The sequence below is a fragment of the Ruegeria sp. H8 genome, from assembly GCF_056532905.1.
The window spans coordinates 1-57671 of the sequence record NZ_JBQFNY010000006.1 but is presented as its reverse complement, the minus strand read 5'-3'; the positions used below and the strand labels follow the sequence as shown (position 1 = coordinate 57671).

Sequence of the window (57671 nt, the reverse complement as noted above, 5' to 3'; positions counted from 1 at the left end):
CACTGGATAAAACCCGTGTTCAGATTTCCGAAAAGTGATTGGAAATGTGGCGGCGGCCTGAAGAATTTCTGCTTCGACCACAGGGCAATCTGCCATAGTCCGTGCGAAATCGAACGAGGTGAACCGCCTCCAGAACCGATGACCATGTCTTCCAAGACTGACCGGAGTTAAGCCATTCTGTGCCATAACCGCCTCATGATGTTGAATTACGTCTGTATGTGCGCCGGTCTGGATCAGGCCGTTGCCCCGGTCGGGTCGGTGTGCAGGATGTTTTCTGCGGTCAGGCCGCTCAGATCGCTCAGGTCTTGGAACGTGGCCACGGTCTCAACGCTGGCATCGTTCGCCGCCTGGAAATCTACCTTGACCAGAACACTGTCTGTTCCGTCGGTTGCCATCACGTAAAGCTCATCGCCCGCCATGACTCCGGCAAGACTCTCGACAGCGGCTTCGATTGTGCTGAGGTTGAGGTCGGTGAGTACCGTGCTGAGGCCGACAAATCCGGTGTTCGTGCCCAACGTGTCTCCGGTGGAAAGCAATTCGAATCCGGTGCCATCACCGCGAAGCGTATTGGTGTCCAGCCCGTGGAACATCAGTGCGTCGGTTACATCCGCAGCCGGGCCAATCGTAAAGCCAGTCACAGCGTCTGTACCATTGCTGGCCGGGTCGGCCTCGAAGACGACGATGTCTCGCCCTGCTGCAGAAACATCAATGGTATCGTCGCCGTCGCCGCCGCGCGTGATAGTGTCCGTATTCGCAGCGGTGAGCGTGTCATCGCCATTGGTGCCAAACTGCACTGTCGTTGGTCCGCCATCAGACGTTTTGATTGTCAGCTCAATAGGCTGGCTGGCGTCCTGGATCGTCATCGTGAAAGTGACAAGCGGCTGAGAAAGATCTGTAAAGGTTGTCGCCGCGCCAGCAAAATTCATCGCGCCCCCGGCGCCCGGGCTGGCCAAGAACAAATCGAAGGCGTTGTTTTCCGAAACCGACACCGTGTTGAATGTGACAACCGAAGGGTCAAATCCAAGCTCTGCCGTCAAAGCCAGACCGCCAGAGATGTCGCGGTCGGCTTCGGCATGGATTGCGAATGTCACCGTAGATCCCGAGCGCCCAACTTCAGAGATCACATAGGCGGCGGGTTCATGCGCAACGGCCTGCTCGGAAACCGGCAGCGGATCTGGTCCACCCGCGACGGTCGCCTGCGCGGAAAAGACAAGGTCAACACCTGCCTCCACTGCCGAAAAGTCGGACGCCGCGACAGCCAGCGACCAGGATCCGTCTGCGGCCACCGTTGCAGATCCGACCGAACTGCCGTTTAACGTGACATCCACCGACTGGCCGATTGACAATCCGGTCGATGACCCGCCGAGAGTAATTCCGGAAGCTTTGGCATCGGCAAGACCAATCGAATTGTTGACCCCGACATCGTTCAACGTCAACAGGGGGCGAAAATCTGTGGAAAGTGAGCTGTTCGCCGCGGCCGAGCTGTTTCCTGCCAGATCGTCAACAGTGGCGGAAATGGTATAGCTCGTTCCGTCAGAGAGCATTCCAAGATCACTTGCTGGAACGGTAACTGCCCACGAACCATTTGATGCAACGCCTGTATAGGTTTGCCCGCCGAATGTGACCGAAACGGGCCGGCCATCTTCAGCCGTGGTCGTGCCTGAGATTGCAAGATCCACGCCCCTCTCGGTCACGTCCAACACGGCACCCACAGGCAGACTGTTTATGGTTATCGAAGGTGCTGTAAAGTCAGTGGCAAAGCTTGTCGTGGTTTGATTGTTGTTTCCCGCCGCGTCCGAGATCGACGCATTGATATTGTAAGTCTCGTTGTCTTGCAGGGCAGACAAATCTGTCACGGTTGCCGTATAGGTCCAAGTACCCCCGGTTACCGTAGACGTTCCGGTGACGTCCGTAGTGCCGTCAGCGCGCGTGATTTCGACGGTAACAACTGTTCCGTCCGGCGCATCGGAAGTTCCTGACACCGTCAGGTCGGTTCCTTGTTCAGCGGCGTTCATGACGGCCCCGTCGGATACGGTTGAAATTCCGATCGTCGGTGGCGTGAAATCGGTGGTAAAGCTGTTGTTCGCTTGCAGTGCCGGATTCCCGGCAGCGTCCGAGACATCAGCGGTCACGGTGACGGTCGACGCGTCAGATAGACCTGCCAGATCCGAAGCAGGTACAGTTACGCTCCAATTGCCGCCGGAAACCGTTGCGCTATGGGACTGCCCGTTCAGACTGACGGTTACGATTTGCCCGTCTTCAGCTGTCGTACTGCCCGAGATGGAAAGATCCGTGGCCCGCTCGGCTGCATTCATGACAGCTCCGTCCGAGAAACTGTCGATGCTGAGCGTCGGCGCGGTCACATCCTTGGAAAGTGTCACTGCGGCCTGCGGTGCCGTCACGCCACTGGCGTCGTCGACATCTGCGGTAACAGAGAAGTTGCCTCCATCCGACAAGGACGCCAGATCCCCAGCTGGCACAGTCACGTTCCAGGCCCCGCCGGATACTGTTCCGGAATATGTTTGACCATCGAGGGTTACGGTAACTTGCTGACCATCCTCAACATTTGACGTCAGCCCGCTGATGGTCAAGTCGGATCCGGCTTCGGTTGCGTTCAGTACGGAACCAACAGGAAGCGGTGTTATCGAAATGGAAGGACCGGTCAGGTCTACGGGAACCGATACTAGAAGCGGCACTGCCGGATTGCCCGACACGTCCTCGACGGCTACCAGAACAGATGCAGGTACTCCGGTGGAAAGACTGCTCAGATCGGAATTGGGGATCGTTACACTCCAGCTTCCGCCAGAAGCGGTGCCTGTGTGCACTTGTCCGTTGAACGTAACGATGATGGTCTGACCATCCTCTGCCGTGGTGGAACCGGTCAAGGCCAGGTCGCCGGCTACGTCGATCAGTTCTATCGAGCCGCCAGCCACGGGATCCAGAGAAACAGTTGGTGCAGTGAAATCAGTATCGAAGCTCCCGCTCGCCTGTGGTGCGGGATTTCCCGCCGCGTCAGCAACATCCGCGGTAACGGCAATCGTCGCGCCATCAGGAAGGGCCGAGAGGTCTGCTGCGGGAACGGTGACGCTCCATTGTCCATTGGATACCGTGCCCGAATAGTTTTGCCCGTTCATTGAGACGGTAACGGTCTGCCCGTCTTCTGCATCGGTTGTTCCGGTGACCGTCAGATCCGTTGCCTGTTCGATCGCATTCAAAACAGCGCCATCGGAAAACCCGGTGATCGACAGGGTTGGCGGAATTGTATCAATATCGAACTTGACGGATTCGCTGGACAGTTCCGTGCCTGAATCGTCCAGATGTCTGACTGTCACCGTAGAGACGCCTTGCGGAAGCGCATTTGCTTCGGCCGCAGTGAGAGAAATGCTCCAACTGCCGTCATCGTTGGGTGTTACGGTTTTGACCAGCGAACCTATGGTGACCTCGACTGTCGATGTTCCTTCGGGTGCGGCGGCATTGGTAATGGCACTGTTCAATGCCGTTGCCTGAAGTTCGGCCAGGTTCAGGCTGGTATAGCTCGGTTCCGGTTGGGGTTGGGGTTTAGGCGCTGGCGCGACAGGTTCCGGGGAATCGCCGCTGCCGCCACCGCCCCCGCCCGCAGCGGCAGCTGCGCCGGCCAGCCCGAGGCCGCCCAATGCAGCCCCGGCGCCGCTGATTCCGCCAGCTGCTGCACCGGCTTCAGCTGCGCTGAACTGGGCGATTTCAGCAACCGCCGCTTCCGCAATCATGATTGCGCCGCTGTCCAGAACCTGCACGTTTTCCGCCGCCACGATCATGGTCCGACCGTCTGCCATTTTCAGAAGAACATCGCCGTTTTTCAGCAACTTGGCGGAGCGTACACCCGGTATTGTCTCTGCGAACTGGAAGGCGTAAAGCTCTTCGATGGTTGCTTGTGACAAGGCAGGCAATGCCATCAAAGTGGACATGAGGCCGCCAGCCGCGCCTCGACCCGCCCAACGACCAAGCTTACCATTGATCCATTGTTGAACTTGAGATTTGCGATCTCCGTCCGTTGAGTCAGCCGCCGGACGATTGTTGGCCTCAGGTGCTTTGGTCATCTTGCCCTCGCATGTGGTGTCCGCGATCATCGCAACAGGAAAGGATGTGCTGTTTGGCGTTTTGCTCATCTGTCTTTCCCATTTGTTGCCGTTGCGATCGGACCTGAAAAAATTGAGTTAAACTGAAACCGAACTTCTCGTTTTCACCACAATTCTGCTTCGGTTTCGGTCTGCTCATCTGGTCATCTTGCCGTAACTGCCAGGGGTGGCGCGGGAGGTGATGGCTGTGATGCTTCAGTTCGAAAGTGTAGTGGCAACGGGGAGCACGGCGCTCGATTCAGGTATCGGCGATACGGCTTTAAAAACGCTTAACGGGAATACGTATCTCTACACGGTGACCGGCCCGGGTGGCGGCGTCGCGGTCTGGCGGCTGGTCGACGGTGCCCTGCCGCAGCTGGTTGATACCGAGTATTACAGCGGTTCGATCACCTTCCAGGTGGGGTGCAGTGCCACGTCGATAACGCTGGCGGGAACCGAGCAGATTGCGCTCGACATCAACACTGCCACGGGCCTGGTCGGGTATGACGTGAACGCGGACGGAACGATCGGTAACCTGAAGGAAACGGGTGTGCTCAACGGAGGCGGAGATATCTCGGCCATCGTACAGTTTTCACTTGGGTCTTCGGGTGTCCTTGCGATGGCGCATGAGGATACAGGCAATATCGGAACCTACCATGTGAACGCGAACGGGACGCTCAGTCTTGCGGGTTTGATTGCCGGCACAGCGGATGCCATGCAGACGTTGCGGTTGGGTTCGGAACATTTTCTGATCTCAAGTGACGCGGCAACAAACTCTGTCTCGACATATCGCATCGATTCCGGCACCGGCACTTTAACCGAGATCAACAATGATTCGGCGCTCGGAACCCTTGGTGTTTCTACTCCAACGGATGTCGAGACCGTAGAGGCATACGGTAAATCCTGGGTCGTGGTGGCGGGGTCCGTAAGCAACTCTCTCAGTGTTCTTCAATTGAACAGCGATGGAAGTTTGAAGGCGACGGACCATGTGCTTGATACGCTTCATACGCGGTTTGAATCGGTTCAGGATCTGGAGGTCATAGACGTGAACGGTCGGGTCTTTGTGGTTGCAGGCGGCGGCGATGATGGCCTGTCTCTGTTCACTTTGACACCCGAAGGTCAACTTGTTCATATGGACAGTTTCGAGGATACGCTGGCCAGTGGATTGCAGAATGTCGAATCGCTGGCGGTTGCACATGTGGGCGACGAGCTGCAAATTCTCGTGACGTCACAACAGGATGCCGGGGTGAACGTCCTGACGGTCCCGGTCGATGATCTGGGTGTGGTGCGCAAGGGGTTCGGTACCGTAAACGGGAGCGCGTCGGACGATATCCTCAGCGGCGGTATACTGGACACGACCCTGTTGGGAGGCGCCGGAGACGACATTCTCATCGCGGGGAAGGGTGCGACGACGATGTCGGGTGGTGCAGGGGCCGACATCTTCGTGATGCAGTCCGGTAGTGGTCTGACCACAATAACCGATTTTCAGGCGGGCGTGGATCGTCTGGATATGTTCGACTACCCGTTGTTGCGGTCGCCTCAGCAACTGACCTTTACCAGCACGGCAAACGGGGCTCAGATCGAATATCGTGGCGAGGTCGTGCAGGTCCAATCCGCCTCGGGCGGCGCTTTGACAAGCACGGATATCTTTGGCGCAGGCTTCGCCGGACCGGATCACATCCCGGTAGATTTCGGGGACCTGGGCGGGCAGACACCGGGCAGCTCTGGTGGATTGGTCGGGCAGATTACGGTGGACAGCGAGGCTGCGAATCCGGGGCTGACGGATGCGGAAATCCGGTTCACGCCGGACGGCGGGGGCACGGTATCCGGCACCGCAGATGATCAGGGGCGGTTCGATCTGGAATTGCCCGATGGCACCTTTCCCGGAGTGCTGGACATCACCAAATACTATTCCACGGCAAGCGGAAAGATTGACGCGCTGGACGCTTTGCAAGTGTTGCGCATCTCGGTTGGTCTTGATCCGACATGGGGTCCTGCGACCGCGGAAAACCTGATAGCCGCAGACGTCAACACAGATGGCACTGTAAACGCCCTGGATGCGCTTGCAATTTTGCAAGTCGCCGTTGGGCAGCCCACGGCCCATGGCCCTGAATGGGTATTTCTGGATGAGAACGCGGACCTTTCAGGGATTACCAAGGACAATGTAACCTATCAGACGGGTGTCGACGTCGTGGCGGTGGATGGGGTCATCAACGTGGACATGACCTCCGTCTTGTTGGGAAATCTCGAAGCGGCCTGAGCGCCGAAAGATATCTCGGCCAAAGCAGACTTGTACCTTTTTTAAGCAGTAAGGTGCGGAGTGGCTTTTGCGGCCAAATGGACGCGCCTCAGCCTCATCGCTCGAATGCTGCCCCATGTCGCGGTGCTTCTGGTTTCGACCCAAGCGTTGTCGCGCTTGCGGCTTCACTATCTGTTCCATCCCTGTGTTTTCATGCGGAGATGGTCCAATAATTTCAATGAATTCTACCAGAATCGCAACTTGCCTGCGATAATCGCCTGACCTTCAGAACCGATAAGCCGCTCAAATTGCTGATCGGACAACATAGGTCTTGGCGTCGGTGGAGCAAATGTGACATAGCAGGCCGAGACATCAACACAGAGATGAAAATTAGTAACAATGGAAATATTGGCGCTTTCCATTCCGGAAGTGAAACTGATCACCCCGAAGCGTTTTGGCGATCATCGCGGGTTCTTTGAGGAAACCTACAATGCCGACAGTTTTGCGGCACAAGGGATTCATACGCAATTCGTTCAGGACAATCATTCCCTTTCGAGCACGGTGAACACGGTCCGCGGATTGCATTTTCAGGCTCCGCCAAGGGCGCAGGCCAAGCTGGTGCGCTGCGGTCGTGGGCGGCTGTTTGATGTCGCGGTCGATATCCGCAAAGGCTCGCCCACCTATGGTCACTGGGTCGGTGAAGAACTGAGTTTCGAGAACGGGCGGATGCTGTTGGTTCCTGCGGGGTTCGCGCATGGGTTCGTGACGTTGGAGCCGGAGACCGAGATCGTCTACAAGTGTTCTGATACCTACGCGCCGGAAACCGAAGGCGCGGTTCGTTGGGACGATCCCGATATCGGCATAGAATGGCCACAGAGCAATTCAGAACCCCAGCTGTCCGACAAAGATCGGATCGCACCACTTCTGCGCGAAATTGAATCTCCTTTTGTATTCGAGGACACACAATGAAAATTCTGGTTACGGGCGGGGCGGGCTTTATCGGCTCTGCCGTTATCCGTCGCGCGATTGCCGATGGGCATTCGGTCGTCAATGTCGATGCCCTGACCTACGCGGCCTGTCTGGACAATGTTGCCTCTGTTGCGGATGCGCCGGGATACGTTTTTGAACATGCGGATATCCGGGATGCCGCCGCCATGTCGGCGATACTGGACAGGCACCAGCCAGACGCGATCATGCATCTGGCCGCTGAAAGCCATGTTGACCGTTCGATCGATGGCCCGGCCGCGTTCATCGACACGAACCTGACCGGTACTTATGTATTGCTGGAAGCCGCACGCGCCTATTGGGTGGGTGCCGGCCGGCCCGAGCATTTCCGGTTTCATCATATATCAACCGACGAGGTCTTTGGGTCCTTGGGTAAAACCGGGTTTTTCACCGAAGACAGCCCATACCAGCCGAACTCACCCTATTCGGCCTCGAAAGCGGGATCGGATCATCTCGTGCGGGCGTGGCGCGAAACATACGGCCTGCCAGTGGTTCTTACCAATTGCTCCAACAACTACGGCCCCTACCAGTTTCCGGAAAAGCTGATCCCCGTTGTCATCCTCAGCGCGCTGGCAGGCAAACCGATCCCGATTTACGGGAAAGGCGACAACATTCGCGACTGGCTGCATGTCGATGACCATGCCGAAGCCCTGTTGCTGGTGCTCGAAAAGGGTGAACTGGGCCGCGGCTACAATATCGGTGGCGAGAATGAGATGACCAATCTTGATCTTGTCAGAATGCTGTGTTCGATCCTGGATCGCCTCAAGCCGGGTGAAACGCCCTATGCGGATTTGATCACGTTCGTCGCTGATCGCCCCGGTCACGATCAGCGTTATGCCATCGATCCGACCCGGATTCGCACCGAACTGAACTGGCGTCCCTCCTACACGCCCGAAACCGGGCTGGAACAGACGGTTCAGTGGTATCTGGACAACAGCGCATGGCTGAACGCCTTGCAGGCCCGCAGTGGCGTGGGTGAGCGGCTGGGTGTTGCCAAATGAAGGCGCTGGTGTTCGGCCACGGGGGGCAGGTGGCGACCGAGTTGCGGCGTCGCGGACAGGCGCATGGTGTCTTGGTTGAAGCTCTGGATCGCGCCGCGGCGGACCTGTCTGACCCGTCGCAATGTGCAGACGCCATCCGGCATACGGATGCGGACGTGATCATCAATGCGGCCGCCTATACGGCGGTGGACAAGGCCGAAGAAGAAAGCGACCTGGCGCAACGGATCAACGGAGATTCACCCGGTGCAATGGCGCGCGCCGCCGCGGCCCGCGACCTGCCTTTTCTGCATATTTCCACGGATTACGTTTTTGACGGCTCTGGTACGACCCCCTGGAACACCGATGACCCGACCGGGCCCTTGGGGGCCTATGGTCGAACCAAGCTGGACGGCGAACACCAGATCGCAGAGGCTGGCGGCCACTATGCCATTTTGCGCACAAGCTGGGTGTTTTCGGCCCACGGAAAGAACTTTGCAAAGACCATTCTCCGACTGGCAGAAACCCGTGACAAGCTGACCATCGTCGCAGATCAGATCGGCGGGCCAACACCTGCTGCAGACATCGCCGAAACCTTGCTGAAAATGGCCAAGGTTGGCCTCGAAGCCAAAGGTGGGGTGTTTCACTATTCCGGTGCACCTGATGCCAGCTGGGCGGATTTCGCCCGTGAAACTGTTTCTCAATCCGGCTTGTCGGTCGAAATCGAGGATATTCCAACCGAGGCTTACCCAACGCCAGCGCCGCGCCCGCTGAACTCACGTATGGACTGTTCGCGGCTGGAAAATGTGTTCGGAATCCAGAGACCCGACTGGAAAGCCGGACTGGCCGAGATATTGAGCGAGTTGAAGTCAGCGACCAGCTGAACCTTGAAAGGACAGATTATGCAGCGCAAAGGCATTATTCTTGCCGGTGGGTCCGGAACCCGGCTTTACCCGATCACCATGGCGATTTCCAAGCAATTGCTGCCGATCTACGACAAGCCGATGATCTTTTATCCGCTGAGTGTTTTGATGCTGTCGCAGATCCGCGAAATCGCGATCATCACCACCCCCCAGGATCAGGATCAGTTTCAGCGCCTGTTGGGGGATGGCAGTCAATACGGGTTGTCCTTGAAATGGATCGTGCAACCGTCTCCTGACGGTCTGGCGCAGGCTTATACTCTGGCCGAGGATTTTCTGGACGGTGCCCCGTCAGCGTTGATTCTGGGTGACAACATCTTCTTCGGACATGGCCTTCCGGACCTGCTGCTTGAGGCGGATCAACTGAAGCGCGGCGGTACGGTTTTTGCGTACCGGGTTGCTGATCCAGAACGCTACGGCGTTGTGGATTTCCAAGGGAATAAAGCCCGCGCGATCGTCGAAAAACCCAAGGTGCCTCCGTCGAATTACGCGGTGACGGGTCTTTATTTTCTGGATGGCGACGCTCCGGCCCGCGCACATGAGGTCAAACCGTCAGATCGCGGCGAGCTGGAAATCACGTCGCTGCTGGAAATGTATCTGGACGAAGGTTTGCTGGATGTGCAGACCATGGGGCGCGGTTTTGCCTGGCTGGATACCGGCACGCACGGGTCTTTGCTGGATGCGGGAAATTTCGTGCGCACGATCACGGAACGTCAGGGTATGCAGACCGGTAGCCTGGATGAAATCGCATGGGCAAATGGCTGGATCGACGACGAGGCTCTTGAGGCTCGCGCGCGCCTGTTCGCCAAGTCCACTTACGGCACCTATCTGAAAGGGCTTCTGAGCTAGGCCGCGACCTGTCTCATGGTTACGTGTTCAGGCTGGAATTTGCGTGGGCTGCAAACTGCTTGACGCTTTGTGATCAAGGTCTGAACGGGGCTGGTCGGGCATTCCGTCCATGCCAAACGCCGCGCAAGAAGGCCCATTGTTTGGCGCGTTTTCTCGCTGAAAACAACACAGCCGGAGACAGCACTTGCAGTAGCGCCGATGCCAGGGCCCGACCGAAGGCCATCGGGACTTCATGCTTGCGGGCGACGTAAACGCGCGATTGCCCCATATACCAGCCCTTCAGGCCAGCGATGGCTGGGCTTCCCGGCGAGGATTTGCCTCTGGCGTGGCGCATCTGAGCGTTGTGAACGTAGTAAAGTGGCCCGCAAACGGCTTTGAGCCGCAGGCTCAGATCATCGTCTTCATGATACAGAAAGATTTTGGGATCAAACCCGCCGACCGCTTCGAACGCTTCGCGGCGGACCAGGAAGGCGGCGCCGACGAGGACCGGCAATTCAAAGTCGGAATCGGCTGTTTTCCTGGGCAGGGTTTCATTTCGGGGAATGATCACACTGTATCGCCTGAAACGAGGTGCCCCCTTCCGGTCCAGAATTGCAGGGTTGAAGGCTGACGCATCGGGATGATTGTCGGCCCCCTCTTGCAACGCGTCCAATGCTCCGGGCAGCAAGTGGGAATCCGGGTTCAGAAATAAAAGCAGGTCCGTTGTCGCCTTGGCGGCACCAAGGTTGCATGCGCGGCCAAACCCGATGTTGTCGGGGCTTTCGATCAGAGTTGCGCCATGTGCCTCGGCCATTTGCCGAACCGCTTCTATATCATCCGAGCCATTGTCGACCAAAATTGTCGGCACGCCCTCTGGGATGGAATTCAGCATCTCGGGCAGAACACCACTGCTGTTGTAACAAACGCTTATGATCGTAATCTGTGACAATCCTGCCTGCCGTATCTGTGGAATGGACCTGATCGTTACTTCCTCGCAAACACAGTTAGGGTCAACCCCGGTTCCAGTACGACGGACCCGGGGTGCTGAATACGGTCCGTGATCTTGTGCGTTCAGCGGCGGCAATCTGAGAAATGATTGAAATGGTTTTTCCCCGGTGAGACGAAGGCAGAAAACCGATCATCAAGCATGGCAGAATGGCAAAGCCGCGTTAGGGGATGCAAAGCCTTTTTTGATCGGAGCGGCAGGATTTCCTCCTTGGATTTTTTCGATTTCCGGCGGCCGTGGTGAATGAGCAGATTGTTGCTTGTCGCCGGGTTGAAACCAGTAAGTCGTTACATGCCCTTAAGGCGATATCGGAATTCTGGCGTAATCTATTTGCCAGGGTGAATGCGTTGGCGGTGATCTGTAGGCTCAGCAAATTGTTGCAGACGCAAGCCTTTCCGCTCAGCATCCAGCGCGCAATTGCAAGCCATAAAGTGCTCAAACCGTGGTTTCTCGAGATATCGGTAAGTTATTGAAAAAATGTATTAAGCATACCTCCACTGAAATTCGGCAGGAAACCACGAGGCTCCATTCGACGCTCATGCGTGCATCGGTACTTTTGCTGAAAAGGCTACAAAACAGAACTCAGTCAAAATAGGTTTCTTAGACGTTGGTTGCACAGCGTAATTGGTGTGAACAACCCCCGGGCGAGGGGTCATTGCTGCTAAAGGAGTTTTGTGCAACAGTGACTGCTGAACTGAGCATAATTAGGGTACAACATCCAAAGCCTTACGTATCGGTTTGGTATTGGGGATTGCAGAACCAGACCAAACTATATAGCAGCCGAATTGAAGCACAAAATAAGCATCACGGAAGAATTGCAGTGAGCGATAGACACACTTACGAATACGATATTGATATGAACAGTGATGTAGCACCCGCACGCGTGCTGCGCATGGTAAAGCCCGGGTCCAAGGTGCTTGAGATCGGGGCCGGGCCAGGTTCGATCACACGCCATCTTTCCGGCACATTGGAATGTGATGTTGTGGCGCTTGAGATCGACCCTTCGGCGATCGAAAAGCTAAAGCCGTTTGCACGTTCTGTGTACCCGATGGATCTCAACGATGCTTCATGGAGTGACATCGTTCGTGAGAAAGACGGGGTATTCGACTACGTGATCGCAGCGGACGTTCTGGAACACGTTTACGACCCCTGGAGCGTTCTTTCAGGCATGAAATCGCTGTTGAACGACACGGGATCGGTGATTCTTTCGTTGCCGCATGTTGGCCATGCAGCCATTGCCGGTTGTCTTGTCGATGAAGATTTCGAATACCGTGACTGGGGCCTGCTGGATCGGACCCATGTCCGGTTTTTCGGCATCAAAAACGTACAGCATCTGCTTAATTCGCAGGGTATGAGCATTGAACAAGCTGAGTTCGTGGTTCGTACGCCAGAGATGACGGAGTTTTGTCAACGCTGGAGCCGTTTGCCACAGGATGTTCAGGCTGCTTTGCAGCGCAATCGCTATTCCCATGTCTTTCAGGTCGTAAGCAGATCTGTCCCCAAAGAGCGTGCGGAAAATGACATCTACCTGATGGGCTTGCCCGTCGAACAACCCGATGAAGAGACCCGGCAGCATTGGACCAACATGATGGCAGGCCTGCCCCTGTCCGAAGAGATTGATTTGCAATCGACTATCGGGCCGGTGGACACGAGCACCGCTTCCCGAGTCGAGCCCGGCCCACTGGCCAAGAAGAAAAAAAAATCGCTGGCGCGGCTGTTGGGGTTGAAGAAGTAATGTCCACAAACACCGCGGATCGTGAATTCGGCAATATCAGGACAATTGCCTTCTACCTTCCTCAGTTCCACCCGATCCCGGAGAATGATGAATGGTGGGGCAAAGGGTTCACCGAGTGGACAAATGTCGCAAAAGCCAAGCCGCTTTTCACCGGGCATTATCAACCTCATCTTCCTACGGATCTGGGGTTTTATGACCTGCGGGTCCGCGAAACGCGGCTTGAGCAGATCGAGATGGCCAAAGCCAGCGGAATTGATGGATTCTGCTACCACTATTACTGGTTTTCCGGGAAAAGACTTCTTGAGCGGCCCGTCGACGAAATGCTTGCGGATCCCGAAAGCGATATGCCGTTCTGCCTTTGCTGGGCGAATGAGAACTGGACGCGCCGCTGGGATGCGGCCGAGCACGAGATTCTCATTGAACAGAAATACAAGCCAGAAGATGATCTGGAGTTCATTAAGTCGATCGAGCCGTTTTTCCGGGATCCCCGCTACATAACGGTAGATGGCGCTCCGTTCCTAATTGTTTATCGGCCGCAGCATCTGAAGAACTCGCGCAAAACCGTGCAGGTTTGGCGTGACTATTGCGCGTCTGTTGGAATTCCGAAAATACATCTGGCCTGTGCACTGACGCACCGCAACTGGGATTACGCGTCATACGGGTTTGATTCCGGTGTGGAGTTCCCGCCCCACAGCATCAACGTGCCCAACCTCTCGCCAGAAGTGGACTTGTTCGACGATTTCCAAGGCCATTGCGTCGATTTTTCCGACATCGCAGAACAGTATCTGGGTCACAGCTATGGGCCTGAGAACAACGTTCATCGATCGGTTTTTCCGTCCTGGGACAACACTGCCCGGCGGAAAGAAAATGCCATGATCGTTTTGAATGGAACGCCGGAAAACTATGAATATTGGCTTTCGCGTGCCTTGCGCAAAACCGCCCAAGACTTCCCAGACCAAGAACGTTTCGTTTTTGTGAATGCATGGAATGAATGGGCTGAAGGATGTCATCTGGAACCGGATCGTGAGTACGGGCATGCGTTTTTGCATGCGACCAAGGCGGCTCTCCAAGGTTCAAAGCTGACCGGCTGGACGCATGTGGGTGTCCCCGAAATTTCGCGCCGTGGCGAAACTACGGAAGGCAATGCGCATCCTGTCCCATATGGTGCCAATAAGCCGTTGACCAAACGAGCTTTCCGCCTTTTGCGTGATACGGTCAGCGGTCGCTTGCTGAAGCAATGGCTGTCCGCGGCCCGTACAAAATAGAAAACCACGTTGGATTGAGTTGCATGAAAGTCCCAAGTACTTTTCATGCAACTCTGTCTCGTGCTTTGCGTGAAAAAAAAGGTTTTCTTTGTCATAGTCGGCACGACGCGCCTTAGTACGAGAAACTGCATGTCCATCAAAGATACCCTGCTTTACTATTTGCTGACTGCGGCGTCGAAACTCAGCCCACCTTTGTCGCCACGTACGGCAAGGCGGTTCAGAAATTCAGCCAAGAAAAGAGACCCCAAAAGGGGTTGGGACAAACCTGGGCAATCCAACAGGCAGGGTTTTGAAGCCATCGGTCGGGCCGAAGAGTTCAAACCCTTCGACCCGCCTGCTAAAGCTGAACCCGCAGTGCGGGCGATTGCGCATTACCTGCCGCAATTTCATCCCTTCAAAGAGAATGATGAATGGTGGGGCAAAGGCTTTACCGAATGGTCCAATGTCGGAAAGGCCGTTCCGAATTATCCGGGCCATTACCAACCTCATTGTCCGATTCATCTGGGTTACTACGACTTGCGGTTGCCAGAAATCATGGTCGAACAGGCGCGGATCGCGAAATCTTACGGGATAGGAGGGTTCTCCTATTACTACTACTGGTTCGGCGGAAAGACCCTGATGGAGCACCCGCTCGAACAAATGTTAGGCAATCCGGAAGTCGACATGCCTTTTTGCCTGACATGGGCAAACGAAAACTGGACACGCCGCTGGGACGGGCGGGCGCACGACATTCTTATCGCGCAGAACCATTCGATCGAGGATTCCCTGAACCTTCTCCGCCATATACGCAAATACTTTGATGATCCGCGCTACATTCGGATAGATGGGAAGCCGGTTTTCATCGTTTACCGAGCGAACATCATACCGAATATCGAGGAAACAACCGCGGCTTGGCGAAAAGAGGCACAAAGCTGGGGCGAGCCGGACCTGTATCTCATAGCTGCCCAGACTTTCGATATCGGCGACCCCGAGAAACTGGGTTTTGACGCTGCTATGGAGTTCCCGCCGCATCAGGTAAAGCGCACCGACATCACGGATGAGATGGGGATCTACAATCCAGAGTTCACGGGTGCCGTTCTGGACTATCAAGCCGTGGTCGAGGCAGAGCTTCAAAAGCCGGAACCCCGGTACAAGCTGTTTCGGTCCTCCACGCTCTCGTGGGACAATACCGCGCGCAATCAGGATGCCCCCCGGATTATGGGGCGGTTCACGATCGATGCCTACAAGCGCTGGACGGAACATTTGTGCCGCCAGGTTCTTGCGCAGGAAAAATACAGTGCCGACGAAAAAATCGTTTTCATAAACGCGTGGAACGAGTGGGCAGAGGGGACTCATCTGGAGCCTGACCGAAGATATGGCTTTGCCTATCTTCAGGCGACCTATGACGCGTTACCCAAGAAGTCTGAAAGTCAGATCAATACGTGATGATTTCGACCTTGAGGTTTCGCGGACCTGACGGTTGGCGCCTCTGATATCCTGACGACACATGGTGCCCGGGGTTCCGTATCAATTCTGATCGACCCTATGATGCTGTTCCGTATCGTTCGCGCTGACGGTGCGACCTGCGATTTGGTCGAACATCCATTGTACGGCTTCGTCGCCGTCGGACCGGATATGCCGATAAAGGCGAAGTTCGATCGGAGGCACTTCAACCGGCAGCCTCAACATGCGCAGCCCCATTTCACGCGCGCTGCATTCGGTCAGCGTGGCAACCATATCTGTCTTGTGCAGAATATCCCGGATGTTCAGATAACTTTGCATCTGAAGCCCGAGTTTGCGCCGTGCGCCCAGTTTGCGCAGGACGATGTCGACCGGACTCGCCCCCTGAGGCCGTGAGGAAACATGCAGATGTGTCAGCTGAAGATAGCGCTCCAGCGTCAATGGGCCCGAACCCAGCGGGTGGTCGGGTCGCATGGCACAGACATAGCGGTCCTTCATGATGGCCCGGCTGATCAGATCCGAACTGTCCGGCATCGGAATGTCCGACGCGATATCGATCGTGCCCTGCTGTAACGCCTTGCGCGTATCCCGGCGGGGAATGCGCACGAGGCTGAGTTCGACCTGGGGTGCCGTGCGCTGAAACCCGGACAAAAGCCCGGGCAGGATGATGAGGCTGTGAAGATCGACCAAACTGACCCGGAACAGCCGTTTGCTGGTGAACGGGTCGAACCGTTCACCCTGCGCCGATGCGGCTTGCAACTGGTGAAGAGCGGCTGAGATCCTGTCCGAAATGCTCTCTGCCAGGGCCGTGGGCTGCATCCCCGTGCTGGTCTTCACGAAAAGCGGGTCGTTCAGTGTCTTGCGCAACCGGGTCAGGGCGTTGCTGACGGCCGGTTGCGTGATCGACAGGCGTTCGGCAACGCGGGTCAGATTTCGTTCGGTGTAGATGGCGTCAAAAATAACAAAAAGGTTCAGGTCTATCTTGTTGAGCTTGGTCGTCATGTCATTCACCAGATTTATACCGGCGATCATGCAAGTAAATTTCACAAATGTCATTGGGGGCGGTAAGCTGAATCGTATCCTGGCGGAATACGGAGTTTCATGCATGACCTCATCCGGCCTCGAACTCGATACCGAGCGGCTTTCGACATATTTGGGGCGCCATATCGAAGGCTTCGCCGGCCCATTGTCCTATCAAAAGTTTTCGGGCGGGCAGTCGAACCCAACCTATCTGCTGAAGGCCGGTGGTTCGAAATACGTGCTGCGCCGCAAACCGCCAGGTGACCTGTTACCTTCGGCCCATGCGGTGGATCGGGAATATCGTGTTCTGAAGGCACTTCATGGCACTGCGGTTCCGGTCGCCAAACCTTACGTGCTGTGTGAGGACACGGAAGTCATCGGTTCCATGTTCTATGTCATGAGCTTCCAGGAGGGCCGTATCTTCTGGAACCCGGCGCTGCCCGAGTTGGACGTGGCCGACCATCATCCGGTGTTCGACGAAATGATCCGGGTTCTGGCCGCGCTGCATTCGGTTGACACAGGCGCCGTCGGCCTGTCGGACTTCGGCAAGCCGGGAAACTATTTCCAACGCCAGTACAGCCGCTGGACCAAACAGTATCGCGCCGCAGAAACAAGTAATCTTCCCGAGATGGAACAGCTTATGGGCTGGCTGTCCCGCAACCTGCCCGATGGTGACGGTTCGGTCAGTCTGATCCACGGTGACTTTCGCATAGACAATTTTATCTTCGCTTCGGATGCCCCGCAGATCACCGCGGTTCTGGATTGGGAACTGTCGACGCTGGGCCACCCGATGGCTGATCTGGGCTATTTCTGTGTGTGTCTCAGATTGCCGCCCACCGGTCTGATCCGGGGGCTGCAAGGGCTGGATCGCGCTGCTTTGAACATCCCGTCCGAAGCTGAGATGATCGAGCGGTATTGTTCGCTGCGTGACCTGCCGGAGATTGAAAACTGGACTTTCTATCTGGCGTTTTCCTTTTTCCGGATGGCTGCGATTGCACAGGGTGTTTACAGCCGTGCGCTGGCGGGAAACGCATCGAACGAGAACGCAATGGCGTTCAAGGGGCTGGTGGCCCCTCTGGCGCAAATGGCGCTCGACGAAATCGCTGCTGCAACTCACTGAAGAGGATCACAATGGATTTTGCTCCATCGCCACGCGCCACGGAAATGCACGACCGGCTGAAAGCCTTCATGCAGGCGCATATCTATCCGCGCATTCGCGACCACAAAGAGGAAATAGAAGCCGGCAATTTCCCCGTTTCGTTCATGGAAGACCTCAAGTCGCTGGCCCGCGCCGAAGGGCTTTGGAACATGTTCCTGCCCTCCTTGCGGGATGATGAGCCCGGAACGCGGCTCAGCAATCTTGATTACGCGCCCCTGGCCGAGCTGATGGGCCAGGTGAGCTGGTCTTCGGAAGTCTTCAACTGCAACGCGCCGGATACCGGGAACATGGAATTGCTGCACATGTTCGCCACGCCCGAGCAGCGCGAAGACTGGTTGGTGCCGCTGTTGAACGGCAAGATCCGCTCGGCCTTTGCCATGACCGAACCCGACGTGGCCAGTTCAGACGCGACCAACATAACGACATCCATCCGGCGCGAGGGTGACGAATACGTCGTCAATGGCCGCAAGTGGTTCATCACCAATGCGTGCCACCCCAATACCAGACTGTTCATCGTCATGGGTAAAACCGACCCGAACGCCGATCGCCATAAACAGCAAAGCATGATCATCGTTCCAAGGTATACGCCCGGTTTGGAGATCGTGCGCAATCCTACAATCCTGAACATGCACGATCCCGAAGGCCATGCTGAACTGGTGTTCAAGGACGTGCGCGTCCCGGTCGGCAATCTGCTGGGCGAAGAAGGCAGCGGATTTGCACTGGCTCAGGCGCGGCTTGGGCCGGGGCGAATTCACCATTGCATGCGCTCGATCGGGGCGGCGGAAATGGCACTGAACCTGATGGTGGAACGTGCCCAGGAACGGAAGACCTTTGGCAAGCAACTCTCGGAACAAGGCGTGATCCGTGAATGGATCGCCAAATCCCGGTTGGAAATTGAACAGGCGCGGCTGTTGACCCTGAAGGCGGCCTGGAAAATAGATCAGGTGGGGGCGAAAAAGGCCTTCCGCGAAATATCCCTGATCAAGGTCGTGGCGCCCCAGGTACATGCAAAGGTTACGGATCGTGCAATGCAGGTCTTTGGCGCAATGGGCATGACACCCGACACGCCATTGGCCGACAGTTACACTTGGGCCCGGGCGTTGCGCTATGCGGATGGACCGGATGAGGTCCATCTTCAGGCTATCGCCAAACAGGAGTTGAAGAATTCCAACTATGGGATGTCGGCGCAGTGGCTGACACCGCCTCTGCGCTAGGTCAGGGCAGGGATGGCATCACCGGGCTTTCCCTGAGATCTGCAAGCCGAGTTGCCCAGTTTTCCTGGGATCCGGATACGCGGCCTGCTGCGCTATGTTCCTGCGGCAAGCAAGTCACTTGCCTTTTCTCCGATCATGATCGCGGGGGCGTTTGTGTTGCCGCTGACGATTTCCGGCATGATCGAACAATCCGCGACCCGCAAGTTTCCGATGCCGCGCACCTTTAGCGCGGGGTCAACGACTGCGGTTTCATTCGTACCCATCGCGCAGGTCCCTGTCGGGTGATAGATCGAAACGGAATTCGACCTGACCCAGTCCAGCGTGCCCTCGTAATCGTCGGTCGAAAGTTGTGACGTCGGGCGGAACTCTTCGGAAATCTTCGATGCCAGCGGATTGTGCTGTGCGATTCTGCGGGCGATTTTCACGCCGTCGACGATGGTTCGGCAATCCGTTTCCGTCGACAGATAGTTCGGAATGATCTTTACATGCTGTGATGGGTCCGGGCCGTTCAGATGCAGTTCACCCCTGCTTTCCGGCCGCAGCTGGCACACGGACATGGTAAAGGCGGAAAACGGGTGCACGCCTTCGCCGGGGCTGTCGGCGGACCAAGGCTGTACATGGAATTGAATGTCGGGTGTTTCCACGTCCGGGCGCGTTTTCATGAATCCGGTCGCAAGGCTGGCCGCCATGGTCATCGGACCGGCGCGGAACAAAGCATATTTGAGCGCGATACGGGCCTGATTGATCAGGCTGCGCACCTCGTCATTCAATGTGGGCTCATTGCATTTGAAAACGAGACGGGCCTGCAAGTGATCCTGTAGTCTTTTGCCGACATTGGGCAAGGCATGGACCGGATCGATGCCGTTTTTCTTCAGGTGGTCCGGGTCGCCGATACCCGACAGCATCAGAATCTGAGGAGAGTTGATTGCGCCGCCGGACAGGATGATTTCGCGTCGTACCTTCAGGGTTTTCTCATTGCCTGCGCGATCCCGATAGACAAGTCCGGTCGCCTGTTTCCCATCCAGCGTTATGCGTGTCACCAATGCGTTCGTGATGATGTTCAGGTTTTGTCGGTTTCGAATGGGTTTCAGATACGCCACGGCCGAGCTGCACCTGCGCCCATTGCGGGTGGTCAGCTGAAAATACCCTACGCCTTCCTGATCTGCGCCGTTGTAATCCGGATTGAACGGGTATCCGGCGGCTTGCGCTGCCGCGACCCATGCGTCGCAGATCGGTCGCTGAATGCGCATGTTCGACACCGACAGCGGCCCACCGACACCGTGATACGGGTCTTCGCCACGCTCTTGGTCTTCGCTGCGTTTGAACAGAGGCAGCACGTCTTCCCAGCCCCAGCCGACATTCCCCATCTGGCGCCAGCGGTCATAATCTTCTTTTTGGCCGCGCACATAGAGCAGACCGTTCAGTGAGGATGAGCCGCCCAGCACCTTGCCGCGTGGCCAGTCGATCGAGCGCCCGTTCAGGCCCGGATCGGGCTCGGTCCTGTAACACCAGTCCACCGAAGGGTTGTGCATGGTTTTGAAATAGCCAACCGGGATGTGGATCCAGGGATTGGTGTCGCGGCCGCCAGCCTCCAACAACGCGACGGTCGTGTTGGGGTCGGCGCTGAGCCGATTGGCGATGACACAGCCCGAAGACCCCGCGCCAACTACCGCATAATCCACTTCCATGACCGCCTCCTTCCAACGTCGTTGAAAAAAACTCTATGCAAGATGCAAGAAATATACTAGCCTTTTTTGATACAAAACGTCTCAATAATTGCGAACAGGGAGATAAGCAATGGAGATTGGTCGGAAACTGAGTGGTATTTCTCGGCGGGATTTTTTCCGGGTGGCAGGGCGCTACGGCATGAGCTCGACGCTGCTTGCAGCAGGAGGGTTTGGCGGGGCAATGAGCCTAGCCAATCTGGCGCAAGCGGCGGAATCCACGTATGAAAAACGCTTTTCGAAAGAACCGAAGCACACGTTGAAATTTGGTGCGTCGGGCTTCAACACCCGCAACCTGCTGATCGAGCGCGCCGGCGCCATCGAGTTTGCACGCGACCTGGAAGAACGCACCGATGGCGAGATTCGGATCGAGTTCATCGGCGACAACCAGATCTGCGGACAACTCAGCTGTGTTGAAAAAACGCAACAGGGAATCGTCGATATCTACGCAGCCTCGACCCAGAATTCGGCCGGCGGTGCGCCTTATCTGAACGTCCTGGACTATGCCTATATGTTCCCCAGCCGGGCGGCGCAGTATCATTTCTTCTACAGCCCCGCCAGCCAACGCATCCTGCGCGACCCGCTTGAAAAGCGTCACGGGCTGAAATTCCTGTTCACCCATTGTGAACTGCGCGGTCTGCAAATGGGCTCGACCTTTGCCGACAAGCCGACCGTTACCAAGCTGGAAGAGTTGTTCGGGACCAAGAACCGCGTGACGGGCACGCAGCTGGGTCGGATCGCGATGCAACTGCTGAATCTGAACCCTGTTCCAGTGGCATGGGAAGAAACGCTGGATGCGCTCAAGACCGGTCTGATCGATGGTGCGGAAACCTGGGCCTCGGCGGTGGCATATGCGAACATGGCGCCTGTGGTTTCGCAGTCAGTGAACCTGAAGTTCTTCTGTGGCACCGAGCATACCTCGATGTCGGCCAAGGTCTTCGACAGCCTCGGCGGCGAGTTGCAGGACGCCGTGATGGAGTCTTCATACTTCACACAGGCGTTGATCCAAGGTGCGAATGAGGCTGCGTTGTTGAACACAGTTGGCTTCTCGGAGCCGCAGCTTCCCAACACGATCTTTGCGGAAAACGGCGTGCGCCCGGCCTTCCTGCCGGAGGACCAGATCAAGCTGGCCGAAGAAATGTGTGCTCCGAACTACAACCCCGAGCCGTGGGCGCAGTGGCGCGAGCGGCTGAACAAATGGGCTGGTGGCATCGACACATACCAGGAGATCTACGACATCGCGCGCGAGATCCCAGCGGACACGCTGCCGGAAAATGTCGAGCCGCGCCGCTGGTGGAAGGGCGAGGCCTGATTAGACTGCCAGAACCGGCCCGAACGGGCCGGTTCAATCAATACCCACTGGGAGGACGGGCTTCATGTCACTTTGGGCAGACATTGGCGCAATATTCAGCGCTTTTCTCAGCCAGGATTCTTTCGAGATTCAACTTGCTCTGGAATCCGACGCCGCTTGGATCGTTGGTGCGGTCGTTGCCGCGATCGGGGGTTTGCTGGTCATGCTGATCTATCGCAAGGTGCCTTTAATCGAACGTCATCTGGAACGGTCGGTCATGGTGTATTCTTATCTTGCCATCGCGCTGATCATTTTCTGGGGCGTTATCGACCGGTTTGTCTTCAATGATCAGGAACCTTGGTCCACGACCATTCCTCCGCTTCTTTTCATGGTGATGGCCTGGTTCGGAGCGTCCTACAACGTACGCCTGCGCACGCATCTGAGTTTCAGTGAATTCCGCACCGCCATGCCCCGCGGCGGGCAATTGGCCTGCCTGTTTCTTGACGCGGTGCTGTGGTTCATCTTTGCGGTGATCGTCATCGTGACCACCTCGCGACTGGTGGCGCTTTCGGCCTCGAACTTTCAGATCGTTCTGGGCACGGACAATATCATGCAGTGGTGGTTCCTGCTGGCTGCACCATTGTCATTCTTCTTGATGGTCGGTCGCGTGTTTCAGAACCTCGCCGATGATTTGCACAACTGGAAAACAGGCGCGCCGCTGATCAAGCAGGCCGTGATCGGGGCAGACTGATGACAGACGGAACACTTGTTACACTGATCTCGCTGGGGGTCACCTTTCTGTTCATGCTGGGCGTGCCGGTGCTGCTGGTCATCGGTTACTGGGTCATTGGATGTTCCTTTGTCCTTGGTTTGACGCTGGACAATATGGGGGCCGAACTGCTGAACGTCTTCAACAAGGGCTTCGCCCTGTTGGCAATGCCGCTGTTTATCCTGACCGGAGATCTGATCAACAAATCCGGTATCGCGCGAAGGCTCAGTGATTTTGCCTATGCCTGTTTGGGCTGGATACGCGGCGGACTTGCAATGGCGTCGCTGGGGGCCTGCGGGTTGTTCGCGGCGATTTCCGGGTCGAACTCCGCCACGACGGCGACCATCGGGTCGATGCTGCATCCCGAGATGGTAAAGGGCGGCTATGACGAACGGTTCAGCGCCGCGACCGCTGCTGCGGGCGGTACTGTCGGTATCATCATTCCCCCTTCGATCATCTTCATCGTCTATGGCTTTCTGATGAACCTGCCGATTTCCGAATTGTTCGTGGCCGGTATTCTGCCCGGTGCGCTGATGGTCATCGGGATGCAACTGGCATGCTGGGTCATCTGCCGCATGAACGGGTGGGGCTATCTGATCCCACTGCAATTGAACCGGGTGCTGAAAACCGCCTTTGGTGCCTGGCTCGGCTTTTTCGCCATCGGTCTTGTGCTCTGGGGCATTTATACCGGCAAATTCTCTCCGACAGAGGCCGCCGGCGTGACCGTGGGCTTTTGTGTCATCGCGGGGCTGGTCAGCTACCCGATCAACCGCATCATGGGGGCCCGGAACGACATACCGCCGACCGAAAAGAGCTTCGCTGAAATGTTCGTGGTCGAAGGGTTCACGATCCCAGAGATTCCCTCAATCGTCATCAGGTCTGCCCAGATTACGGGTATCCTGGCCCCGTTGATCGCAATTTCGGTGGTGATGCAGCAGATCCTGTCCCTGCTTGGCGCACAGGAAACAATCGGAAACTTTGTGACCTCCATGGGGGGATACCATGCGGTTCTGTTCACATCGATGGTGATCGTCTTCTTTTCAGGCATGGTGTTGGAAAGCCTTCCGGTCACCATCATCCTGGCCCCGATCCTTGCGCCGATCGCAGCCTCGGTTGGAATTGATCCAATCCATTTCTCGGTCATCTTCCTGGTCGGGGCGTCCATCGGGTTTATCACACCACCATACGGGCTTAACCTGTATGTCGCTTCAGGCGTGACGGGCGTGCCGTATTTCCGGTTGCTCCGCTATACGGTGCCTTACTTGGTGTCCCTGCTATCCGTCTGGATATTGGTGTCGCTGGTCCCCGAACTGGCCTTGATCCTTCTGCCAAATAACTAGAATGTTGAAGGATGGCCGAGACTGATACTAAAGACAGAGAAACTCAGATTCCCACCAACCTGCGCCTGTTGCTGATCCTTGAAGAGGTGGCACGGCGCGGCGTTGCGGTCAAACCCTCGGACCTGATCGATGCATTGGGATTGGCCAAACCCACAATCCATCGTTTGCTGCAAACGGCAGAGGCAGAAGGGTTCCTGCAACGCGATCTTGACGGACGGTCCTATGGTCCGGGCAGAAGACTGCGGCTGTTGTCCGTGAATACCATGTCCGCCGAGCATTTGCGGACCGCGCGTCTCGCCATCCTGCGCGGCGTGGCCGATGAAGTGGGCGAAACATGCAATCTGGCCATCCCGGATCGCGAAGGCATGATCTATCTAGACCGGGTGGAAACCAAATGGCCGTTGCGGATTCAATTGCCGATCGGAACCCAGGTGCCGTTCCACTGCACGGCCAGTGGAAAGATGTACCTTTCCACCTTGCGCCCCAAAACTCTGAACGGGTTTCTTTTAGCCGGAAAGCTAAAAGAGCAAACTGCCCGTTCTTTGACAGAGCCGAAGGCCCTGCTGAGTGAAATCAAGATCACCGCCGAGCGGGGATTTTCCACCGACGACGAAGAATTCATGGCGGGCATGGTGGCGATCGCCGTGCCGGTGCAGGACGCGCAGGGCAGGCTGGTTGCGACGCTTTCAGTTCATGCCCCGACGCAACGGCATGATGTCGGCAGTCTGAAGTCATTTCTCGACACTTTGCGCCGGGGTGCAGAAAAACTGTCGCAGCTGTTGAGCGAGTAAGTGGCGCACCGGGATAATCGGCAATCGAACAACAACAGGGTTGTGTTGTTAGGCCCGGACTGTGTTCCCAAGCTTCGTGATCGCCGAATGCCTGCCGAGATCGACCGTGACCTGACAACTCGGGCGATTGGTTTCGCTCAGTTTCCCCAGGCGAGATTGAACGGTGGATTACGTCCTCACAAATATAGAAAACCCATGATCAGGCCGACAGTCATTCGTGGCCGTGATTTCTTGGATGCCGCAAACCCAATGCGGGGTTTGTTTGTTTTCCAATAGATCGCCGGGGTACGCCAATAGGTGTCGTACCTAAGCGCCCAGCATCTCAAGAACGGCGTCGCGTTCTGACAGGACAAGCAACAAAGCAAGATCGCCCGGCTCAAGTTGTTTAAGAATCCTGGCCGCGGCCTGAGAAGGGGATTGGGCCCTTTGGATCTGATCAGCGTTGTATCCGTGCTTCAAGGCCGTCCCTTCGATCAGGTCCGGGATTTCTCCCAACGCCCGGCCTCTCAGATAGCCTTCCAGTTCGGCTGCAACGATTACGTCAGGTTGGAATTTCAAAGCCGTCGCGGTAACGTCCCGAATGTCCTGATCCGATCTGTCGCCCGCATGGCTGAGCATGATAAAGCGACGTTTTGCCGGAAGTCCTGACAGCGCTTCGCACACGGCAGAGATCGAGTGCGGGTTATGTGCGAAATCTACAAAAACACGGGCGTCATGATAGTTGAACTCGTTGCAGCGCCCCGGATTGTCCTGTACATCGGGTTTGAAACCGGCCAATCCATCTCGAACTGCCTGAAGGGGTAGGTCCAGCGCCAGAGCAAGGCACATGGCGGCCAAGGCGTTCAGGGTGTTGTATTTCGCCGCCCCGCCCATGGTCACGGGCACGTTTGACACGGCAATCACCGTCTTTTCGGAAGTGCCATCGAAAAACACGATATTTTCCTGCTGCACATAGGCGCAGCATTTGTTGGAATCGCGCGCGTCACGGATCAGATCCGCTTGTGCATCCAAGGAAAACCACCAGATATTTGCCGACGTGTTTTTTGCCTCGGCACGGACATACGCATCATCAGCGTTCAGAACCAGCACGCCACCATCGGTAAGTGTGCGATGCACGGCGAATTTCGCCTGTGCCAGTTCCGGCACGGTATTGACGCCGTACTGTCCCAAATGGTCATTCGCAACATTTGTGACCGCGGCAGCCGAGGCCGCACGCGTTGGCAGGCCACGGCGCAGAATACCCCCGCGGGCCACTTCAAGGCAGGCGATCTCAAGGCGCTTGTCGCGCAGCAGCATCCGGCCGCCACCCGGGCCCGAGTAATCGCCTCGGTCAAGAATGTCGTTGCCGACCCGCACAAACTCGGTCGAGGTCAGCCCTGCAACTTTGCCAGATGCCCGCGCGATCGCCTCAAGCAACCGGGTCGTCGTGGTCTTGCCATTGGTGCCGGTGATGAACGCAACTGGAATGTTGTGAAGGCTGGACCAGTCTACGTCACCAGGGACGGGCAGGGCATCAACCGGCCAGACCTGACTACCTGTACCGTGCCCGATTGAAACCTCATCGTCGTCGCACAGAATATCCACGCCATGCGCCTCGGCCGCAGCGATCAGGTCGATCAGGCGGGGATTGGCTTCTTTGGCCATAACAGCTTTGACATCGGCCACCATTTGATCAAAGTCACCGGGAGTTGCATCCAACAACTCGGCGGCACAGAAGTGCCACGCCGTCTGCACCGCGAAGATCGCCGAATACAGCTGATCCATTGGTGCGGAAATCGCCAGATTTACACCGCCAGTGAATGTGCGATGGGTCAAATCCTGATCCGTCCATCCCAGCGCGTCCAGCACTCGGCGGGCGTTTTTTTCCCACAGGGCCGAGACCGTGGATGGATCAATTCCGGTGAAAAATACATCCATCACCGCGCCGGGTTTGTTCCATAACAGGCCAGGCCCCGTCAGACGCCGGGCGTCGTCGGCCTGAATATGATCAGCGGTCGCACTTATTATGGTCAGCGCGGTTTCAAGCTCTTCAATCCGGTCCATTCCGGTGCCCTCGCTCAGTCCGCGTCTTCGCTGTTTTCACGCGCCAGGCGCACACCGCGCTCGTCCCTGATCAAATTCTGATCGTTTTCGAACATGTCCTCGAAGGATGTGTCGACGGCCGTGGTCTTTGGTACAGCCTCGGCATCTGGGGTTGCACCGTCAGAGCTGAAATAGATGATCTGTTTCCAGCAGCGCGTAGTGTCGTCGCCGAAGATTACCAACAGATCCCCCGGTGCCGCTTGTTGCAGTCCGGCATTTACGGCCTCGACCTCATCCGGGATAACCGTAATGGATGCGTCGTCAACGCCATTGTCGATCAGTGCCTGACGCATCATCCGCGGTACTTCATCATGTCCTCGGCCTCTGCGGCGGTCATCGGCCTTGCAGATGAAATGGTCAAAATGCCCGGCCAGCGCGGCAGCTCCGTCGATGATATCTTCATCGCGCCGGTCGCCGGGCATGGCAACGACACACAATCGGCGACCTTTGATCTCCAATTGATCCGCCAACGCGGCCATCGCTTTGAGAGCGGCGGGGTTGTGGCCGTAATCCAGGATGACCTTGAACGGATGTTCGTCATAGACGTTCATGCGCCCCGGCGCCTGGAAATAGCTGGTATCGAAGGTGCGTAACCCATGCCGGATGTTGTCCAGATCGACCCCGAAGCTGTAGGCCATGGCGGCAGCAAACATGGCGTTTTGAACGTTGAAGATCGCTTTGCCTTCCAGTGCGGCGGGGATCAGATGCGACCACAGGACCGGAATGTGAAGCCCGTTGTCATAGATCGTCAGCATGTCTCCGTTCATGCCTTTTTCCAGAACAATGGCCTTTCCGCCCGCCTTGATATGTTCCTTGACCAGGCTGTGGCCGGGGTTGGTCGTGACGTAGAAAATCTGATCCGCCCCGGCGTAGTCAGCCATTTTCAGACAATTGATGTCATCAGCATTCAGAACCGCCGTATCCGTCGCGCTTTCCACCACCACGCGTTTCACCACGGCCAGTTCCTCGACTGTGTTTATGCCGCCAAGGCCAAGATGGTCGGCCGAAACGTTAAGGCATGCCGCCACGTTCGAGCGCTGGTATCCCAGACCAGACCGCACAAGCCCGCCGCGCGCGGTTTCCATCACGGCAAAATCAACCATCGGGTCGCGCAAGACGATCTGCGCGGATTTTGGCCCGGTCATGTCACCCTTGACGCTCAGCTTACCATCGACATAGACCCCGTCGGTCGAGGTCATGCCAACGGTTTTGCCGCTGGTCTTCATAATATGGCCCAGCATTCGGGACGTCGTCGTCTTGCCGTTGGTGCCGGTGATCGCGGCGATCGGAATGCGGGTTTCCTCATTGGCTGGAAACAGCATGTCGATCACTTTGCCGGCTACATCGCGCGGTTGTCCTTCGGATGGCGCCACATGCATGCGGAAACCGGGTGCTGCGTTCACTTCGACAATGGCACCGCCGATGTCTTTGTAGGATTTGGTGATGTCATCGATCAGGAAATCGACGCCGCCAACATCCAGCCCAACCGCCATTATGGCTCGTTCCGCCATGTCGCGGTTGTCGGGATGGACCACATCTGTCAGGTCGATCGCAGTGCCGCCGGTCGAAAGGTTTGCCGTCGAACGCAGATAGAAAATTTCACCGTCCGGCAAGACGGTCTCTTCGGTTACGCCTGCGGCATCCATAAGGCGCTTGGCCTGAGTATCGATCTCGAGCATGGTCAGCACTTTTTCATGCCCGATGCCCCGACGCGGGTCTTCGTTCACGATATCGACCAACTCGGCAATCGTGTGCGTACCATCACCGACCACATGGCCTGGAACCCGTTTTGCCACCGCAACAAGCTTGTTGTTCACCACAAGCATCCGGTGATCGAACCCGGTGACAAAGCTCTCCACCAGAATGGCGCGGCTTCGGGAATGTTCCTTTGCTTCGGCGAAGCCAGCCTCGACCTCTTCTTCCGAGTTCAAATTGATCGAAACGCCCCGCCCATGATTGGCATTCAATGGTTTGACGACCACCGGATGGCCAATGCGCGCTGCAGCGCGCACAGCTTCGCGTGCGGAATAGACCATGCGCTGCTGTGGAACCGGCAGGCCAAGATCGTTCAGCAGGTTGTGGGTGTCTTCCTTGTCGCAGGAAATCTCGACCGAGATATGTTTGGTCTCGGATGTAATCGTCGCCTGAATGCGTTTCTGGTATTTGCCGTGCCCGAATTGCACCAGCGAGCCAGAGTTGAGTCTGATCCAGGGAATGTCGCGTTCTTGCGCCGCCTTGACCAGCGACCCGGTCGACGGGCCGAATTCCTTGCGCTGTGCGCGCAGAACAAAGCTGCGCAGTTCGTCGTCCCAGTTAAAGTCCGGGTCGAAATCGTAATCCACCAGATCTTTCAGGGATTGCGGCAACAGATGCATCAGCAACCGCATTGCCAGCTTCCCTGCGTCCAGCCCAACGTCGCGCTGTCGGTATTCATACACCATGTTGTACTGGCCCGGCTCACCTGTGCCGCGTGTCCGGCCAAAGGTCACGTCAGTGCCCGCTACGTTCTGAACTTCGATAGCACAATGCTCCAGAACGTGACCCAGCCACGTGCCTTCGTCTTCACGCAGACGGCGGATGAAACCTCCGGGTTCGCGGTAGGAACAGCCATGCTCCGCAAGGCCAGGAAGCGCTTCGATCAGCGCGTCGATAAACTCGGAACCAATTTTTGCCGATGGCCACTCTTCCAGAATACCCAGGTCGATGACGTGGCGAATAACGGGGAAACTTGCCCAGACATTCGGGCCGACAAAGACATTGGTCGAGATTATTTTCATGAGGCTCCCCGTTGGTTAGCTTTTATTCCCCCCGCTGGCGGCCTCTTCCCCGGACAAATCCGGCAAGGTGCAGAACGCCAAATGCTCATCCGGCGGAAAAGCCTGGCGAGCCGTCAGGTCATAACGGCACCCTTCACCCAGAACGTCAAGCCGAAGTCCCAGAAGGCTAAGCGCTTCGCCCCGCCGGGCATCCCACATTGATGAATGAGTCAACTGGCTGGCATCCACGACAGTAACCGAGCCGCTGCCGATGACTTCAAAGACATTGTCGGGCCCAATGAAGGCGGCCGTATCTTCGTCAATTCCCAAACCAATCAAAAATGGGTTGAAAGATGAGGCCGTTAGCAGGCGACCCAGACGATTACGCTGGGTGAAATGCTGATCGATGATGACGGCATTGGTCAGGCCCATACCCGGTGCAAGTGTAATGTTGCCTTCCGCCGGGGCCGAGTTGCTGCTGCCACCGGCAACCATGTGTTCAGACATGATCGAAGCACCTGCCGAAGTTCCGGCAACCGGAACACCGGCTGCATTCCGCCGGCGGATTTTTTGGGCGACCAGAGTTCCCCCAAGAATCGCTGACAGGCGCAACTGGTTTCCACCTGTCATGAAAACTCCGGTCGCTCGATCAAGCATCTCGACATACTCGGGGTTGTCGCAATCCGCCCTGCGCGAGATAGGCAGGAACTCTACTTTGCCCGCACCCAGTTCGGAAAAGATACGGTTATAATCGGGCCCGGTTTCTTCCAGCATCGAGGCTGTCGGGATCACGACGATGTCGGCATCGCTGCCGCCGGAAAGCTCAACGAACTTGCGATGGATCTGCATTTCCTTGACGCGATCTTCGCCGCCCCCGATCGGGATAATGAACCCGCGTGGGGTCTCTGCATCAATGGGTGCAGGGCACATGTCTTAACTACCTTCCGGTGCTGAAGCGGGCAGTCACCGGGGACCGCGCGGACGCTTTGAACTGTTCATGCATGCCACGTCGGGCTATTTGGCTTTCGCGGACATGCTGCTCCCCCCCGGCCATCACATGCCGTACAGCAAGGTTTTCGTCAAGAACCACCAGATCGCCGTCCATTTCCGCCTTCAGGCGCCCATTGCGATACGGTTCTAGCACATCGGTCACGTTCGAGATGAACAGCCCCAGCGCACCGAACAGGGTCATTCCCCGATCTATGAGGTTGCTCGAAGTCACGGATGGCCTCCTGCCGAAACGCGTCGGATCGCCATCATGGAAACGATACGCGCGTTGCCGCCGCCCTGGCGACATTCACGACAACCCATCTGCATCGAAACGACCGCCGCAGCGTCTACATCGAAACCCGCAGCCTGAACACTGCTTCAACATATAGGAAAAAACAAACACCCGGGACTGGTCGTCCCGGGTGGTGTTTTTGCGGGCTATTCAAGTTTTTTGCCCGACAACTATCCAGCCACACTCAGATGTCGAATTTGACGCCCTGTGCCAGTGGAAGTTCGGCAGAGTAATTCACGGTGTTGGTCTGTCGGCGCATATAGGCTTTCCACGCGTCCGAACCGCTTTCGCGCCCGCCGCCGGTTTCCTTCTCTCCACCAAAGGCGCCACCGATCTCTGCCCCTGAGGGCCCGATATTGACGTTGGCAATTCCGCAATCGGATCCGGCTGCGGACAGGAACTGCTCGGCCTCGCGCATGTTCAGGGTAAACACGCAGGATGAAAGGCCTTGCGGTACGTCATTCTGAAGCTCTACCGCGTCGTCGAAATCGTCATAGCCCATGACGTAAAGGATCGGCGCAAAGGTTTCGGTTTTCACGGTCGCGGTCTGACCCGGCATTTCGACAATCGCAGGTTCCATGTATACGCCTGCTGGAACGCCTTCGGTAACGCGGTTGCCGCCGAACACCGAACCGCCTTCCGCTTCGGCCGCTTTCAAAGCCGCGGTCATCGCCGCACCCGCCGCTTCGTCCACAAGCGGTCCAACCAACGTGCCGTCTGTCAGAGGATTGCCGATGTGCAGACCCGAATAGGCTTTTTTCAGACGGCTCACCAGTTCTTCGCGGATCGAGTTGTGCACGATCAAGCGACGCAGCGTGGTGCAGCGTTGACCGGCGGTACCAACTGCCGAAAAGACAATCGCGCGCACAGCCATCTCCAAATCAGCCGAAGGGCCGACGATCATTGCGTTGTTGCCACCCAGTTCCAGAATGCACTTGCCAAAGCGCTGTGCGACGATGGGGGCAACAGCGCGGCCCATGCGGGTCGATCCCGTGGCCGAGATCACCGGAACATCTTCACTGGCCACCAGTCTTTCTCCCAGATCGGCGCCACCGATAAGCGTTTGCAGCAGACCGTCCGGCGCATCGCCAAATCGGGCCAGGGCGCGTTCGAAAACCTTTTGACAGGCCAGCGCCGTCAGCGGGGTTTTTTCGGACGGTTTCCAGATCACCGGATCACCGCATACGATGGCCAGAGCAGCGTTCCACGACCAAACCGCGACCGGGAAATTGAACGCGGAAATCACACCAACCGGGCCAGCAGGATTCCAGGTTTCCATCATCCGGTGGCCGGGACGTTCGGACGCGATGGTCAGACCATAAAGCTGACGCGACAGGCCGACGGCAAAGTCACAGATGTCGATCATCTCCTGCACTTCGCCCAGACCTTCCGAGGTGATCTTGCCTGCTTCCCAACTGACCAGAGCACCCAGATCATCCTTGGCCGCGCGCAGCTCTTCACCCAACAGGCGGATCAGTTCACCCCGGCGCGGGGCGGGCACCACGCGCCATTCCCTGAACGCGGCCTTTGCACGGGAAAAGATGGCGTCCATGTCCGAGATCGGCGTCTCGTGCACTTCGGCCAGCAGGCTTCCGTCAATCGGCGACGTGACCTTGAGCGTGCCGCCTTTGAGTTGGGCCTCGGTCAGATCCAGGTTTTCAAGCGTGGTTTGGGCTGTCATTACGATGTCTTTCATATCTCAGGCCGCCTTGTTCTGTTCGGTGACGTCGCCAGCACGATACAGCTGGCCAAACTCAGTGTTGAGGAAGTCGTCCAGCTTGACCTGTTCCTGCCGGACAAAGCCTTTCGAGGGCAGCGCTCCGATCCGCATCAGATCGACCACCCCCAGCACGCCTGCGGCGGTCGTGACCTGAATGGCGCTCCAGACCTGTCCATTGATGGTGCGGGCAAAGGATTTGTTGATCAGGGACTTTTCGCGCAGCACGCCATCAATGACGCCTTTTGCGGTGCAATATACCAGCACCACGTCCTGATCGGTGCGGGGCAGGGCGGCCTCGAATATCTCTTTCAGCAGGTCGCGGCGGCGTTCCAGCCCCAGATCGTTCAAAAGCAGCTTCAGGATATCGCAATGACCCGGATAGCGGATCGAGCGATAGGACACATCCAGCGCCTTGCCTTCCAGCGTTTCCGGCAACGTGCCCAGACCGCCCGAGGTATTGAAGCATTCGTATTCCACGCCGTCATGGCCCAGAATCTCGTAGTTCTCCAACGGCGCGGTCTTGACCAGCTTGCCGTTCACGATGGCATCGCATGGGTTGCAATATTCGTTGATCAACCCGTCGGTGGACCAGGTCAGGTTGTATTTCAGCGCGTTGGTCGGATAAAGCGGCAATGCTCCCACACGCATATGCAGGCTGTCAATCTCGTCAAATTCCGCTGCCAGCGAAGCCCCGGCGATGCCGACAAACCCTGGTGCCAGACCGCATTGCGGCATAAACGCAGTAGCGCTGTTCCCGGCCAGTTCACGCACCGCATTCGTGGCCGCGACATCCTCGGTCAGGTCGAAGTAATGCGCGCCGGCCGTTTTCGATGCTTTCGCAATCGAAGGGGTCAAGAAGAACGGCGCTGCCGAGATGACTGCATCGAAACCCGTCAGTTCCCGGGCCAGCCCGTCCGCGTCATTGGCATCGATCTGTCTGGTTCCAATGCCCATCTTCGAGATATCACCAAGCGCTTTCAGATCGTGATCAGCGACCGTCACAGAGTAATTCGGCGACCCTTTCAACAGGGTTGCAATCATCTGTCCGATCTTTCCAGCGCCGACAACGCACACATTCCAGGACATAAATATCTCCGCTGTTTCCCATCCTGTTCCAAGCGTGACGCGCGGCCTCGACAATTCATAGGTGCCAATTTGACGAATTGATGTAGATCGTGGTCATATTGCCGGAAAAAGAGATATTTTATCGGAATCGCGATTGCCGGCCATGTGTCGCGACAGGTCCTGCCACGTGCCAACGTGGCCTTTGGCCCGATTGTGCCGAGACCTTTTGTCTTGCGGCGCCTGACACCTGGGAAGCTCCACGTTCTTGAGCGATTCCAAGAACTTGTGTTCCGACTGCCGGGCGCAACGGTCCGGTGATCTTGCAAGGCGACTGATCCGCTTCCATCCGGGCCTCGGTGCGCTTCCAACTATGCGTCTCACGCGGATTTTTGAGCGATGTTTCTCGTTTGCGACATGGCTTGGTCAAATCGAACAACTTCTTGGCATTGCTCGGCTGCATGGTACGCGCAGCGGTCGCCGGAGAAGGCTGTGAAGCTTGGTCGTGGCCGCCTTGTCGCATGTTGAACAAGGGCAGGTGTTGCATTGATCGCGTTATGTCCCAAGCCTGAAAACTCAGCCTGTTCCGGAAAGGGCGTTGTGACCTCTTGCCTGCACGCCGCTTCGCAACAAACACACCAAACACCCGGGGAGGGTCACAACGGATGACTGCAAGGCAGCTCGATCATATTCGTGTCCTCGATTTTGGCCAATACCTGGCTGGTCCACTGGTTGGCATGATGCTTGCTGATTTGGGGGCAGAGGTGATCCGCATCGACCCGCCCGGTGGCCCGCGATTGAAAGAACCGGCCACAGACGTGCTGTCACGCGGCAAAACCGCCGTGACGATCGACCTCAAATCCGAAGGGGGTTTGCAGGTCGCGCGCGAATTTGTGGCGCGGGCTGACGTGGTGATCGAGAACTTCCGGCCCGGCGTGATGGAGAGGCTGGGCCTCGGTCCGAAAGCTCTGCGCGACATAAATCCGCGCATCGTGTCATTGTCATTGCCGGGGTTTGCCTCAAATGATCCCGCGCTGGCCGATCTTCCGGCGTGGGAAGCCGTGATCGCGGCCTGTACCGGGCAATTCACGGATATGGGGCTGAACCGGCGCCTGATGGGCATCAACCCATCCTTTTCACCTTTGACGCTGGCATCCGCCTATGGCGCTTCATTAGGCGCGATGGCCGTGCAGTTCGCTTTGGCTGCACGTGACCGGAACGGAGGCGATCACATCGAGGTGCCTCTGGCTTCGGCTTTGCTGGAAGGGTTGGTGTATAACTGTGAGCAGATTGAGGACTATCCCGAACGCTACAAGTCCCCTCGCGAAGTGGAACTTGACAGGCGCGCAGCCGAAGGCTTGCCAACGGATCTGAGCTTTGCGGAACTGGAAGAGTTCCTGGACCCTTTCTATCGAACTTATACCTGCGCCGACGGGCGTGGGTTCTATGTGGTGGCGGGCAGTGTGAAAACACATCCCCGGCGGGTGTTGGAGACGCTTGGCCTCAAAGACCTTGCCGATCAATTGCCGGACTTCGACGCCTATCTCGATACCGCAGACTGGCCGGATGAATGGTCGCTGCGCAACTACCCCGTCGGAGCAAGGGATCGCGCGCGTGTATCCGACGCAATGAAAAAGGCCTTTCTGACAAGGCCCTCTCATGAGTGGGAAGCCCTTTTCGGGTCTGCCAAGGCGCCCGGAACGGCGCAACGGTTCAGCAAGGAATGGCTGGCCGATCCGCACGCTTTGGCCTCGGGTCTGGTGTTGGAGGTCGAAGACCCGCGTCATGGGAAGATGAAGCAGATGGGAAATGTTGCGTGGCTTGCGGATGATGGCGCTGCGCTGGTCAAAAAACCGGGCCCCGATCCCGATGACGCACCCGTTTCAACGATCCTTGCCGAACCGCCGCGCAGCGGACCGCCAGCCGCAAGCGGCCAGGGCTGGCTGGACGGGTTGAAGGTGCTGGACCTGACCAACGTGATCGCCGGTCCGACGATCGGGTCCACGCTGGCGCGATTTGGCGCTCAGGTGACATCCGTTCAGCCGACAGAGCCATCAGTCGATCCGTGGAACACCGTGTTTTTCGGTCTGCACGCACATCGTGGAAAACAAAGCGTTTTGCTGAACCTGAGCTCGGATGGCGGGAAGCGGGCGTTGCGACGGCTCATCGACTCCTCGGATATCATCACCATGAACGGCACGGATGAGCAGCGCGATGCCCTGGGGTTGAGCGAGGAAGAGCTGTCGGCGATCAACCCCCGCCTCATACTGGTGCAACTCGATGCCTTTGGCGGTCCTGCGCGCGGACCCAAATCGGACCATCTGGGGTATGACGACCTGGCGCAGGCCGCGACAGGGGTCATGGTGCGTTTTGGCGGTGGCATGGCCACGCCCGAAGAGCATGCGCATTTCGGTACGATTGACGTTCTGACCGGCTATTGCGCATGTGTTGCGCTTGGTGCGGCCCTGCTGAGATTGCAGAAAACCGGAAAAGGCGGGATTGCGCGGGCTGCGTTGGCGGCGGCCGGCAACCTCATTCAGGCGCAATTGATGCATGATTTCGAAGGCCGCGCGCCCTTTGACGAACCAGCCGGGCGCGCAGCTATGGGCTGGGGACCATTCTACCATTGTTACCGCGCGGCGGACGGGTGGATGTTCTTTGCCGCACCCGCCGAACAACGCGAAGCCCTGCGCCGTGTCTCGGACCTCGCCAGTATGGCCGATACACCGGAGAAGGAATTGCCGGATGCGCTTGCGGATCATTTTGCAAGGCAACCTGTTGATTACTGGCAAAAGGCGTTTTCCGGTTCTTCCAGCACCGTCATGCCTCTGGGATCGTTGCATGACACGCGCGACGCCGTGTTGCAGCCGGAAAGTGCCGGGAATATCGACCTGATGCGGGGAACGTTCAGCGTCATTCGGCATGACATGCATCCTATGGGCCGGTGGTGCGATCTGGTTGCCCCAAATGCCGTGCGACCCGAACGCGCCCGGATCGTCATTCCCGGACCGATGCCGAAATACGGCGCGGATACACGCAGCATTCTGCGAAACGTCGGTTATGCAGATGAGGATATCGACGCGATGATCTCTGCTGGATCGGCCGCCGAAAGCTGGTCGGAAAAGTACCTGCCCGAGTAGTCGACCAGCTACAAACGGTTCGGAAATCAAGAAGATATGCCATTCGCCGCCGCAGGCACAGAGTCCCGGGCTTGGCGACGGGTGGTATCCGTCGTGACAGGCTTTGGGCTGGCACCCGCGCGACTTGCACAGAATATTCTACCGCTTTGCCACAGTTTTTTTTGCATGTCTTGCGGCAAGAACCGTCCTAGGGTCGGCAAAGCACAGCTTTGCACACACAACGAAACAAGAACCACTGACCATGAGCCAAATATCAGAGAGCCTGCTGAACCAAATCCGCAGCCGCTTTGCCCAGATCGATCATTGCCCCGAACAGGGTGAGCGGATCTTTTTCGAGAATGCCGGAGGCGCACTGACATTGAATTCAGTGTTGGAAAGTTCGGTTCGTTACGCCGCCATCCCGGACAACCAGGGGCGCGACAATCCGGGATCCCATGCCCTGGTCGCCACGATCAACGCGGCCAAGGCGGATATGCGGGATTTCATGAACGCACCCGGCGGGCAGTTCTTTGTGGGTGAAAGCGGCACAGAGCTGTTGTTCCGGCTGATCATGAACGCATGTCTGGGAACGGGTCCGGGCGTTGTGCTGGGATCCACATTGGAACACCCGGCGACGCGATCGGCCTGTGATCGTTGGGCTCGCATTTCCGGGCAAACCCATGTTTTGGTGCCCCATGATGACGCCAGCGGCACCGTCACGGCCGAAGCCTATGCCGCGACCGTGACACCGGATACCAAAGTGGCGACGATCCTGCATACCTCTCCGGTGACGGGAATGGGCGTTGATGTCGCTGCCGTCTCTCAGGCCATCCGCGCCGTGGCTCCGGATTGTTTCATCATCGTCGATGGCATCCAGCACGCAGCGCATGGCCGGATCGATCTGACCGCCTATGACGTAGATGGTTATGTGATTTCGCCCTACAAGGTGTTTTCGCGTCATGGCTACGGCGTGGCCTGGATCTCAGATCGCTTGACCGCGCTGGAGCACAACGCCTTGCTGGATGGCCCCGCGGACAACTGGGAAATGGGCACGCGCGACACCGGAGCTTATGCCACGATGTCCGACGTCGTATCCTATTTCGAATGGCTGGGCAGTCAGGTCAGCGATGCCGAAGACCGGCGCGGCAAGTTTCTGGCGGCGGGTGATGCGATCCATGCGCAGGAAAAGGCGCTGACCGACGCGATGATCCACGGTACCGGCAACCTGAGTGGCCTAGCCGAGATGGAAAAAGTCACCATTCTGGGCGGGGCCGACAACCCGGCACGAGAAGGTCTGGTATCGCTGCGTGTCGAAGGTGTGGCCTCGTCCGAGGTCGTCAAACGGCTGAACGAACACGGTATCCGCACGCATCTGCGCAAGGCGGACCACTATTCCGGCAATATCCTGACACCGCTTGGCTATGATGCCTGTGTACGGGTCTCGATGTGTCACTACAACTCGATCGGCGAAGTCGCCAAATTCCTTGCCGTCATGAAAGAAATCGCCGCCTGAGCCGCGCCATATCCAAGGACATTCCCTCATGAAAACCCATGCACAAGCTGTTGTCATCGGCGGCGGCCTTGCCGGTACGTCGATCCTGTATCACCTTGCCAAACTCGGCTGGACGGACTCGATCCTGCTGGAACGCGACGAGCTGACCAGCGGATCGACCTGGCACGCGGCGGCCAACATCCACGGTCTGCATGACAACAACAACATCACCCGCATCCAGCACTATACGATGAACCTGTACAAAGAGCTGGAGAAGGAAACCGGCCAAAGCTGTGGTGTGTTCCAGCCCGGATCGCTCTATCTGGCCCAGACCGAAGAGCGCGAGCAACAGTTGCGCCTGCAAGAGGCGAAGGCCCGGTTTTATGGGCTGAATTTCCACGAGGTCAGCCGGGAAGAGGCCAAAGAGCTGCACCCGCTGGCGCAGTTCGATGACATCCGCTGCATCATGTACGAACTTGATGGCGGCAATGTGGACCCGTCCGGCGTACCGCATGCCTATGCCGCCGGGGCCCGTGCGATGGGGGCCACCATCGAACGGTTCTGCCCGGTGATCGCCACGGAACAGCAACCCGATGGCAGTTGGATCGTTCGTACGCCCAAGGGTGACATTCATGCCCAATGGGTGGTCAACGCCGCGGGCCTCTGGGGGCGCGAGGTGGCGGCGCTGGCAGGCCTGACCCTGCCGCTGCAACCGACCGAACATCAGTATTTCGTGACCGAAAGCATCGACGAAGTGGCCAGTCTGGGCCGCCGTCTGCCGTCAATCGCCGACCGGGACGGCGAGTATTACTTCCGACAAGAGGGCAACGGCCTGCTGATCGGGGCCTATGAAAAAGACATGAAGTTCTGGGCCGAAGACGGCACGCCGCTCGACTTTGCCCATGATCTGTTCCCCGACGATCTGGACCGGATCATGGAAAACGTGATCCGCGCCACCGAACGCGTGCCGGTCGCCGCCACGGCCGGGGTGAAACGGGTGATCAACGGCCCGATGATCTGGTCGCCCGATGCCAACATGCTGTGGGGGCCGGTGCCCGAGCTGAAGAACTATTTCCTCTGTGGCGGTCTGATCCCCGGCTTCTCGCAGTCCGGCGGGCTGGGGCTGCTGGCGGCGCAATGGATGATCGAGGGTGAACCGCAATATGACATGTTCGCCTGGGATCTCGCCCGCTTTGGCGACTGGGCCGACAAAAAGTTCACCAAGGCGCGGGTCGAAGACGCCTATACCCATCGCTTCAAAATCCACTTCCCGAATGAAGAACGCAGCGCAGGCCGCCCGGCCCGTGTGCGCCCCGCCTACGAGATGCAGAAACAGATGGGCTGTGTCTTTGGTCTCAACTGTGGTTGGGAACACCCATTGTGGTTTGCAGATGAACCCGGCACCGAAGAGACCGCTGGCTTTACCCGTCAGAACTGGTTTGATCCGGTGGGGCGCGAGGTGCAGATGCTGCGCGACAGCGTGGGCGTGATCGATATCTCGAACTTCGCCAATTACGTGATCAAAGGACCGGGCGCTTATGACTGGCTGGATCGTCTGGTTGCCAATCGCGTGCCCACCGAGGTTGGCCGCAGTTGCCTGACGCCGCTGATCTCGGTGCGCGGCGGCGTGGCGGGTGATTTCACCATCACCAAGCTGGCCGAAGACGAATACATGATGATCGGCTCGGGCATGGCTGAACGCTATCATCAGCGTTTCTTTCAAATGGTGGAAATGCCCGAGGGCACAGCTTTTGAAGTCGCAACGGACCGCGTTGCGGGGTTCAACATCGCCGGCCCGAAATCTCGCGAGGTGCTGGCGCGCCTGACCAATGCTGATCTTTCCAACGAAGGATTCCGCTTCATGCGGTCCCGGAAGATCACCGTTGCAGGTGTTGATTGCGTGGCCATCCGGGTCAGCTTTACCGGCGATCTGGGTTGGGAACTGCACTGCGCCGAGTCCGATCAGGTCGCGCTTTACTCTGCGTTGGTGGAAGCCGCCAAAGACTGTGGTGGTGGCCCCGTGGGCGGGCGGGCGCTTGGGTCGCTGCGCATCGAAAAGGGTTATGGATCCTGGGGGCGGGAGTATTCTCAGGAATACTGGCCGCAAGAGGTCGGGCTGACGGGTCTGATCAAGCTGGACAAGGACTTCCTGCACAAAGACGCCTATCTGTCCATCAAGGACAAAGCACCACGCGAGGTCCTGTCCATCTTTGAACTGGACGTGACCGAGGATGCCGACGCCACTGGCAGTGAGCCTATCTTTACACCTGATGGTGCGCCCGTGGGCCGTGTCACATCGGGTGCGTACGGGTATTCAGTCGGGAAATCTTTGGCCTTGGGTTTCCGCAACCCTGACGTGGCGCAGCCAGGGGATGAAGTGGTGATCCAGGTGATTGGCAAACCGCATAAGGCTCGGGTGCTGGCAGAAGCGCCGTTCGATCCTCTGGGCGGCAGGCTGCGCGGCTGAAGCAACCGGCCCGCCGGATCAAGGGTTTCGCGAGGCCACAGATCTCATCCGCGATCTGTGGCTATGGGATGTGCAATTTGCTTTCGGACCGATCGACAGGGTCCGCCTCGTTTCCGGGATGCCACTGTTTCGCGGCCGGTTCGCAAACCTTCAGACAATCAACCGCGCGCGCTGCGATCTGATCCGCGATTTCGGTTATGTTGACCGGATTCAAATAGAAGGCAGGCACAGGGGGCAGGATGATGGCTCCCATTTCTGCGGCGGCTGTCATATTGCGCAAATGCGCCAGTGTCAGCGGCGCTTCTCGTGTCAGCAGAACCAGTGGGCGTCGTTCCTTGAGCTGAACGCCGGCCGCGCGTGTCAACAGGTTGTCGTCCAGTCCGTGCGCGATCGCACCCAGTGAGCGCATGGAACAGGGCGCGACGATCATCCCGGATACCGGCACCGAACCGGATGCTATGCTGGCCCCGATATCGGCGGGCGCGTGATGACGGGTTGCCGACTGCCGCAGTTCCTTCAGGGCATCCGGGCCGCATTCCTGTGCAAGCGTCAGGCGGGCGGCGGGGCTGACGACCAGGTCGATTTCGATATCCGCCGATGTCAGATGTCGTGCCACCGCAAGGCTCAGAACCGCACCGGAAGCGCCTGATACGCCTAAGACTACACGGGTTTTCGTCATGTTCTCAGCTCCGGCATCAATCTGTTTATCAGGTCTTCCGCAAATGCGTGATCAACCTTGTCGGTACGCATGACCGTCCCCCATTCCCGCCGTGTTTCACTGCCTGTTTTCGTCGTGGCGTCGATGCCCAGCTTTCCGGCCAGACCGGGTTCTGGTGAGGCGAAATCCAGATAATCCATAGGTGTCCTGTCCAGGGTCATCACATCACGGCTCGGGTCCATGCGTGTGGCAAGCGCCCAGGCGATATCGTCCCAGTTTCGGGGGTCGATATCAGCGTCGACCGCAACGATCATCTTTGTATAACTGAATTGCGGCAGCATTCCCCAAAGCGCCATCATCACACGCCGGGCCTGGCCGGGATATCGCTTGTCGATGGCGACGATGGCGATGCGATAGGAACAGGCGGAAGGCGGCAGCCAGAGGTCGTGTATTTCGGGGATCTGAGCGCGAATGGTCGGCAAGGCAAGGCGATTGAACACTTCGCCGATGATGGCAGGTTCGTCCGGCGGGCGTCCGGTATAGGTCGACAGATACAGCGGCGCTTCGCGATGGGTCACGGCCGTGACATGCATCACCGGAAACGGCTCGGCGGGATTGTAATATCCGGTGTGATCCCCGAACGGCCCCTCGGGTGCTGTCTCGTTTGGCGACACCCAGCCTTCCAGAACGATCTCGGCATCTGCCGGCACAAGCAGAGGGACGGATTTGGCCGGAACCAAACGTGGCCGGTTCTGGTTCAGGGCCCCGGCAAATGTCAGCTCAGACACCATTTCGGGCAGGGGCAGAGCCGCCGACAACAAGGTCGCGGGGTTTGCGCCCAGAACAATCGCGACCGGCGTTTTTTCGCCGTGCCGCGCCCAACTGCGATGATGAGCGGCCCCGCCGCGATGTGGCAGCCAGCGCATGATCAGACGGTTCCGGTCCAGCACCTGAACGCGATAGACGCCGGCGTTGTAGGTCTGTGCCGCGTCGGGTTCGCTGCCACGGGGCCGGGTGATGACCACGGGCCAGGTGATCAGAGGCCCCGCGTCCTGGGGCCAATGTGTCTGGATCGGCAGCGCACAGAGATCAACATCGGCCCCGCGGTGGCAAACCTGCTGAACAACGGCGGTTTTGACCTGCTTCGGTCGCGTGGACAATGCGGCCTTCAGCATCGGCCAACGGGACAGCGCATCCCGCAACCCGTCCGGGGGCGTCGGGGCCCGAAGCGCAGCCAGAAATGCGCCCAGATCATCCAGCCCTTCGGAAGAAACGCCCAGTCCGGCGGCGACGCGTTCCGTAGTTCCGAACAGGTTGACCACAACCGGTATGTCGCACTGCCCCGAGGGCACACCTGTCGGTGTGTCAAACTGCAACACCGGCCCATTGGCCTCCAACACGGCGCGGTGGACGGCGGTCATTTGATGGCGCACGGAAACCGGTTCGGCGATGCGCCTGAACTGCCCGATTTCTTCACACCATTTCAGAAAATGTCGAAGGCTGGGATATGGCGGCAGAGTGCGAATGGGTTTGCTCCGGCGGTGGTGCCCACCCTCTAGCAGCGAAAGAGACCGGTCGAATTGACAACCGTCAAGTCCCGGGCGCCGGGGCGGCTTTAGGAAGGCTGCACCGGTTCACTTTGTTGAGACAGCAGGAGGTCTGTTTGTCCGATCCCCGAAACCCGATACCGCGTTGCCCTGCCGCTTTGGCCGCGGCCCTGCGGTTTGTTCCGCTTGCACCTTTGTCGCTGTCACTGACGGCGTTTTCCCGCAAAATAACCAAGAAACACCCCGACTTGCTCAACCGGCTCGGTGAATACAGCCAGGCAGCCTTTGTGCTTGATCCAACGGATCTGCCAGTTGTCCTTCTGCTTGAACCGAATGACGGCGCACCGAGAATAAGACTGAGCCGCGGGCACGTGGCTGGGGCTGCGCGAATATCCGGCCCGCTGGCCGCGCTGCTGGGGCTGGTGCATGGTGCGTTTGACGGGGATGCCCTGTTCTTTTCGCGCGATCTGGTGATCGAGGGCGACACAGCCGCGGCACTGGCGCTGCGCAACGCAATTGACGACGCAGAGCTGGACCTCGCGCACGAGGCCGCAACCCTTTCCGGCCCGCTTGCACGCCCGCTGAAGCAGATCATCGCCTTTGCAGAGCGTCGGACCGGCCTGTGCCTGACCCGACCCGAGGACGCGATCCTATGGTAATGGAAATCGTTTGCCCGGCGGGAACGCCCGCGGCCCTGCGTGCAGCTGTCAAGGCCGGGGCCCACACGGTCTATTGTGGGTTCAATGATGAAACCAATGCGCGGAACTTTCCGGGGCTCAACTTTGACCGCGCTGAAATGCGGGCCGGAGTTTCCTTTGCCCATGATCACGGATCGAAGGTGTTGGTTGCAATCAATACTTTCCCGCAGGCGGGCAATGAAGGGATCTGGAAACAAGCGGTGGCGGATGCCGAAACCTGCGGTGCAGATGCTGTCATTCTCGCCGATCTGGGCTTGCTGGACTACGCCGCGCGACACCATCCCGGATTGCGCAGGCACCTGTCCGTGCAGGCCGCGGCGGCCAATGCTGACGTGATCAATTTCTATGCCGAAACCTTCGGTGTGAAACGGGTGGTCTTGCCTCGCGTTTTGTCCGTGCCGGAAATTGCCGCGATCAACTCTGAAACCGGCGTCGAAACCGAAGTGTTTGTGTTCGGTGGTCTTTGCGTCATGGCCGAGGGGCGATGCTCGCTGTCCTCTTATGCCACCGGGTTGTCGCCAAACATGAACGGTGTCTGCTCTCCTGCCAGCCATGTGCAGTATCAAGAAGAACAGGGCGCGTTGAACGCGCGCCTTGGCGGTTACCTGATCCACCGGGTCGAACGGGATGAGCCCGCACCTTATCCGACTTTGTGCAAAGGGTGTTTTTCCGCAGGTGAAAAAACCGGGCACCTGTTCGAGGATCCCGTCAGCCTGAACGCAGAACGGCTGATCCCGCAATTGCAAAAGGCAGGTGTGACGGCCTTGAAGATCGAAGGGCGCCAACGGTCCAAATCCTATGTCGCACAAGTCGTTCGGAATTTTCGCGCCGCGGTCGATGCGCTGGAGTCAGGCCAACCGATGCCCGAGGGTATGCTTGCACGATTGTCCGAAGGGCAGGCCATGACGACGGGCGCTTACAAAAAGACGTGGAGGTGATCCGATGGAACTGACAGTAGGCCCGAACCAGTTCTTCTGGCCCGCCGAAACCTGGGCTGCATTCTACGATGATCTGGCCCGGTCGCCCGTCGACCGCGTCGTGCTTGGGGAACTGGTCTGTTCCAAGCGCTTGCCGTTTTACCAAGATCGTATCCCCACGGCGATTTCCCGGCTGGTGGAGGCGGGCAAAGAGGTTGCGCTGACAAGCCTGGCCCTAGTGACCCTGAAACGCGAGCGCAAACTTACCGCTGAGCTTGCAGGAATGGGCGTCATGGTCGAGATCAACGATCTGACCGCGCTGGCACATTTGCCCGGCACCTGCACGTTTGCCGTTGGCCCGTTGGTAAATGTCTACAACGAAGGCACTTTGAGATGGCTGGCTGCTCGGGGTGCGCGCCGGGTTTGTCTTCCGCCGGAATTGCCCATCGCTTCGGTCAAAACGCTGGCGCAAGCTGCCTCGGACTTGGACGTCGCGATCGAAATATGGGGGCATGGCAGGTTGCCGCTGGCCATTTCAGGGCGCTGTTACCACGCGCGATTGCATGGGCGCAGCAAGGACAATTGCCAGTTTGCCTGCGAAGACGATCCCGACGGGTTGGACGTTCTGACCGGCGACGGCAAGCCCTTTATGGCCATGAACGGTGTGCAGACCCTGTCAGACAGCCATGCCTGTACGGATCATCAGATCGACCTTCTGAAACAGGCTGGCATCTCGGCGTTGCGTCTGTCGCCGCAATCTGGCGGATTCCTTCAGCTGTGCGAGTTGTATCGAAAACGTATCGACGGTGATCTTCGCCAAGGAGAAGTGGAGCGCGCCCTGCGTGGCACTGATCCTGGTATTCGCTTGAGCGACGGATTTCTGACGGGGTCCTGCGGTGCAGAATGGTCCGGTGCATCAAAGGCGGTTTCGATCTCGGTTTGACCGCCGCATCGGCATGACGTCCGTCGCGCCGGACGCGAATGAAACAGCCTATGCTTTGAACCCTTGGGATCAGTCCGGGTCTGTCCGGGATTCTTCCTCTTGAACCCAGGTTTCGGCCTGCAAAACCCCGGGTTGCCCGGTGCCGATAATCCCCACGACCTGCACATCGCCGGTGTCGGTGGGCGCGGCCACCTGAACACGCCGGATCAACGCGAAAAGGGCGACCGCAATACCGATGGCCGCCAGAAGAAACGGAAGACCGCGCCCGCCGAACAATGAGATAGAGTTCGGCCCCAGCATGGTTCCCACCAGCAGGCCGACATTCAGCAGCAGCACCATCGTGCCACTGGCGGGAACGATCTGAGACAGCTTGAGCTGATCATTGGCATGCGCCGTCAGGATCGAATACGCGGGATACAGCCCGATTGCGATCAGCACGAAACCATAGACGATATGAGACGGCGACGTATCGATGGCCATCCAAAGACTGGACAGGGTCGTAACGACACCCAGCCCGATGACCACATAGCGTCTGTCTGTGTGATCCGACAGCCAGCCGACGGGGTATTGCACCATCGCACCGGCGATCAGCGCCGCCACCAGCGCCCCTGACGCCTGCGCCGTCGTAAAGCCGTTTTGCAACGCATAAAGCGGCAACGAGATATAGGACGCCGCGACACCGATGCTGACCAGAACGATTCCGATGACTGCGATGGGCGAAACCTTGTACAGCACCGGAACTGACATGCGTTCCGGCACGGCATATTCCGGCGCCTTGTTGCCCGACAGAAGAAGCGGCACGATCGAAAGCGAAATCAGGATGGAAACAAGCCCGAACAGCAGGTTCCCGGTGGGGTCGGGAAAGCCGACCATGGCGGTGCCAAGCGCCGGGCCGGCAAGCTGGATAATGAAATACAGCGACAGAACCTGAGCGCGCATGTTGTTCTCGGATTTCGCGTTCAGCCAGCTTTCGGTGATGACGTAAAGTCCCGGGTAACAAAACCCGCCCAACAGACGCATCACGCTCCAGCTGATCGCGTCGCTGGTCAACAGATGCACGATGGCCGCAATCGAAACCAGCGAGGCGAGGGCCGAAAATGCCCGAATATGCCCGACATTTTCGACCAGCCTCGGGGCAAGTGCTGTCCCCGCAAGCGCGCCTAAAGGATAGCTTGCCTGCATGACGGAAATCGTGAAGTCACTAAAGCCCAGACTGGCCCCCCGGATCGTCAGCAACGTCGCCAACAGACCGTTGGCAACCATCAGCATGAACATCCCTAGGAATAGCGCCCAGTTTTCGTTTAACGCGCGTAACATAGCCAACCGCTACTGATGCGGGTCTGGCCTGTATACAACTCCTACGACATCGGGATGTCGTTTGATGGAACTTCTCCGTTGCAGGCCACCATGTCGGATTCAACCGTCCCAGGGCCCATTGCAACTGGGCTTTGGGCTGAGCTACACGTCGCCTTGAATGATCCGGGCATAGATATCGGGATCCGTCACGCCTTCGGAACCGATCGTCAAAACCCGAGACTGCGGCGTCAACCCAAGCTTCTGGAAAAGCTCGGGGTTGTCAGCTGCTTCGATCAATGCAGCCAATCCGGCAGCGCCGCTCTCTCCGGCTTCGATCGCCGGATCACTACCTTGCGGACGCGCCAGGCGACGGACGGTGGGCGGTATCAGTTGATCGTCGATTGCCAGAAAGTCCGAGGCTTCGCTGTGCAAAACCTCCCACGCCATCGGAGACGGCACCCCGCAGGACAAACCCGCCATGATGGTCTCTTCGTTGATATCTACGGACGCGGCTTGCCCCTGCCTTGCGCTTTCGAACAAGCACGCCGCCAGATGCGGTTCCACGACCACGACGCGCGGCGCGGCATCACCCCAGGCCTGACGCAAAGCTGCCGCAACTGCCGCGGCAAGCCCTCCAACTCCGCCTTGCAGAAAGACATGCGTCGGTGCCGTATCCATTGCATCCACGACTTCCTTGACCATGACGCCATAGCCCGACATCACGTCGCGCGGCGGGTCGGTGTAGCCTGGCCAGGATGTGTCCGAAACCACGAACCAGCCGTTCTCGTCGGCTTCCCGCCTGCACTGATCCACCGAGGCGTCATAGTCTCCATCGATGCGCACGACGTCGGCCCCGAGTTCGCGCATGGCCAGCGCGCGGCCTTCACTGACTTCGGCGTGAATGTAGATCCGGCAAGGCGCGCCGAACCGCTTGCACCCCCACGCGAGGGACCGACCGTGGTTGCCATCGGTTGCCGAAACAAGCGTGATACTGGCAACCATGTCGGCGCAGCGGCCAGTTCGGATATCTTCCAACGACACGTCCTGACCGGTCCGGCGCGATATTTCACGTTGCAGAACGCGCAAGGCGGCAAAGGCCCCCCCCAAGGCCTTGAAACTTCCAAGACCAAACCGGGGACCTTCATCTTTGTAGTGAACCTCAGCGACGCCGATCGCGGCTGCCAACGCGGGCAAAGAATGCAGAGGCGTTGGCGCATACCCCTCCCATTGGGTGATTTCCCTTGCTGCGCGATCGAAATCCTGTTGTGTCAAAACGGTTTCGGCAGCGGGGCCGAAGCTCGGCCTGCCTGCCTGATGGGCGATGATTTCTGTCATGGTCGTGTATCCTGTCAGGGGGTCAGCGGCAGGCGCTGCCGCACCAGCTCTGCCCAGAGTTCTGCGCCCAGCGGAAGCAGTTCGTCGTTGAAATCGTAATCAGCCGAGTGCAGCGGTCGGCCATTTGATCCTTCGGTCCCGTTGCCGATAAGCAGGAAACACCCGGGCACAACGGCGGCAAATTCGGCAAAATCTTCCGAGAAAGACATGGCAGAGCGGTCACCGTCCACCTCAAGACCCATGGCCGAAGCCGCTGCAACGACATGCGATGCGGCATCGGCATCATTGTTTGCCTCGATGAATGCGGTGCGGAAATCCACACTCACCTCGACGCCATGGCTTTCGGCCACACCGGCTGCGATCTGGCGCATGCTGCGCTCGATCAACTTGCGGTCTTCCGGTGACATGGCCCGCGCGTCACCTTTCAGAACAGTGCGCCCCGGAAGCACATTGCGCTGCCCGTCGGTGATGAACTCGGTCACCGACACCACGGCGCCGGATGAAGGTGCAAGCTTGCGTGAAACGATGGTTTGCAGGGCCAATACCAGTTCCGCCGCAGGCGTGATCGTTTCGCGCCCGACATGCGGCATCGAGGCATGACCGCCCTGACCGGTAATCGTGATCTCGAACAGGCTTTCACTGCAACAGATCACGCCGGCGCGGGTGGAAACCCGCCCAACAGGCTCTCCCGGAAGATTGTGCGCGCCGTAAACCTCATCAATCGGGAAGGTCCGCAAAACCCCTCCATCGATCATCGCCCTTGCCCCAAGCCCATGCTCTTCGTTGGGCTGGAACAGAAAGACAACCGTGCCGTCAAACGCCGGATCCATGGCCAGCAATTCGGCGGCCCCAAGCAGCATCACCGTATGGCCATCGTGGCCACAGGCATGCATGACACCTTCGTTCTGCGACTTGTGCGCAAACGTGTTGACTTCGGTGATCGGCAGCGCGTCGAAATCCGCGCGCAACCCGATGGCGCGATTGCCGTTGCCCGCCTTCAAGACGCCCACGACACCGACCCCTTCAAACACCTCGATGCCCAGGTTGTGCAGATGCCCGGCAATCCGGGCCTTGGTCCGGACTTCCTGAAATCCAAGCTCGGGGTTGCGATGGAACTCGTGTCGCAACGCACGCAGACGTTCTGTCAATGCTGTCACGGCAAAACTTCCCCTTCGACGTGTTGCTTCACATGTGTGAAACAAGTTTATTGCAAGTGACCTGAAAAAAGGGCTCTAGTTGGTGGCCGGAGATGCAAGTTTCTTTCACATGACGCAATTGGATGACTTTGACCGCGCGATCCTGCGGATTCTGCAACAAGACAACAGAACCACGCAGCACAAGATTGGCGAGGCCGTAAATCTGTCCGCACCCTCGGTGCAGCGCCGTATCCGCCGGATGGAGGCCGAGGGCGTGATACGAGCCAATGTGGCCGTCGTTGACCCGGCGGCCGTGGGTCTTCAGCTTACCATCTTCGTTGAACTTGAACTGGTCAGCGAAACCCCGGACGAGATTGATGCCGTCAAGAAAACCCTGCTGAATGCTCCGGAAGTCCAGCAATGCTTTTACGTGACCGGAGAGGTGGATTTCATGGTTGTCGTGGTCGTCGAAAGCATGGCGGTATACGAAGATTTCACCCGCAGGATGTTTTTTGAAAACGGAAATATTCGAAAGTTCAGAACCTTCGTTTCCATGGATACCATCAAATCCGGCAGTGCTTTGGGGTTCTGACCGGCACATGGTGCAACGACAGGCCCGTCCAAACATGTCCGCGCAGGCCTGGACCATTCGGTTGGGCTGACAGAACTGCAAAGGCAAGTCCCGCCACGGGTCTCAGCGCTGCTGTTCCAACGTGTTTTCAACTACATTCCATTGCGCGGAATGACATGCGCTTTCTCTTCCTCAAAGATCAACTCCTCTCCTGACCATGCCTTCAGGCGCGAGATCAAATGAAACTCGGTGGCCGTTGCCCGTTGTTCGGAATAGGTCCAGATCCTGTTCTTCCGCGTCAGATGTTTCAGCTGATTGGGTTGCAGCAGCACATCGCATGACCACCCGTCCTTTTTTGAAACCATTTACGTCAGCCGACCAACTTCGCTGTCCTGCATCGGGCATGCAAAAAAGCAGCGTTTCGGCAGTGTCGGGTGGCATATGGCGCTCCGATATTGGGGCGAGCGGAGGAGCTCTTAGCCGATTGAAAGCAGAATGGGAAATCTCCGTAAAACGCCTTGTGAACCAGGGCCGCAATGTTTCACCAAATGCGTTGGCCGAAGAGTGCAAGACAGGAAAGAAAAAGCATCGGTGAAAACGTCCTATCCGCAAGGCGCTGGCAACCGCTTGTCACGTCTCCGAGCACCGGACATAAGCGTGCTATTAGGCTGAAAGCCCCCGCGCAGCAGGCTGGCAATTATTCGATGATTGAAGGTCCGGGCTGGCGGTTGGCGTCGTTTCGCTCTATCGCCCAACCAGAACATACCCATCGTGACAGGAGACAGCAGTCGTGACCATCACTCGGATCGAGACCGGCAAACGCATGAGCCGCATCGTCAAACATAACGGAACCGCCTATCTGTGCGGTCAGGTTTCCGATGCCGCAACTGTTGCGGATCAAACCCGTGACATCCTTGCCAAGATCGAGGACCTTCTGGCCAAGGCTGGCAGCGACAAGACGCGCATCCTGCAATGTGTGATCTGGCTGTCGGACATGGCCGACTTTGCCGAAATGAACGCGGTCTGGGATGCCTGGGTGGCAGAAGGCCACGCCCCGGCCCGTGCCTGTGGCGAGGCGAAACTGGCCCGCGATGTTCTGAAGGTCGAAATGATCGTTACCGCAGCCTGCGATTGATCCGCGCGGTCTCGCGCCTTGTGCTAATTTCAGGTACGGGCGGGTTTGGGCCTGGGAAACAAGACGCCCTGTCCGCGTTCCTACTGTACCTGAGAATGCACCTTTACTAGAGTTTCCAGAAACAGCTTGGCCACGCGTGTTGGCGCAGGTTGTTTTCTGGCCACGGCCGCGAAACGGGTTCTGTATTTGATCTCTTTGGGCAGGACCTTTTTCATAAGCCCCTGTTCGACAAATTCCTGCGCCAGATGATCGGGAAGAAACCCAAGGTAGCGACCTGACAGTATCAGAATGACAAGGGCTTGTTCGTTCTGCACTTTGGCCGCACGTCGAAACCCCAGTTGTTGACCAACGATAAGATTTGGAGAGTTCACATTCAGACCGGCATAGTTGAACTTGCGAAGAACACTCAGCTTCAATTCTGGATCCGACCGGTCAAACAGGGGGTGTTCCTGCCCACAGTACAAGAACATGTTTTCCCCGTAGAGCGGTGTGTAATCCAGGCTTGCCGATGGTCGGTGCAAAGCGATGATGCCGACATCCAGATGCCCGGTGATGACCATTGTCTCAATCACGTTTGGGGGTTCCAGCGACAGCTCGATGTGAACCGCCGGTGCGGCCTCATTGAACTTGTGAATGGTGCGGGCAAGTTGGGCTTCGGGGTTGGTTGTACATTGATCGAACAAAGCCACGCGAATACTGCCGGCCAGTTGTTGTTTGACTTCGTTGACCTCGGTTCTGAACTGCGCCACGGAAATAAGCAGGTCTTCTGCCGCCGCCAGCACCTTCTCGCCGTCTTCCGTCAGTGAAAACCCTGACGGCCCCCGGTTGCACAGCTTCAGGCCAAGCCTCAGTTCCAGATCAGACAAGTGTTTCGAGATCGTCGATTTTCCGATGTTCAGCTCGATCTCGGCGGCCGTGATACCACCACTTTCCGCAACGGTTTTGAACACGCGCAGCAGACGGATGTCCGTGTCGCCGATCCGGGTATCAAGTTTGTTCTGACTCATATCGTATGTTTGAGATTAATGAAACCTTTCGCGCAAATATTAACAACGACGAAACCATTTTGGCAAGTTAGCTTCGTGTCGCCGAGGTAGAATCGGATTGGCCTATTTCTCCCCAGGTCAGCGCGCACCTCGAAACACGACAAATGGGAGGAAATCCATGTCATTTATCAAAAAGCTTGGCACTTTCAGCGCAGCCGTTTCCGTTGCCGCACTGATGGTTGCAGGCACGGCCGAGGCGAAGAATTTCAAGATCGCTGTCGGCGACAGCGCGGGCAGCGCTCAAGAGGCGCTGGGGCTCGCTTTCGTAAAAGCGCTTGAAGAAAAATCAGGTGGTGAGCACACCGCGACGCTGTTCCTGAACGGTCAGCTCGGTTCCGAGCAGGACACCGTGAACGAGGCCGCCATCGGCACGCTCGATATGTCTCTGCTGGCAATCAACAACATCACGCCATTCTCGCCCTCGGTCGGGGTTTTCACTCTGCCCTATGTTATTCTCAGCCTGGAAGATGCCGAAAAACTGACCCAGGGTCCAATCGGTCAGGAACTGATCGAAAACACCATCCGTGATGCCGGCGTCCGCATCATCGGCTGGACGTATACCGGTTTCCGCCGTCTGACGAACTCGAAGAAGCCGGTCAAATCGGTTGCGGATTTGCAGGACCTGATCATTCGCGTTCCCAAAAACGAAATCATGATCGAAACCTACAAGGCATGGGGCATCAACCCGACCCCGATGGCCTGGTCGGAAACCTTCACCGGCCTGCAGACCAAAGTGGTTGACGGTCAGGACAACCCTTACCTGACGATCAATGCGATGAAGTTCTACGAGGTTCAGGACCACGTCACCAACCTGCGTTACATCTTCTCGATCGAACCGCTGATCATCTCGGAAGCCGTGTTCCAGGACCTGTCCGAAGAGGAACAGCAAATGATCCTGGAAGCAGGGCAGGAAGCCACTCAGGTCTCGGCCCAGTTCCTGCGGGACTCGGAAGCAGCCATCAAGGAAGAGCTGACGGCCAAGGGGATGGAAATTATCGACCCCGAGAACGACGAAGCCGAGTTCATTCAACTGGCGACCGAAGCTGTATGGCCGCAATTCTACGAGTCCATTGGTGGTGTCGAGAAACTGAATGCAGTTCTCGAAGCCATCGGCCGCGAGCCGGTCCAGCAATAATCGTCGCACGGCGATACCGGGAAGAGCGCTGCGGCGCTCTTCTCATTTCAGGGAGGAGTGAAACCACATGTTCTGGAAATTTCTGGACAACATAGAAAGTGTCATCTGCCGGATCCTCTTATCCGGCTTCGTCTGCCTTTTGTTCGTGCAGATCATCGCGCGCGAAGTCTTCGGCTTTTCGATCAGCTGGATCGAGGAGCTTTCGGTCTACATGTTCGTCTGGTTCGTCTATTTCGGCGCAAGTTACGCCGCTCTGAAAGGTGCGCATAACCGCGTGACATTCCAGTTCAAGTTCCTGCCCGATGGCTCGATCAAATACATCGAAGCCTTCGCCGATCTCTTCTGGCTCTTCTTCAATGTCTACTTCCTGTATCTGGCGACGGATTTTGTCTTCAACAAGATGAACAAGTTCTGGAAGTCCCAGACCCTGGGTATCGAGATGAAGTACATCTACATGGTGCTGCCCATCGCGTTTGCGCTGATGACCGTCCGCATCATTCAGGTGAATTACCGCCGCCTTATCAAGGGCGAGGATATTCACGATCCTGATCAGATCGACCTCGACGAAATCAAAGCTGCGACTGAAGCAGCAAAGAAATCCTAAGGGCAGGGGGATAAACCATGGAATCCGAAATCGTCACAATCCTGTTTGGGTCTTTCCTGTTTCTGCTGCTCATTGGCGCGCCGATCACGGTGGCGCTGGGTGTGGCGTCGCTGGTCTCATTCCTCTACCTGGACGAGAACCCGATCAAATTCGTGCAAATCGCCTTTACCTCGGTGGGTGCTTTCCCCCTGATGGCGTTGCCTGCCTTCATTCTTGCCGGGGCCCTGATGGAGGCCGCCGGTATCTCGAAACGCCTGATCAATGTTGCTGAAAGCCTGGCCGGTCCTTTCACCGGCGGTATTTCGGCTGCGACGGTCATGGCATGTCTTTTCTTCGGCGCCATTTCGGGCTCGGGCCCGGCAACAACCGCGGCCGTTGGGATGTTGATGATCCCTGCGATGATCGACCGCGGCTATGAGCGCGGCTATGCCTCGGCGATCACTGCGTCCTCTGGCGGCCTTGGGATTATCATTCCTCCCTCTATCCCGATGGTGATCTTCGGCATTGCCGCGCTCGGTATGGCGCCGCCGCCGGAAGCCGTGGAAAAGTTCGGTACGTTCCAGTCGGTTTCAATCTCGAAACTGTTCATCGCCGGATTCGTCCCGGCCTTCCTGATCGCCACCAGCCTGCTGATCCTGAACTTCTTCATGTCGAAAAAGCGCGGCTACAAGGGCGTTTCCGAAGGTTGGTCGATCCGTCACGTGGGCTGCGAAATGTATCGCGGTTTCTGGTCGCTGATGGCGCCGCTGGTGATCCTGGGCGGTATCTATACCGGGTTCTTCACCCCGACCGAGGCGGCAATCGTGGCAATCTTCTACACCCTGTTCGTGGGCGTGGTTATCTACCGCGAACTGACCTGGCAGTCGCTGTTCCAGTCGCTCGAGGCCACCACCTGGCTGACTGGGCGTGTTCTGCTGATCCTGTTCACCGCGACGGTGTTTGGCCGACTGCTGGTGGAAAACCAGATCCCGGCGATCATCGCGGATTCGATGCTCAGCTTCACGGACAACCTCTATGTCATCTGGACGCTGATCATCTTCTTCCTGCTGTTCGTCGGCATGTTCATGGAGACGTTGGCCACCATCCTGATCCTGGTTCCTGTGATGCTGCCGGTGGCCTATTCGGTGGGTATCGACCCGATCCACTTTGGCGTGGTGATGGTCTGCACGCTGGGTATCGGTTTCCAGACGCCGCCGCTGGGCGAAAACCTGTTCATCGCGTCAGGTATCTCGAACATCACGATCGAACAGATCTCGTTGCGTGCGCTGCCCTTTGCAGCCGCCAACACGATCGCGATCTTCATCATCGCCTTCTTCCCTGAACTGTCGCTGTGGCTTCCACGGCTGTTCGGCTACTGACCCGAAAGGATGACGACATGAAACAACTGGTCACAAACATCCTCTTTGCCACTGACCTGTCCGAAAACTCGGGTCACGCCATGCGCCATGCCGCCAGCATCGCGCAGGCCACGGGGGCCGAAATTCACGTGCTGCATGTGAATGAGCCACTGTCGGACGATGCCAAGATCACGATGGAGATCTTCATCCTGAATGAAGAGACCCGCAAAACCGCCGTTGCGCGCCGTCACGAGATGGTGCGCAAGGTTCTGGCCGAACGGCAAGCCAAGTTCTGGGCTCAGTTCGATGGTGAAGATGAGAGAATTCGCGATCAGGTCACTTCGGTCGAGGTCACAGATGGCCACCCGGCCGAAGTGATCCTGCGCCGCTCGGTCGAATTGGGCTGTGATCTGATCGTGCTGGGCGCGCATGATCACGGCTTTTCGCATACGTTTCTGGGCACCGTCGCAAAGCGTGTTTTGCGGCGCTCCAAGATACCGACACTGATCGTTCCGAATCCGGACGAAACGTAACAACCCCACTGACAAGGAAGTACAAAATGAGCAAAACCCTGACCGCGCAGGACCTGGCGGACACGTTCGACGCGTTCAACCGCCACGACATCGACGGCGTGATGACCCACTTCGCCGACGACTGCGTGTTCTACACCGTGGCCGGTGACGAGAAATACGGCAACAAGATCGAAGGAGCAGAGGCTATCGCCGCCGCGTTTTCAGGCGTCTGGGCAGGCATGAAGGACGCCCATTGGGATCACCACGGCCACTTTGTCCACGGTGATCGCGCCGTATCGGAATGGACGTTTTCGGGAACCGATGCAGACGGCATGCGGATCGAAGCGGAAGGTGCGGATCTGTTCACTCTGCGTGACGGGAAAATCGTCGTAAAACAGGCGCTTCGCAAAACGCGCCCCATGTTCAAGGCCTGATCCGCCGCACTGCGCGCAGCTTCGGAGAAAAACAAGAATGGTGGACAAAAGCATCCCGCGTCATTGGCCCAAGGCCAGCTATGACCCGAAATATGACCCCATCATCGATGCGGGTCCTGGTCACAATCGCGACCACGCGCCCACATACTGGATCGGAACGGCCGGTACGCCCCCGGCCGATGATGGTCCGGTGTCCAGCGATATGGATGCGGATGTGGTGGTGATCGGGTCGGGTTATACCGGCCTGTCCACCGCCATTCACCTTGCCAAGGAACACGGAATCCAGGCAGTTGTTCTTGAAGCGAATACCGTGGCCTGGGGATGCTCGACGCGCAATGGCGGGCAGGCCCAGATCTCATCCGGGCGGCTGAAACGGTCGCAATGGATTCAGCGCTGGGGCACGGATGTGGCCAAGGGCATGCACGCCGAAGTCACCGAAGCTTTCGAGTTGTTCAATGATCTCATCGCGTCGGATGACATCGACTGCGAACCGCAGCCGGGTGGCCATTACTATATCGCGCACCGTGAAAAGGTCATGCCGTCGCTCAAGAAAGAGTGCAAGCTGCTGAACGACGTGTTCGGCTACGGCTCGCGTATCATTTCCCGGGACGAACTGCATGAAAACCACGTGCGCGACATGGAAGCCGCAGGCGCGATGTGGGAGCCGGACGGAACGTGTATCCACGCCGGCAAGCTGGCTTTTGGCTATGTCAACATGGCGCGCAGGCTGGGGGTGAAAATCCACACCGGCAGCCCGGTCATGGGGTGGCAAACCAAGGACAGAGTGCATCATCTGCGGACGCCGGGTGGTATTGTGCGCGCGAAATCGGTGGCCTTGGCAACGGCCGGTTATACACCCCCGGGACTCAACAACCGCACCAGGCACCGCTTGATGCCGATCTTGTCGAATTCGATGGTAACTCGGCCTCTGACCCGGGCCGAGTTGGATGAATGCGGTATTCAGACCAGATCCCCCCTGACCGACACGCGCACGCTGCGCCACTATTACCGCCTGCTCCCGGACAATCGGATGCAGATCGGCAGCCGCAGCGCCGTAACAGGGCGTGATGCCGAGAACGGCAAACATCTGGACTTGCTGAAAAAGGGACTTGCCCGCAAGTTCCCGGCGCTCGAGGATATCAACCTCGACTACTCCTGGTGGGGCTGGGTTGATGTCAGCCACGACATGATGCCGCGCATTTTTCGGCCCGATCCAGATCAGAACGTGTTCTATGCCATGGGCTACGGCGGCAATGGCGTCATGTACTCGGCCCAGGCCGGACGACGCATGGCGCAGTTGGTTGCCGGCCAGAAGGACAAGGCGTTTGAACTGCCGATCTTCACCTCCCCATTGCCGAGCCACGGCATCCTGACGCCTTTCCGTCGACTGGGACAGCGTATGGCGTATGTCGGCTACTACCTCAAAGACGAAATACTGTAACTCACAGGGGCTTCGGCGCCCTGAAAAGACAAGGAAGAACTCAGATGAAGATGACGACGGAAGAGGCGTTTGTTAAGGTTTTGCAGATGCACGGGATTGAGCATGCGTTCGGGATCATTGGATCTGCGA

General features: G+C 57.7%; 47 protein-coding genes (1 of these 47 running past the window's edge). 29 read left to right on the top strand and 18 right to left on the bottom strand.

Annotation, left to right across the window (positions count from 1 at the left end; genetic code table 11):
• Positions 1-186 carry the 5' end (the start) of a SapC family protein gene (locus ACR0A2_RS14805; protein ID WP_480835780.1) on the bottom strand. 648 nt of this gene lie to the left of the window's left edge, so the window shows 186 of its 834 coding nt (coding positions 1-186); its start codon is at positions 184-186; the stop codon falls past the left edge of the window.
• A 47-nt stretch (positions 187-233) separates the two neighbouring features.
• A complete protein-coding gene (locus tag ACR0A2_RS14800; protein WP_480835779.1) occupies positions 234-4145 on the bottom strand; it encodes an Ig-like domain-containing protein in 3912 nt (1303 codons plus the stop codon).
• Between the two features lie 151 nt (positions 4146-4296).
• On the opposite strand from ACR0A2_RS14800, the gene ACR0A2_RS14795 reads away from it, so the two are divergent.
• From ACR0A2_RS14795 to rfbA, 5 genes are all read left to right on the top strand, one after another.
• On the top strand, positions 4297-6354 hold the full coding sequence (locus ACR0A2_RS14795; RefSeq protein ID WP_480835777.1) for a dockerin type I domain-containing protein: 2058 nt from the start codon (positions 4297-4299) through the stop codon (positions 6352-6354).
• Positions 6355-6732: 378 nt separating this feature from the next.
• Positions 6733-7302 (top strand): dTDP-4-dehydrorhamnose 3,5-epimerase, encoded by a 570-nt coding sequence (rfbC, locus tag ACR0A2_RS14790; protein WP_171640951.1) that lies wholly within the window; start codon positions 6733-6735, stop codon positions 7300-7302.
• Complete coding sequence (gene rfbB, locus ACR0A2_RS14785) at positions 7299-8339, top strand: dTDP-glucose 4,6-dehydratase (RefSeq protein WP_480835775.1); 1041 nt, start codon at positions 7299-7301, stop codon at positions 8337-8339. The genes rfbC and rfbB overlap by 4 nt, the downstream gene beginning before the upstream one ends.
• The gene (rfbD, locus tag ACR0A2_RS14780; protein WP_480835774.1) at positions 8336-9199 is read left to right on the top strand and encodes a dTDP-4-dehydrorhamnose reductase; all 864 of its coding nucleotides are present in this window, start codon (positions 8336-8338) and stop codon (positions 9197-9199) included. The genes rfbB and rfbD overlap by 4 nt, the downstream gene beginning before the upstream one ends.
• An 18-nt stretch (positions 9200-9217) precedes the next feature.
• Complete coding sequence (gene rfbA / locus ACR0A2_RS14775; protein WP_171640957.1) at positions 9218-10084, top strand: glucose-1-phosphate thymidylyltransferase RfbA; 867 nt, start codon at positions 9218-9220, stop codon at positions 10082-10084.
• 73 nt (positions 10085-10157) lie between these two features.
• Here the strand turns inward: rfbA and ACR0A2_RS14770 are convergent, their stop codons facing one another.
• Entirely contained in the window at positions 10158-11012 is an 855-nt protein-coding gene (locus ACR0A2_RS14770) for a glycosyltransferase family 2 protein (protein ID WP_480835773.1), read from the bottom strand.
• A 739-nt stretch (positions 11013-11751) separates the two neighbouring features.
• Between ACR0A2_RS14770 and ACR0A2_RS14765 the strand changes: the two genes are divergently transcribed.
• From ACR0A2_RS14765 to ACR0A2_RS14755, 3 genes are all read left to right on the top strand, one after another.
• Positions 11752-12804 carry a class I SAM-dependent methyltransferase gene (locus ACR0A2_RS14765; RefSeq protein WP_171331466.1) on the top strand — a complete coding sequence of 351 codons (1053 nt, stop codon included), beginning with the start codon at positions 11752-11754 and terminating at the stop codon, positions 12802-12804.
• Positions 12804-14069, top strand: coding sequence for a glycosyltransferase WbsX family protein (locus ACR0A2_RS14760; RefSeq protein ID WP_171640961.1), 1266 nt, complete (start codon positions 12804-12806; stop codon positions 14067-14069). Before ACR0A2_RS14765 ends, ACR0A2_RS14760 begins: the two co-directional genes overlap by 1 nt.
• A gap of 129 nt (positions 14070-14198) precedes the next feature.
• Complete coding sequence (locus tag ACR0A2_RS14755; protein ID WP_480835771.1) at positions 14199-15494, top strand: glycosyltransferase WbsX family protein; 1296 nt, start codon at positions 14199-14201, stop codon at positions 15492-15494.
• Between the two features lie 81 nt (positions 15495-15575).
• Here ACR0A2_RS14755 and ACR0A2_RS14750 read toward each other — a convergent pair whose 3' ends face one another.
• Complete coding sequence (locus ACR0A2_RS14750) at positions 15576-16541, bottom strand: LysR family transcriptional regulator (RefSeq protein WP_480835770.1); 966 nt, start codon at positions 16539-16541, stop codon at positions 15576-15578.
• A 73-nt stretch (positions 16542-16614) separates the two neighbouring features.
• On the opposite strand from ACR0A2_RS14750, the gene ACR0A2_RS14745 reads away from it, so the two are divergent.
• Together ACR0A2_RS14745 and ACR0A2_RS14740 are read left to right on the top strand one after the other, a co-directional pair.
• Complete coding sequence (locus ACR0A2_RS14745; protein ID WP_171331462.1) at positions 16615-17649, top strand: phosphotransferase family protein; 1035 nt, start codon at positions 16615-16617, stop codon at positions 17647-17649.
• A gap of 11 nt (positions 17650-17660) precedes the next feature.
• Positions 17661-18902 carry an acyl-CoA dehydrogenase family protein gene (locus ACR0A2_RS14740; protein ID WP_480835768.1) on the top strand — a complete coding sequence of 414 codons (1242 nt, stop codon included), beginning with the start codon at positions 17661-17663 and terminating at the stop codon, positions 18900-18902.
• Positions 18903-18994: 92 nt separating this feature from the next.
• Here the strand turns inward: ACR0A2_RS14740 and ACR0A2_RS14735 are convergent, their stop codons facing one another.
• Entirely contained in the window at positions 18995-20590 is a 1596-nt protein-coding gene (locus tag ACR0A2_RS14735) for a GMC family oxidoreductase (RefSeq protein WP_480835767.1), read from the bottom strand.
• A gap of 109 nt (positions 20591-20699) precedes the next feature.
• Between ACR0A2_RS14735 and ACR0A2_RS14730 the strand changes: the two genes are divergently transcribed.
• From ACR0A2_RS14730 to ACR0A2_RS14715, 4 genes are all read left to right on the top strand, one after another.
• A complete protein-coding gene (locus tag ACR0A2_RS14730; protein ID WP_480835765.1) occupies positions 20700-21938 on the top strand; it encodes a TRAP transporter substrate-binding protein in 1239 nt (412 codons plus the stop codon).
• A 64-nt stretch (positions 21939-22002) separates the two neighbouring features.
• Positions 22003-22668: a TRAP transporter small permease gene (locus tag ACR0A2_RS14725; RefSeq protein WP_480835764.1), complete on the top strand. Its 666-nt coding sequence runs from the start codon at positions 22003-22005 to the stop codon at positions 22666-22668.
• Positions 22668-24026, top strand: a complete 1359-nt coding sequence (locus ACR0A2_RS14720; protein WP_171331461.1) for a TRAP transporter large permease — start codon at positions 22668-22670, stop codon at positions 24024-24026. The genes ACR0A2_RS14725 and ACR0A2_RS14720 overlap by 1 nt, the downstream gene beginning before the upstream one ends.
• Positions 24027-24037: 11 nt before the next feature.
• Positions 24038-24817, top strand: a complete 780-nt coding sequence (locus tag ACR0A2_RS14715) for an IclR family transcriptional regulator (protein ID WP_171614542.1) — start codon at positions 24038-24040, stop codon at positions 24815-24817.
• 306 nt (positions 24818-25123) lie between these two features.
• Here the strand turns inward: ACR0A2_RS14715 and ACR0A2_RS14710 are convergent, their stop codons facing one another.
• The 6 genes from ACR0A2_RS14710 to ACR0A2_RS14685 all read right to left on the bottom strand — a co-directional run bounded on the left by ACR0A2_RS14710 (position 25124) and on the right by ACR0A2_RS14685 (position 33743).
• Entirely contained in the window at positions 25124-26860 is a 1737-nt protein-coding gene (locus ACR0A2_RS14710) for a Mur ligase family protein (RefSeq protein WP_480835761.1), read from the bottom strand.
• Positions 26861-26874: 14 nt separating this feature from the next.
• A complete protein-coding gene (gene cphA / locus ACR0A2_RS14705) occupies positions 26875-29676 on the bottom strand; it encodes a cyanophycin synthetase (RefSeq protein WP_480835759.1) in 2802 nt (933 codons plus the stop codon).
• Positions 29677-29691: 15 nt separating this feature from the next.
• A complete protein-coding gene (locus tag ACR0A2_RS14700; RefSeq protein WP_480835758.1) occupies positions 29692-30585 on the bottom strand; it encodes a cyanophycinase in 894 nt (297 codons plus the stop codon).
• A gap of 7 nt (positions 30586-30592) precedes the next feature.
• Positions 30593-30877, bottom strand: coding sequence for a hypothetical protein (locus ACR0A2_RS14695; protein WP_480835756.1), 285 nt, complete (start codon positions 30875-30877; stop codon positions 30593-30595).
• 244 nt (positions 30878-31121) lie between these two features.
• Complete coding sequence (gene amaB / locus ACR0A2_RS14690) at positions 31122-32618, bottom strand: L-piperidine-6-carboxylate dehydrogenase (RefSeq protein WP_480835941.1); 1497 nt, start codon at positions 32616-32618, stop codon at positions 31122-31124.
• Between the two features lie 18 nt (positions 32619-32636).
• A complete protein-coding gene (locus tag ACR0A2_RS14685; protein ID WP_480835755.1) occupies positions 32637-33743 on the bottom strand; it encodes a saccharopine dehydrogenase family protein in 1107 nt (368 codons plus the stop codon).
• Between the two features lie 641 nt (positions 33744-34384).
• Here ACR0A2_RS14685 and ACR0A2_RS14680 point away from each other — a divergent pair.
• From ACR0A2_RS14680 to ACR0A2_RS14670, 3 genes are all read left to right on the top strand, one after another.
• Positions 34385-36859, top strand: coding sequence for a CoA transferase (locus ACR0A2_RS14680; RefSeq protein WP_480835753.1), 2475 nt, complete (start codon positions 34385-34387; stop codon positions 36857-36859).
• A gap of 241 nt (positions 36860-37100) precedes the next feature.
• Positions 37101-38351 carry an aminotransferase class V-fold PLP-dependent enzyme gene (locus ACR0A2_RS14675; protein WP_480835752.1) on the top strand — a complete coding sequence of 417 codons (1251 nt, stop codon included), beginning with the start codon at positions 37101-37103 and terminating at the stop codon, positions 38349-38351.
• A 28-nt stretch (positions 38352-38379) separates the two neighbouring features.
• Positions 38380-40797, top strand: a complete 2418-nt coding sequence (locus tag ACR0A2_RS14670; RefSeq protein WP_480835750.1) for a GcvT family protein — start codon at positions 38380-38382, stop codon at positions 40795-40797.
• 61 nt (positions 40798-40858) lie between these two features.
• On the opposite strand, the gene ACR0A2_RS14665 is transcribed toward ACR0A2_RS14670, so the two are convergent.
• Together ACR0A2_RS14665 and ACR0A2_RS14660 are read right to left on the bottom strand one after the other, a co-directional pair.
• Positions 40859-41476 (bottom strand): UbiX family flavin prenyltransferase, encoded by a 618-nt coding sequence (locus ACR0A2_RS14665; protein WP_480685219.1) that lies wholly within the window; start codon positions 41474-41476, stop codon positions 40859-40861.
• Positions 41473-42981, bottom strand: coding sequence for a UbiD family decarboxylase (locus ACR0A2_RS14660; RefSeq protein WP_480835939.1), 1509 nt, complete (start codon positions 42979-42981; stop codon positions 41473-41475). The genes ACR0A2_RS14665 and ACR0A2_RS14660 overlap by 4 nt, the downstream gene beginning before the upstream one ends.
• Positions 42982-43118: 137 nt before the next feature.
• Here ACR0A2_RS14660 and ubiT point away from each other — a divergent pair, with 137 nt between their 5' ends.
• From ubiT to ubiV, 3 genes are read left to right on the top strand one after another with little or no spacing between them, the layout of a single operon-like run.
• Complete coding sequence (gene ubiT / locus ACR0A2_RS14655; RefSeq protein WP_480835749.1) at positions 43119-43661, top strand: ubiquinone anaerobic biosynthesis accessory factor UbiT; 543 nt, start codon at positions 43119-43121, stop codon at positions 43659-43661.
• A complete protein-coding gene (gene ubiU / locus ACR0A2_RS14650; RefSeq protein ID WP_171229498.1) occupies positions 43661-44638 on the top strand; it encodes a ubiquinone anaerobic biosynthesis protein UbiU in 978 nt (325 codons plus the stop codon). Before ubiT ends, ubiU begins: the two co-directional genes overlap by 1 nt.
• 4 nt (positions 44639-44642) lie before the next feature.
• Positions 44643-45560 (top strand): ubiquinone anaerobic biosynthesis protein UbiV, encoded by a 918-nt coding sequence (ubiV, locus tag ACR0A2_RS14645; RefSeq protein WP_480835747.1) that lies wholly within the window; start codon positions 44643-44645, stop codon positions 45558-45560.
• A gap of 69 nt (positions 45561-45629) precedes the next feature.
• Here ubiV and ACR0A2_RS14640 read toward each other — a convergent pair whose 3' ends face one another.
• From ACR0A2_RS14640 to ACR0A2_RS14630, 3 genes are all read right to left on the bottom strand, one after another.
• Positions 45630-46877, bottom strand: a complete 1248-nt coding sequence (locus tag ACR0A2_RS14640; RefSeq protein WP_480835745.1) for an MFS transporter — start codon at positions 46875-46877, stop codon at positions 45630-45632.
• Positions 46878-47018: 141 nt separating this feature from the next.
• The gene (locus ACR0A2_RS14635; RefSeq protein ID WP_480835743.1) at positions 47019-48191 is read right to left on the bottom strand and encodes a diaminopropionate ammonia-lyase; all 1173 of its coding nucleotides are present in this window, start codon (positions 48189-48191) and stop codon (positions 47019-47021) included.
• A 14-nt stretch (positions 48192-48205) separates the two neighbouring features.
• Positions 48206-49348: an amidohydrolase gene (locus ACR0A2_RS14630; protein WP_480835741.1), complete on the bottom strand. Its 1143-nt coding sequence runs from the start codon at positions 49346-49348 to the stop codon at positions 48206-48208.
• An 82-nt stretch (positions 49349-49430) separates the two neighbouring features.
• On the opposite strand from ACR0A2_RS14630, the gene ACR0A2_RS14625 reads away from it, so the two are divergent.
• The gene (locus ACR0A2_RS14625) at positions 49431-49919 is read left to right on the top strand and encodes an Lrp/AsnC family transcriptional regulator (RefSeq protein WP_480835740.1); all 489 of its coding nucleotides are present in this window, start codon (positions 49431-49433) and stop codon (positions 49917-49919) included.
• Positions 49920-50050: 131 nt separating this feature from the next.
• On the opposite strand, the gene ACR0A2_RS14620 is transcribed toward ACR0A2_RS14625, so the two are convergent.
• Positions 50051-50230, bottom strand: coding sequence for a hypothetical protein (locus ACR0A2_RS14620; RefSeq protein WP_480835739.1), 180 nt, complete (start codon positions 50228-50230; stop codon positions 50051-50053).
• Between the two features lie 5 nt (positions 50231-50235).
• Between ACR0A2_RS14620 and ACR0A2_RS14615 the strand changes: the two genes are divergently transcribed.
• Positions 50236-50493: a hypothetical protein gene (locus ACR0A2_RS14615; protein ID WP_480835737.1), complete on the top strand. Its 258-nt coding sequence runs from the start codon at positions 50236-50238 to the stop codon at positions 50491-50493.
• Positions 50494-50688: 195 nt separating this feature from the next.
• Positions 50689-51033: a RidA family protein gene (locus ACR0A2_RS14610; protein WP_480835735.1), complete on the top strand. Its 345-nt coding sequence runs from the start codon at positions 50689-50691 to the stop codon at positions 51031-51033.
• Between the two features lie 80 nt (positions 51034-51113).
• On the opposite strand, the gene ACR0A2_RS14605 is transcribed toward ACR0A2_RS14610, so the two are convergent.
• Positions 51114-52040 (bottom strand): LysR family transcriptional regulator, encoded by a 927-nt coding sequence (locus ACR0A2_RS14605; RefSeq protein WP_171117926.1) that lies wholly within the window; start codon positions 52038-52040, stop codon positions 51114-51116.
• A 157-nt stretch (positions 52041-52197) separates the two neighbouring features.
• Here ACR0A2_RS14605 and ACR0A2_RS14600 point away from each other — a divergent pair, with 157 nt between their 5' ends.
• The 6 genes from ACR0A2_RS14600 to ACR0A2_RS14575 all read left to right on the top strand — a co-directional run bounded on the left by ACR0A2_RS14600 (position 52198) and on the right by ACR0A2_RS14575 (position 57542).
• A complete protein-coding gene (locus ACR0A2_RS14600) occupies positions 52198-53214 on the top strand; it encodes a TRAP transporter substrate-binding protein (RefSeq protein WP_152460451.1) in 1017 nt (338 codons plus the stop codon).
• A 67-nt stretch (positions 53215-53281) separates the two neighbouring features.
• Positions 53282-53818 (top strand): TRAP transporter small permease, encoded by a 537-nt coding sequence (locus ACR0A2_RS14595; protein ID WP_152460450.1) that lies wholly within the window; start codon positions 53282-53284, stop codon positions 53816-53818.
• A gap of 17 nt (positions 53819-53835) precedes the next feature.
• Positions 53836-55176 carry a TRAP transporter large permease gene (locus tag ACR0A2_RS14590; RefSeq protein ID WP_171117920.1) on the top strand — a complete coding sequence of 447 codons (1341 nt, stop codon included), beginning with the start codon at positions 53836-53838 and terminating at the stop codon, positions 55174-55176.
• A 17-nt stretch (positions 55177-55193) separates the two neighbouring features.
• Entirely contained in the window at positions 55194-55688 is a 495-nt protein-coding gene (locus tag ACR0A2_RS14585; RefSeq protein ID WP_480835733.1) for a universal stress protein, read from the top strand.
• A gap of 26 nt (positions 55689-55714) precedes the next feature.
• Positions 55715-56101: a nuclear transport factor 2 family protein gene (locus ACR0A2_RS14580; protein ID WP_152460447.1), complete on the top strand. Its 387-nt coding sequence runs from the start codon at positions 55715-55717 to the stop codon at positions 56099-56101.
• Positions 56102-56138: 37 nt separating this feature from the next.
• On the top strand, positions 56139-57542 hold the full coding sequence (locus ACR0A2_RS14575) for an NAD(P)/FAD-dependent oxidoreductase (protein ID WP_480835731.1): 1404 nt from the start codon (positions 56139-56141) through the stop codon (positions 57540-57542).
• Positions 57543-57671: the final 129 nt, after the last annotated feature.

What these genes read in the sequence shown, in the direction of transcription:
- ACR0A2_RS14800 (WP_480835779.1), bottom strand. Translation starts at nt 4,145, where the DNA reads ATGAGCAAAACGCCAAACAGCACATCCTTTCCTGTTGCGATGATCGCG.
- ACR0A2_RS14795 (WP_480835777.1), top strand. Translation starts at nt 4,297, where the DNA reads ATGGCTGTGATGCTTCAGTTCGAAAGTGTAGTGGCAACGGGGAGCACG.
- rfbC (WP_171640951.1), top strand. Translation starts at nt 6,733, where the DNA reads ATGGAAATATTGGCGCTTTCCATTCCGGAAGTGAAACTGATCACCCCG.
- rfbB (WP_480835775.1), top strand. Translation starts at nt 7,299, where the DNA reads ATGAAAATTCTGGTTACGGGCGGGGCGGGCTTTATCGGCTCTGCCGTT.
- rfbD (WP_480835774.1), top strand. Translation starts at nt 8,336, where the DNA reads ATGAAGGCGCTGGTGTTCGGCCACGGGGGGCAGGTGGCGACCGAGTTG.
- rfbA (WP_171640957.1), top strand. Translation starts at nt 9,218, where the DNA reads ATGCAGCGCAAAGGCATTATTCTTGCCGGTGGGTCCGGAACCCGGCTT.
- ACR0A2_RS14760 (WP_171640961.1), top strand. Translation starts at nt 12,804, where the DNA reads ATGTCCACAAACACCGCGGATCGTGAATTCGGCAATATCAGGACAATT.
- ACR0A2_RS14755 (WP_480835771.1), top strand. Translation starts at nt 14,199, where the DNA reads ATGTCCATCAAAGATACCCTGCTTTACTATTTGCTGACTGCGGCGTCG.
- ACR0A2_RS14750 (WP_480835770.1), bottom strand. Translation starts at nt 16,541, where the DNA reads ATGATCGCCGGTATAAATCTGGTGAATGACATGACGACCAAGCTCAAC.
- ACR0A2_RS14745 (WP_171331462.1), top strand. Translation starts at nt 16,615, where the DNA reads ATGACCTCATCCGGCCTCGAACTCGATACCGAGCGGCTTTCGACATAT.
- ACR0A2_RS14740 (WP_480835768.1), top strand. Translation starts at nt 17,661, where the DNA reads ATGGATTTTGCTCCATCGCCACGCGCCACGGAAATGCACGACCGGCTG.
- ACR0A2_RS14735 (WP_480835767.1), bottom strand. Translation starts at nt 20,590, where the DNA reads ATGGAAGTGGATTATGCGGTAGTTGGCGCGGGGTCTTCGGGCTGTGTC.
- ACR0A2_RS14730 (WP_480835765.1), top strand. Translation starts at nt 20,700, where the DNA reads ATGGAGATTGGTCGGAAACTGAGTGGTATTTCTCGGCGGGATTTTTTC.
- ACR0A2_RS14725 (WP_480835764.1), top strand. Translation starts at nt 22,003, where the DNA reads ATGTCACTTTGGGCAGACATTGGCGCAATATTCAGCGCTTTTCTCAGC.
- ACR0A2_RS14720 (WP_171331461.1), top strand. Translation starts at nt 22,668, where the DNA reads ATGACAGACGGAACACTTGTTACACTGATCTCGCTGGGGGTCACCTTT.
- ACR0A2_RS14715 (WP_171614542.1), top strand. Translation starts at nt 24,038, where the DNA reads ATGGCCGAGACTGATACTAAAGACAGAGAAACTCAGATTCCCACCAAC.
- ACR0A2_RS14710 (WP_480835761.1), bottom strand. Translation starts at nt 26,860, where the DNA reads ATGGACCGGATTGAAGAGCTTGAAACCGCGCTGACCATAATAAGTGCG.
- cphA (WP_480835759.1), bottom strand. Translation starts at nt 29,676, where the DNA reads ATGAAAATAATCTCGACCAATGTCTTTGTCGGCCCGAATGTCTGGGCA.
- ACR0A2_RS14700 (WP_480835758.1), bottom strand. Translation starts at nt 30,585, where the DNA reads ATGTGCCCTGCACCCATTGATGCAGAGACCCCACGCGGGTTCATTATC.
- amaB (WP_480835941.1), bottom strand. Translation starts at nt 32,618, where the DNA reads ATGACAGCCCAAACCACGCTTGAAAACCTGGATCTGACCGAGGCCCAA.
- ACR0A2_RS14685 (WP_480835755.1), bottom strand. Translation starts at nt 33,743, where the DNA reads ATGTCCTGGAATGTGTGCGTTGTCGGCGCTGGAAAGATCGGACAGATG.
- ACR0A2_RS14680 (WP_480835753.1), top strand. Translation starts at nt 34,385, where the DNA reads ATGACTGCAAGGCAGCTCGATCATATTCGTGTCCTCGATTTTGGCCAA.
- ACR0A2_RS14675 (WP_480835752.1), top strand. Translation starts at nt 37,101, where the DNA reads ATGAGCCAAATATCAGAGAGCCTGCTGAACCAAATCCGCAGCCGCTTT.
- ACR0A2_RS14670 (WP_480835750.1), top strand. Translation starts at nt 38,380, where the DNA reads ATGAAAACCCATGCACAAGCTGTTGTCATCGGCGGCGGCCTTGCCGGT.
- ACR0A2_RS14665 (WP_480685219.1), bottom strand. Translation starts at nt 41,476, where the DNA reads ATGACGAAAACCCGTGTAGTCTTAGGCGTATCAGGCGCTTCCGGTGCG.
- ubiU (WP_171229498.1), top strand. Translation starts at nt 43,661, where the DNA reads ATGGAAATCGTTTGCCCGGCGGGAACGCCCGCGGCCCTGCGTGCAGCT.
- ubiV (WP_480835747.1), top strand. Translation starts at nt 44,643, where the DNA reads ATGGAACTGACAGTAGGCCCGAACCAGTTCTTCTGGCCCGCCGAAACC.
- ACR0A2_RS14640 (WP_480835745.1), bottom strand. Translation starts at nt 46,877, where the DNA reads ATGTTACGCGCGTTAAACGAAAACTGGGCGCTATTCCTAGGGATGTTC.
- ACR0A2_RS14635 (WP_480835743.1), bottom strand. Translation starts at nt 48,191, where the DNA reads ATGACAGAAATCATCGCCCATCAGGCAGGCAGGCCGAGCTTCGGCCCC.
- ACR0A2_RS14615 (WP_480835737.1), top strand. Translation starts at nt 50,236, where the DNA reads ATGACCACCCGTCCTTTTTTGAAACCATTTACGTCAGCCGACCAACTT.
- ACR0A2_RS14605 (WP_171117926.1), bottom strand. Translation starts at nt 52,040, where the DNA reads ATGAGTCAGAACAAACTTGATACCCGGATCGGCGACACGGACATCCGT.
- ACR0A2_RS14600 (WP_152460451.1), top strand. Translation starts at nt 52,198, where the DNA reads ATGTCATTTATCAAAAAGCTTGGCACTTTCAGCGCAGCCGTTTCCGTT.
- ACR0A2_RS14595 (WP_152460450.1), top strand. Translation starts at nt 53,282, where the DNA reads ATGTTCTGGAAATTTCTGGACAACATAGAAAGTGTCATCTGCCGGATC.
- ACR0A2_RS14590 (WP_171117920.1), top strand. Translation starts at nt 53,836, where the DNA reads ATGGAATCCGAAATCGTCACAATCCTGTTTGGGTCTTTCCTGTTTCTG.
- ACR0A2_RS14585 (WP_480835733.1), top strand. Translation starts at nt 55,194, where the DNA reads ATGAAACAACTGGTCACAAACATCCTCTTTGCCACTGACCTGTCCGAA.
- ACR0A2_RS14580 (WP_152460447.1), top strand. Translation starts at nt 55,715, where the DNA reads ATGAGCAAAACCCTGACCGCGCAGGACCTGGCGGACACGTTCGACGCG.
- ACR0A2_RS14575 (WP_480835731.1), top strand. Translation starts at nt 56,139, where the DNA reads ATGGTGGACAAAAGCATCCCGCGTCATTGGCCCAAGGCCAGCTATGAC.